This is a genomic window from uncultured Gulosibacter sp., from assembly GCF_963509965.1.
GTDB lineage: Bacteria > Actinomycetota > Actinomycetes > Actinomycetales > Microbacteriaceae > Gulosibacter.
The window spans coordinates 1-51,735 of the sequence record NZ_CAUPDE010000014.1 but is presented as its reverse complement, the minus strand read 5'-3'; the positions used below and the strand labels follow the sequence as shown (position 1 = coordinate 51,735).

Sequence of the window (51,735 nt, the reverse complement as noted above, 5' to 3'; positions counted from 1 at the left end):
CGGGCGACAGGACGACTCTCAGAACCACCGGACCTACGAAACGGGGTCAGCCCAATCCCTTCTCATGTTCATGGGGTTCCCATTGGTCAAGTCTGGTCTTGTCTGCTTGTACTTCGCACCAACGTGCCAGCGCTTCGTGAAACGTTGGGCCGGGTTCAACTGGAGCTGCTTGGCGTCTTCGGGAGTCGGCCCAGTCGGCCACTGCGAACAATCTGTTCCATGCCTTTGTTGCGACGACTTCATTGTCGTAGTTCACCAGTGTTCCGTGCATGATCCCGTTACGGGCAAGTTCGGTGGTTTCATCCACGTTGATCTTGTAGTGGCCTTTGATGAATGACTGGTGGGCGTGGCTGAGGCCGAGGTGGTGCCCAACGACGCTGTCCCAAGCAACCATGTCCTCGGGTGACCGCGCATGCAACCCCTTGCGTTGGGCGGTGTCCAAGTCATTGACGAACCCATCCATAACTGAGAGTAAAACGAGAACGGTGCTGTAGAAGCGACCTGCTTCGTAGTCAATCAGAGCTTTTTGGAGCAAGGGCATGCGCGGCCGCATCTCGTCGAACCGGTTGAGGCGGCGAAGCGGGAATGAAATTCGATCCTGCGTTTGGTAATACTCGATGAGCCGCCGCTCAGCGACCTCAGGGTCTTGAGCTGAGATGATTTCAGCGATGGCTTCTAGATTTAGATCGTCAGTGAAGACCCAGCTGCGGGGGCCCAGTAGGGCGTAGAATGCGTCGACAATATCCGTGATCCGCCGATGCTCTTTTCGGAGGCGTTTGAGTTCTTTTCGCTGGTCTCGTGGCAGCAAGAATCGCAGCAGTCTGAACGCCGCCAGCTGCTGCTCCAACTCCCTGACTGAGGGGAGATCGCGCGCAGACCCGTAGGGGGATGCCGGTGGATGGCCCGTCATGCCGATAATGCTAGCGGTGAGTTGCAGGCAACCCGTGACGGACCGCACTCCTCCGTCGTCAGTGGTGTATCGTCGGCGACAAAATGTCGATTTCAAGCACGACCGATTATCGAGTTGAGTCATGACGTCGTGTTGTGGATGGTGAACTCGCACAGAGTATGTCGGCCATGGGGGCGGTGCTCATCGACGGGCCTAAGGCAGTCGGGAAAACGAGGACCGCTGAGCAGATCGCTCGTACGGTGCACCGCATGGACGTTGACAACGCTACGCGAGCCGCCCTGCAGGTGGCGCCCGATCAGTTGTTCAACAATCCAACGCCTATCGTGTTCGACGAGTGGCAGGAAACTCCGGAGTTGTGGAATTGCGTGCGTCGCGGGGTCGACGATCAAGATGGTAAGGGGCTTTATGTATTGACCGGCTCCTCTCGTCCGCGGCATGACTCGAGGATGCACTCCGGTGCCGGGCGGATCGCCAGATCTGCTTGAAGCAGGTGAGCACGAGGCATCGTTGTGGCTGCGGGACTACCTGCGCACCGTTGTGGAAATCGATGTTCCCGGTCTCGGGCCACGCCTGAATCCCGGTAGTATTCACAGACTTGTCGCTGCGCTTGGCGCGGGGAGTGATGCCCTGCGGCAGGATCTTCCGGCGGCAGGCCTCCACTTCGAGTCGCTTGTGATGCGCGACATTCAAGTCTGCGCACAACCAATCGCCGGGACGCCGTCATCGTGGCGTGACTCCCAGACCGGGCTCGAGGTTGATGCGGTGCTCGAACTGCCGGACGGTAGATGGGCATGTTTCCACAAGCCTCTCGTTAGCTCCACCGACCAAAACTGACCCCTGTGAGGGTATCGCGCTCTTGGCGCGTGGGGAATCAGATGGTTTCTATGCCGAGAGCTCGCGCTGACGCCTTTAGCCCTTCGTCAAAGGTGGCGATGCGGGCCGAAGTCTGTTCGGCTGTGAGCAGGACACAACAGTCGGGCATCTTCGACCTGGTGATTGCGCGAAGCCGCGCGAGTCGGGTGGCGGCATCATCTGGCAGGGGAGTTGTGGTGACGTCGAGAGCTCGAAGGTCGGCCAGCATCTCGTGATCCCGGTTTTCGCGCGCGGCTCTGACTAGCACCTCTGCCAAGTTAATCGGCCCGATGGTCATAGGCTCTGAGATGTGAGTTGTGAACAGTGTTTCGGCTTTACTGTGGTGCGCGTCGTTGGCGTCGAACAGTGCGATGAGCGCCCCCGAGTCGAGGGCAATCATTCGGGCCACTCCGAGCGCAGTTCGTCAAGATAGCCTGGCTCGTAGAGGCCAGTGTAGGAACCGCTTACCCGTCGCACTGTGGCCAGCCGGTTGTTCTGGCGCTCAGTGGCAGCTGGAACGATGCTTTTATGGCCTTCCTCGATCAGGTGTCGCAGTAGCCGAGCGGGCTTGTCACGGTCGTCCGGCCACCTCAGTGCGGCAGCGCGCAGCGCTTCGGCGACTTCAGGCGTCTCGGTAACAGCATGGCGGGGTTTGGTGGTTGGCATGGAGCAAGTGTAGCACCGGCAAAAGGTGTCACACTCTGGGGGTGATGTGCCCGGAAGGCAGACGAAGAAGGCCAATCCATTCCGCTTCCGGCACCGCAGCCCTGCTGATCTGACGCGCACATCGAGAAGACAGTTGACCTTCTCGCTACGTCAATGTTTACGGTATTGAGCATGACAATTTTCATGATCGACAGCCTCGCTGGAATGCGGCGCCTCGCGAAGGCTCTGCCCGGGGAATGGGATGAGGCTGCCCGTGACCTGTGGGCGCCGATGACCGATATGTACTCTTTCATGGCAGGCAATCCTGATTTTGCCCAGGTGCATGCGCAGAACTTCGGTTTTGGACACGAAACTCCAAATGATGTGATCCTTGAAGCCCTGCGCACCTTGGAATCAGCCGACGCCTGGAAACGGATCGAACTCGCCCTGCATGACGGCTTGGATCGTTTGGCTGCAGCTAATCCGAGTATGCGCATGCCAGACCTTCGGGTGCTGCTCGTACTCGGCGACCCCAGCAACACGCATTTTATGGATGAGCTTCGAGGGCTGTCGGCTTTCGGCGGAATCAGTGGTTTCATTACGATCACCATCTGGCCAACCTCAGAGGTGCTGAATCGCTTGGAAGGGATTGCCCTGCACGAACTGCACCACAATGTGCGCTATTCGCCCAGCGGAGTGCTGTGGAACCCTCAGACGGTTACCGTGGGTGAGCACGTCGTGGCTGAGGGGTTGGCCGAGCTATTCGCTGTCGACATCTGCGGTACGCGGGGGCTCACCCACTTCGTCAGTGACGAGACTCGTGCGAGCGACGAAGTGTTGGAACGAGTGGTTGAGGGTCTGGATGTCACCGGGATGCAAGACTTCAGCGCTTGGGTGCTGGGCGATGCGAGCGCACGCTTGTTCGGTGCGCAACCCGTTGGGCTGCCCACTGGTGCGGGTTATGCTGCTGGTGCGCGTATTGTTGGCGAGTACCTGCGTGTGTCAGGTCGAAGCGCGGCAGAGTGCGCGACGTTGCCCGCAGCCGACATCCTAGCCGTCGCCTTGCCGCGGTTGGGGTTCGAAGCGATCGGGCACTGATGAGAGTGAGTCAATCGTGGAGTGGACCGTTCAGGAGCTGGCTCAACGTGCCGGGGTAACCCCGCGGGCTTTGCGGCACTACCACCAAATTGGGCTGCTGAAGCCTGACCGCATCGGTACCAACGGCTACCGCTATTACGGGCAAACCTCCGTGGCGCGTCTCCAGCGGATCTTGTTGTTGCGTGATGCAGGGCTTTCTTTGGATGAAATTGCTACCGTTCTCGATTCCGAGCGTGACCAAGCCGACGAAATACCCGCCTTAGAGCGGCACCTCATCAAGCTACGGCACGATCGCAAGGCGCTGGATCGACGCATCGAGGCCGTGGAGCACACCATTGCCATGCGTCGCGCGGGACGCAAGCCGCGCGTGGACATGATGCTTGAGGGGTTCAATGATCGTTATGAGGCCGAAGTTGTGGCCGAGTGGGGGCAATCGGCATTCGATGCATCCAACCGGTGGTGGCACGAGAAGACTCTCGCGCAACAGCAACGGTTTCAGGCCGATGCCGAGCAACTCCTCGCCCGTTGGGGCGAGCTGCATGCGGCGGGCTACAGTCCGTCGAGCCCTGAAGCACAGGAGCATGCCGCCGCGCATGTGGCATGGTTCACGCAAATCCCTGGCACGCCAACTCACGCCAACGATTCGGCAGCCGCGACCGCCATGGTCAAGGGAATGGCACACCTCTACACCACCAACCCCGATTTTCACCCCGTGTTTGGAGGCCCCGAAGCTGCCGAATTCGCGGCGCAGGCGCTGCTACTGCATGTCAGTAAACCCTGACGCCCAGACTCCAGCGCTCGATGCTAGTTGGGGTGCAAAACTGTGTGGCACATATCAGAACGGGGCCCTCGCAGGTGATGGGCTGTTCGCGGATGTTGGTTAACCGGGTGAAGGGGCACAGAACGGATCTCCTCCGGGACCCTCTGATGCGAGACACCCTCCCATCGTTCCGGTCACGAGCCTGTTCCTTCAACCCGCGATGGTGGTGACTACCATGTCACGGCACACAGAACTAAAACCCCGCCGCGAGCGCGAGCAATGGAGATACGGTGCCCCAGTGGGAAACGTCACGTCGCGCCGCACCGCAGTGAACCTCCAAGTGTGGGACGCGCCTGGTGGCACAGGTGTTCTATAAACAGGTCCGAGTATGTCCAAACGGATGATGTGAATCCCCACAACCCGCCCGTGGAGCTACAGAGACCGGTGCCGGCGGACCAGCCGCCGGCACCGCGCGGTGAGCGAGCTCAGCCGGCAACCCCTGACATTGGGTATGGCGGTCAGTGTGCATCCTTCGACGTCGGTAGCAGAGGTGACCAGGCGTGCGTGGTCGGCACGATGGCATGTGTCTAAACATCCGTCTTCCGAAAGGAGACCCGTTCCATGACCCACCGTAACGCCCCATTGACCGTTGAGGGAAGACAACGAGCCGTAGACCAGGTGCTCAAACACAACCGTCCGATCGCGCACGTGGCTGTCGAGTTCCACATCGCTCGTTCAACACTGTCGAAATGGGTCGGCTGTTACCGCCAGTTCGGGCCGAACGGGCTGGAAGACCGCTCCAGCGCTCCGCACCGGGTCCCTGCACCCACGGTCGCGCGTTGATCAAGCAATGGCATCGCGAACACAAATGGTCCGCACGTCGCATCGTCCATGAACTGATGCGCCAACGCCACATCCACTGCAGCCAACGCACCGTAACTCGCTGGCTTGATCGGCTCGGGCTGAACCGCGTCCGGGACATCATCCACAACAGACGACTGGTTACTAACAACGAATCCTGCTACAGCTGAGCCGTGTTTAAGACCGCGATCAAAGGATTCCGCGGCCGGCACCAACACACCCGCCCGTACACGCCACGACACAACGGCAAAGTTGAACGCTACAACCGGCTGTTGGCTGACGAGTGCCTCTATGCCCGGCCCTACACGTCAGAATAACAACGGCGAGAAGCTCTGAAAACCTGGAACCATCACTACAACTATCATCGACCCCACACCGCCTGCAGTGACCAGCCACCGGCCTCACGCCTCCACACCCGTGTCGACAACGTCATGACCAACTACATCTAGATAGTGTTGCTCAGCGCTGTCCAGTGCTCGCGCGAGGTCGACGAGGCGGGTGCGCCATGCTCGGACGGCTCGTCCGAAGGAGAACATCGTCTCCAACACGCCGGGCTTAGCGGCGAAGTGCCGGTCGTGGCTGGTGGTAGCTTGCGTTCGGACTGCGTCTGCCTGCCGCTGAACCGGCTGATGCTGGGACAGATCGTGTTGGGCCCGGTTCAGACCTCGGAGTTCCTGTTCGATCGCTGATTCCAGACCGCGTTCCCGTTCGGCCAGTTCTCGGACTCGCCGGAGCCGGTCTTGGGCCTGAGCGCGTTGCCGGATGAGTGCGTCGACGCGATGTTCGGCAGCGTGGAACGCCTCGCGTGCTTGCGCCCAGGGCGTATAGGGGACCTCGCCGTCTTGCCACTGCCTCAGCCTTGTCTGCATCCTCGGGACGCCGTTTTCGACAGGCTGCTTGGTCTTGGGGTCCTTTTCGTCGAACCAGAACGCTGAGCGGAAGTCCGAACGGTTCTTCTTTTTGCCGAGTCGGGCGGCGACGAGACCCCAGGCTGTTGGCGGTGTCGCGTTGCTGGTGGAGTCGCTGCCAGTCACGTCTTGGAGGATCTCGGTCGCGATATCACCGAAGTAGTCGATGTGGCCGCGCCACGGCGCTTCGATTGCGTTCTCGTCGGGGATCTCGATGGTGACGTTCTCGACGGCCGCGTTGTTCGCCGAGGCGATGACCATCTCGAACCCTGTCAGCTCGGGTTTGAGCTGGCGCACGATCCGGTCGGGGCCTTCGCCGTCGGACCATCGATGGGTGACTTCGGTGAAGGCATGCGATGGCCGAGTCAGCGCTGCGAGTCGTCGGGCTCGCTCGACGACGTTCCCTGCGAGGATATCGCGCAGCATGGTCGTCTTTCCCGTGCCCGGCGGACCGTTGACGCCCATTAGAGCACTGCTGTGCCCGAGGTCGTTCAGCGCTCGATTGACGGAGAACTGCTGGCTCAGGGCCAGCGAGTGGTTCGGGTTAGCCGGCCATCGGCCCTTGGGGAGGCGCTCGATCCCGGTTCCTGCGTCGACCGCGTCCGGGTGTGTGACGACATCGATCCGTTCGGACACAGGCAGTGTCTGGTCGCCGGTGAGATACGTGGCGAGGCCGGGGCCGAGATCTCCGCGTGCGACATGGTCGCGTACGGCCGCGAGATCGTCGAGGTAGAAGCTGTTCAAGAAGTCGGTGTCCGTGCCGTCCTCGGCTCGTTGTGCCGACACCGCCACGCTCTTGATGACCACTCGCTCGACCGCGAGGTCATCGAAGCCGTCGACTCCGGCAGTGACATGGGAGAGCTTCAGTAACTTGTTCAGCGAGTCTGAGTCGTAAGGCGGGGGCTGCTCTCCACCATCGGCATCACGGCGGGCGCCTTCAAATGCGTCGATCGAGTCGACGAATTTTGCCGCGGTCTCGTCGAACCCGTCCATCCAGCGCGGGTTGCTCGGTCCTGGATCTCGTGTACGACCGGCAGCCCAGAGCGCCGAAGACAGCACCGCCGAATCGGTGATGAGACGACCGTCGTGATCGATCAGGAGCCCGGCACAGGCGCTCTCACCCTCAGGCCGCTTGTCGTAGGCATCGGGATCCTCGCCGAACACACGACCCAACGCCTCGTAAGTTGCCTCAAGCTTGTAAACGCCCAGATACACGGTGTGACGCCAGACCCTTCGCGTCCCGTTGAACGGCTCGGGCGGAGCCAGCACCTCCCAGGGAAGAGGATCCCCGACCTGCCACGCGATCACCTGACTATCCGACGGGCGGGTTGCTCGACGCGTCAAAGCCGGCACCTGCTGTGGGCTGAACAGCTCCAGCATCCACCAGAACGACAGAATCCGCAGCCGCTCATCGCTGACCCGATCTAGTTCCATGGATCCATCTTGCCCGATCGGACAGCAACAGTTGCCTGGCGCCTGCCTCGTACTGTCTCTGTGCCACGTCGAGGCCGAGGGATCCTACGCGGGAGCGGCTCCTTGCGGCTGGCCTTGAGCACGCGGATGCGAATCGATTGGTGCATCGAACCGATCCGAACCACCGGCGGGGCAAGTTTCGACAAACCTCCCGCAACGTCCACACCCTGTCGTTGAGTCTCCGCTAGCCGGAACTACAGCTCGGGAGCGGCCTGAGAAAGTAAACATGGGTGCGCGGTACAACCATGCGCATGCCGATCTGGATGCAGAGGCTCCTGCCGGTTTGCGCAAGCGCCACTGGGGCATAGTCTCGAGCACCGCTCCAGTCGTTATCGCCCAGGTCATCGTTTCGCTCAGTACCGGTTCGTTGCCGCTGTTTACTGACTCTGTGTACGCATTGGTGGATGCATCCGGGCTATTGGTTGCGAATGTTCTTCGGGTAGCGTCATGATATGGGCACGCTGACGCTGGATGCGCTTTGGAGCGCTATACCAGCAGACGGCAACCACCCACTGAGTACGGTGCCGCACGCTCGCCGCTGCCGTGGACAAGTAGCCTTGGTACTGGTATCCGTCCGGGCAGACGCGGCCAGGTAGAGGATCGAAGCGACGGCAGTAATCTGCGAGGCGGCGGGAGAGTGGGTCACCGTGTGCATTGCGATGCCGGTGCGGGGGCTTGGGTTAGCTCAGGTTTTCAGTGTGCCGATACGTTGTCAGGGCTCGGCAGATTCGGGAGCCGCGTGCGGGAATACGAAAGCCAGGCTCTCGATCATTGATACTTGTTTTCGGTGGCAAGCCGCGCGAAGATGAGGGTGTCGGTCCATTCGCCCTTGCTGAACCAGTCCTGGACGTGGTGTGCTTCGAGTCGGAGCCCGACGCGGCGAGCGAGTGCTGCCGAGGCGCTGTTGCGAGCGTCCATCTGCGCGGTGATGCGGTGGAGCCGGTATTGGTCAAACCCGAGGGTGAGTACTGCTCGGACGGCTTCGCTGGCGAAACCTTGCTTACCGTGCGCCGGGTCGAGAACCCACCCGATCTCGCCCTGGCGGTGCTCGTGATCGGTGAGCCAGAGGGTGACGTCTCCGATCGGGACGCCGTCATGCTCGATGACTAGGGCAAGCGCACCGCTCTCGCCATCGATATCGGTCTTCGCTAGGCGTTCGGTGAGCTTGTCGTGGGTGACTTCCGCGGTCCATGGCTCGTCCAGCAGGTAGCGGGCAACGTCGGGTCGCGAGTACAGCTCGTGAAGCCATTCGGCATCGTGGGCGTTATGTGGACGGAGCCGAAGCCGCTCCGTCGCCAACGGCCACTGGGCGGTGGGCTTGAGGTCGCGCCGGTAATGGAATAGTTCCTCGCACTGTCCTGCGGGCGTGGTCCCTGCGGATCGCTCGACCTCACGGAACCCTGCGGTCGTCAAGCATCGCTGGGAGGCCTTGTTCTCCGGGAGTGTGCGTGCCGTCAAGGTTCGAAGTCCACTGTTGTGTGCGAAGCGCGATGCCAGCTCCAGTCCTCGACGGGCGTGCCCCTCTCCGCGTGCATCGGGGTGAATCCAGAATCCGACCTCGGCGGCCTGGGAGCTGACGTCGAAGAGCACCAAGGAGCCCACGAACCGGTCCGTCTCGGCGTCGGCAAGTGCGAGGACTGCCAAGGTGCCCGACGACAGGCCCGCCGCAACTTCTTCGCGGATCATGCGTTGCACGGACTCGGGGGTGTAGTCGGGCTCGGGCAGGTGGCCGAAGCGCCGCACAGCTTCATCCTTGGTGCCGGCTGCATACGTGTCTGCGTCCAGCTCTGAGAGGGGGCGTAGGCGAGTGTTCTCATAGGTGATCGGAAGGGTGGTGGCATCCAGCATGCGCTAAACCTAACATAAAATGGATAGCTAACTGAAGCGTGTTTGGTTAGGCTGGTGGGGTGAGCTACTGGGAACACCGCAAACCTGTGCAACGTCTCCGCGCAGTGGACATCGGGGAGGTTGCGAGGGCATCGGTACGGTTACTAGACGAAGGCGGGTTGAGGGCCCTCACCCTGCGATCTGTGGCGCAACAGGTGGGTGTCGCTCCAGCCAGCCTGTACTCCCGCGTCGAATCCGTCGACGATCTGTTCGACCTCGCCCTCGACATAGCGCTTGCAGACGATCCCGTGATGTCCGAGTCGATCCGCAACGCCGACCTGCCTGCCCTGATGCACACCTTCTTCGCGCACCTCACGACCCACCGGTGGGCCGGTCAGGTCATCGGTATGCGCGCTCCCAGGGGCCCGGCGTACCTGGCCCTTTCCGAGCGGATGTGCGTCCTGCTCGAACAAGCGGGTACCCCGGATCCGCTGGGAACTGCCTACCGATTGTCCAACCTGGTGATTGGCTCCTCGCTGACCGCACCCATGGCGTCTGACGAGAAGCGCGTCGCCATTGACCCTGACCAAGCTCCTACCTATGCGCGGCTCCACGCGACGCACCACATCAGCTCACGCGAGATTCTCTCCGACGGCATCACGGCACTCCTGTCGTGAGGGGTCTTTTGATTCGGGGCTGCCCTGCGTTGCTGATGGCCACGGGCTGGTCTCTGTGAGAGTGCGCCCAATCGCAGTGCGCCGATATTCGGACGGGCTGATTCCGACGACGTCGGTGAACTGCCGTGCGGCATGCCCACGGCTGCGCCACCCGACTTTTGTCATGGCGACGCCGATTGGAAGATCAGTCTCGACCAGGAGCTCAGCCAGCCGATGGGCCCGAATGTGAGCCAGGTACCGCATGGGCGGCATCCCGAATCGTTGTGTGAACGCTCTGCCCAGCTGTGACACCGAGAGGTGAACCAGCGCGGCAAGGTCACGGAGCCGCCAATCCCGTTGAGGTGCTTCTGCGAGCAGCCGCGCTGCCAGTTCTGTGGATGTTTCACCGGAACGTTGCTCCGTGGCACTCCTAGCTGTTGACGTGTAGCGGCAGGCCTGGTGCCGCGCAGCGATGGTCATCGACGGCGCCTCCTCGACTTCACCTGCTGCGTCTGCGCACGGTGTGCAGGCGGTGAAGAACCGGTGGTCTTGAACAAGTCCACCCATGCCTCGACGGGCATGTCCTTCGGGAGCCCTGCAGCGGTCATGCCGTGGCGTGTCAGCCACGCCTGTGCGGTCTGTGGTGACCCGAGTGAGGTGGTGCGCGCGAGGATCTGGGCCAGCCCGCGGCCGGGGCCGGTGTAGACGCGGTGGACTAGGGCATGGAACTGGCGTCGCTGTGTCGGGGACAGCAGCGGATGTTCGCGACGGTGGATGGTGAGGATTCCGCCGTCGACTCCCGGACGCGGGGTGAACGCGCGAGCGGGAACACGACTGTGCAGCGTGAACTCGAACCAAGGCGCCCATTGCGCCGTCATCATCGTGGCACCGCCGACGCCCGCTCTGCGCCGCGCAACCTCCCATTGCACGAGCACGATTGCATCAGTCCATGCCGGGGCGTGCAGAATGCGGCGCAGTATGGCCGTGGTCTGGTGAAACGGTAGGTTGCCGACGAGCACATGCGCAGACGTGGGAAGCCGGTAGGCCAGGAAGTCATCGGCGACGACCTCCACGTGCGACGGTAGTCGTTGGGTCAGGTGTCGGGCGAGCCGGGTGTCGATCTCGACGGCTGTCACCGGTCGCCCAAGCCGGGCCAGCGGGGTGGTGAGTGCTCCGGCACCGGGGCCGATCTCGATGATCGGGCCCTCGGTGGCAGCCACGAGTCGTGTGATCGTGGCAATGGTGGATGGGTCAGTCAGGAAGTTCTGGCCGTGCTCATGACGGCCGCCTCGATAGGTAGGCACTGTTTGCTCCATGGTTGTTGCGGAGCCGGGCACGCTGAAAGAGCCGCCCGGCCGTGATCACCGGGGCGGGAGCAACAACCTGTGGAGGGTGCTCGCCGCTGTTAGCGGCTGCGCAGTCGCAGCGAAGCAGTGCCGTAGAACAACATGCCCACCAGCATAGGTGACCCCGCTGCCGGTCAGCGACTCAATATCCCGTCTCTGCCCAAAGACGCGGAGATCCGGATCACCCTGGCCAGAACCAGGTCACAGGCCGTCCGCGCCCGACGAGTCTCCACACCACCGCGAGTGGCCCTCCTATGGAGCTGCCACGCGTCTTGCAGATCGAGGGTGAGCGGACGCTGGTGTGCTTGTCAGGAAGGGGGATCCGCTAAGTGGATGCGCGATTCAGCCTTGGTGGACTTGGCGGACCGGCTGAATCGTTGAGGGCCGACCTGATCGAGGCCCCGCCGCGTGAGGCCGACCCCAGTGACCGACCTAGCGTTGAATCCAGGGCATGCCCGGCAGCACGGGAGCCCTTGTGTCGACTTGAAGAACGACACTGATGCTACTATTGGCATAGTTCTTGATGTGCATTGAGTAATAGGAGAGTCAATGGGAGACCCCGAGATCGACGCGATGGCGGCAATTGCCGACGCGCTCGCAGATCTGGAGGCGGAGTCGCGCGACCGTGTTCTGCGGTGGGCTGCCGACCGCTACGGAGTGACTATTTCTACTGGCGGCCGTCAAGCGGTCGGGGGTGGCGTCAACGGAGGCTCCCCGCGCGTGGCGGCAGAGGAGATCGCGGGAGAGGTGCCCGGCTACCAGCACTTCGCGGAGTTGTTTGCTGCGGCTTCGCCCAAGTCTAATGAGGACAAGGCTCTCGTCGCCGCCTACTGGATTCAGTTCCATGAGGGTCATGAATCGTGGGCCTCGCGCCTGCTCAACGCTGAGCTCAAGAATCTAGGCCACTCCATTCCCAATATTACTGATGCGCTGAGCAGCAACATGAGAAAGAAGCCGCAGCGCGTGATTCAGTTGAAGAAGTCTGGCAATAGTCGACAGGCAAACAAGACCTACAAAGTGACTCACGAAGGTCTTGCGTATGTTCAGGGCATGTTGCACAGCGAGAGTGACGAGTGAAATGGGGCTCGCCCCACGGGATGCGCTGACTGTCTTGCCTGACACTCTACGCGACGACTTGCTCACCGCCTTCAATGAGATCATCAAGAACTATCGAGAGCATCGGTGGGAACCATCAGAGCTCAACGGTGGCAAGCTCTGCGAAGTCGTATACACCATTTGCAAGGGTTGGTTGGAGGGCGGGGTTTATCCCGCGCGCGCAGAGAAACCGAGTCGTTTTGCACAAAAGTGTTGGGAGTTGGAGAGCATCTATCAGCAAGTTCCCAATAGCCGCTCTGCACGCATTCTTATCCCGCGGATGATGATCGGGCTCTATGATGTTCGGAACAACCGAGGCGTGGGGCACGCCGGTTCCGAGGTTGACCCGAACCAAATGGACGCAACCGTAGTGCTCTACACGGCCAAGTGGCTCGTTGCTGAGTTGGTGCGGCTGCTTCACGCTCTGACGACGGATGAAGCCACTGCCGTGGTGGAGGGCCTGATCCAGCGTGAGGTGGCGTGGGTGTGGACGCGCGACAATATTAGGCGGGTTCTGCGGACGGGCCTCACTTGGAAGCAGCAAACCCTTTTGTTGCTGTTGACCGAAGTGGGTGACGTCGAAGAAAGCGACCTGTTTCGCTGGCTTGAGCATCCCGGGCTTTCGTCTTTCCGCAAAGATGTCCTGAAACAACTACACCAGAGCCGTCTCATCGAATATGACACGGTGGCGCGGACAGTACGACTTCTGCCCCCCGGTGTCACCGCTGCGGAGGCGCTACTTCCCGCTGCTTAATCCGGCAACGCTAGTCTCCGGCTCGGGTGCTCTCTCGTGGCCGACCTGCCAGGTGGTGCCGCCTTCCGCTACTTCGCGCTATCGAAGGGATATGTTCCTATCTCTGTGCGAGGGCAGCCTCTAGTTGTAGTTGGTCATGACGTTGTCGACACGGGTGTGGAGGCGTGAGGCCGGTGGCTGGTCACTGCAGGCGGTGTGGGGTCGATGATAGTTGTAGTGATGGTTCCAGGTTTTCAGAGCTTCTCGCCGTTGTTATTCTGACGTGTAGGGCCGGGCATAGAGGCACTCGTCAGCCAACAGCCGGTTGTAGCGTTCAACTTTGCCGTTGTGTCGTGGCGTGTACGGGCGGGTGTGTTGGTGCCGGCCGATGAATCCTTTGATCGCAGCTTTGAACGTGGCGGAGCGGTAGCTGGGGCCGTTGTCGGTGACCAGGCGGGTGATGTGGGTGATGCCGTGGGCGGCGAAGTAGGCCTGTGCTCGTTGGAGGAACTCGATCACGGTTGCCGCTTTTTCGTCCTCGAGTGCTTCGGTGTAGGCCAGGCGGGAGAACCCGTCGATGATCGAGTGGAGGTAGGTGTAGCCAACTTTTTGTTTGTGGGCTCGTTTGGCAGCCAGTGCTTGTTGGCTGCCTCGGCCATGGGCCCACCAGCCGCCTCCGTCGGGGATCTTCCCGACTTTCTTCACATCCATATGGGCCATGTGCCCGGGATAGCGGGCAATGATCTTTCCTGGGCGGCGGAGGTTCTGCCCGTCTGGGGTGATGTCCCGGATGCGGTTGAGTCCGAGCCGGTCCAGCCAGCGAGTTACGGTGCGTTGGCTGCAGTGGATGTGGTGTTGGTGCGCGAGTTCATGGGTGATGCGACGTGCTGACCATTTGTATTCGCGGCGCCAGTGTTCGATCAACGCGACCGTGTGTGCGGGCAGCCGGTTCGGGACCCGGTGCGGGGCGCTGGAGCGGTCTTGCAGTCCGTTCGGTCCGTACTGGCGGTAACGGCCGACCCATTTCGACAGTGTTGAGCGGGCGATGTGGAACTGCGCTGCCACGTGCGCGATCGGACGGTGGTGTTTCAGGACCTGGTCTACGGCTCGTTGTCTTCCCTCAACGGCCAATGGGGCGTTACGGTGGGTCATGGAACGGGTCTCCTTCCGGACGACGGATGATTTCGACACCACCCATCGTGCCGGTCAGAGGCCCGTTCCTTCTACCCACACCCCGGTGACCACAACGTCATGACCCACAACATCTAGAGCGCCGGCCTGTCGTGCGCGGTGTTGGAACGCCGCCAACGAAGGACGCAGGTGTTTCGGCTGAAAGGACTACTTCGAAACAGGCAAGTCTCTTGTACGTTCCCAAACCGTCAACCGGTGCACCTCGAAACGCCTCGCGATTGACGTCACGGTCTCGCCAGCCTCCCGCGCCGCTCGGATCGCGCCCACCTCGTTCTCGGTGAGTGGTGTTCGAGACCGTCTCGTTGGGTTGAACACCATCCCAAAATTTGGTTCCCCCGCTCGTGGTCTCTCACTTCCGACGCCTTGCTTCGCCTGCTCCCACATGGAACTCAGTCGTTCGATCCGCTCCCACGTGTTCGGGCTGAGTCCACCGGCGTCCACTAATAAAAGCGGTCCCAGCGAGGGGCCGTTTTTATTAGTGAATTTGGCAGGGTATGAGAACCCGTAGTGGGGCCCCGTCGGCGAGGGGCCCCGCGCGCTGTTGGCGCGTGGGGGAGCCCATGGGGAGTCGAATCCCGTTAGGTCCACTCCCAGGACCCCCGAATTCGGCTTAAACAAGCGGAAGTCGGGGTGTTCTTCTTCCCCAAAACCGGCCGTGCCCACAATTTGCCCACATTTCCTACGAAACCAGGGCACGTAGACGTGGACCTGTAGTTCCTATGGATGCTGTGAACAACTCGTAGACAGATGAAGACCTCCGGCGGTACCACACGCGCCATCGCCCCGCGCCCGTATCGGCCGCCAAGTCTGCGCGGGCCGTGCTCACAGCCTCACGAGAAAGTGCAGTTAACCGCATCCAAATGAGAATCGGCTATTCGGTGACCTCGACGTACCCGTCATAGGCGCGACCTTTCATGGCTTCCTCGAATTCAGCTCGAGTCATCGAAACCACCTGGTCACCGTCGGTGTGGCACGTGGCCGCTGCGATGTTTTCGTGAGTGGGGAGAAACTCAAAGTGCCACTCGCCGTCCACCACTGTCACGTTGAACAGTTCGGCGTCGTAGTGCGGGTCGAAGCCATCACGGTTTGATACGCCATCGCGCATGACATCGAGGAATACCACGCTATCGATTTCTGTGGCGCACATGCTGGCAGCATCAGGTAGCGGCAGTTGTGGCGCAGCTTGTCGGTAGTCGGGTAGCTGTGTGCTTGGCGCGCTGCTCTCCGTGGGAGTTACTTCGACGGTCGTTGCGGCGCACGAAGTCAACATCAGTGCGATCCCGGCCGCTGCGGTCATCCGAACCAAACGCATAGCGAACAACCTAGCAATTACGAGAGAAATAAAAATGCCCTCAACACGATCGCGTCGAAGCTGAACTCGACGTACTAGATGTAGTTGGTCTTGATGTCGTGTCGTAGATGGTGAACTCGCACAGCGACGGTATCGGATATCCCATAACCTTGTTCACTCGTTCGGCCATAGTGCACGGATCACATCTGCTGCCGGTCCCGTGGGCGCCTCACTGTAGCCGGCACCTGCCCAAAGATGCACCCGTTGCGCGTCGCCTGCTTTGGCGGCGGCCTGTCGAATGGGGCGGGTCAGATGATGCACGGCAGGGTAGGCAACCGGCGCGTTCGCACCGTGCGCGGCAATGAAATCGTTGTGCAGGGCCCGCGCGGGTCGCCCGGTGAATGCCCGAGTGATCACGGTGTGGTCAAACTCGGGGTCGGAAAGCGCCGCGCGGTGCACAGCTGAGGTCCCCGCCTCATCCGTGCGCAACAGTAGCGTGCCAACGGCGGCGGCAATCGCACCCGCGGTCAGCACCTCGCGCACCGCATCCGAGGAAGTGATCCCACCGGCAGCAATCAACGGTAGCTCGCTTTTCTTGCGCACCCCGGCGATCAGCTCGGTCAACGCAAGCGGTGCCGGGTCGCGCTCCGGATCAAAAGTGGCGCTGTGCCCACCAGCATCCGCACCCTGTACCACCAGACCATCAACACCGCGGGCGGTGGCCCCAGCCGCCTCTTCCGGTGTCGTCACGGTGGCCAGCACACGCGTGCCGCGCTCACGCAGCAAGCCAATATCTGTAGCCACAGGGAGCCCAAATGTGAATGACACCACCGGTACTGGCTGCTGGACCAGCAACGCGAATTTTTCGTCCCAGTTATCGTCGTCAGTCACCGGTTCGGGGTCGACGGACACACCGAAACGGGATGCTTCGGGTTCAAGTTCGGCGGCATAGGCAGCGAACGCGGCCCGGTCAAACTCAGTGTCACCGGGAACGAAAAGATTCACCCCGAATGGCGCTCCGCTCGCACGCAGCGCAACAATTTCATCCCGCAGCCCGGCGGCGGTTTTGTAGCCGCCCGCCAAGAACGGAAACCCGCCAGCATCTGCCACAGCGGTCGCGAGCGCGACGGTGGTGGGGCCACCCGCCATTGGCGCGGCAACAATAGGCCGTTCGGTGTCAAGAAGCGGTATGCGCATCTGCGGATTCCTTTTCAACAGCGAGTCGCTTCACGAGGTCAACTCCGCCCAACCTTGCCGCGTCAACCTTGGCGATCCCTGATTGGGCGAGCAGATACCGGGCCAACACTGACCCGGAGCCACGGGATGCGGCGGCGTTGTTCGACTGGTCAGACAAGCCCGAGCACGTCGACCACCTGCACGACACGGGCACGCTGCGCCTCAGTGAGGCCCTGGATTGGCAGCGGCAGGCACCCGTGCGTTGCCAAGCCGAGGTGCTCAGCGATCGCCGCGGTCACGCGCAGACTTCCCCCAAACTTGGCAAACAATTCCCACAGGGGCGCGAGGCGCTCCGACTTTGCCACCGCCTCGCTCGCGCGGCCCGCTTGTGCGGCACGGGTGATGGCGAGGGCCGGTTCGGGCAGCGTGCCGCCGATCACCGAGTACCAAGCATCACAGCCGGCGTTCAAGCCGGTCGCGGCGAACGCATCCCCGGAAACGCCGATTGTGACATGCTCCGGCACCACCGCACGAATCGCTGCGATGTGCTCGATCGCTTGTTTCGGGTTGGTGGGGACACCGGGAATCTTGATTGACGCAATCCCTGGGAGTTCGGCGATGCGGGCGTAGAGGTCGGTGGTGAACGTGAAGTGGGTGGTGCCGGGGTTGTCGTAGACGATCATCGGCAGTTCCGTGTGTTCGGCGACGTTGCGATACAGCTTGAACACGTCGTCTGAGGTGAGCGCCTGATAGGTCATCGGGGCCAACAGCACTCCCGAAGCTCCCGCCCGTTCAGCGGCATCGATATGGGCGAGGATGTGCGAGGTGCGCAAGTCTCCGACGCCGACGAACACCGGCGTCGACCCGGCATGTTCGACCGCGAGCTGTGCGACGCGGGCGCGTTCCTCCGCAGTGAGGTAGGCGTAAGAACCGGTCGAGCCGAGCGCGGTGATCGAATCCACTCCTGCCGCGGCCAGGCGCGTGATGAGGCCCGTGAACGCCTGCTCGTCGATCTGGTCGTCGTGGAGCGGGGTGAGGGGGAATGCGGATAGGCCGGTGAAAAGCTGGCTGGTCATGACTGCTCCTGGCCGGGGCGGTGTTCGAGGCCGAGGATCGGATTGCCATACACCGATTGCACCTCGGAGATCACCACTCGATACTCGCCCAGCCACTCCCCATACCGAGACTTCGCGAGGCGGTGGGTGTCCATGTCTATGAGCTGTTTCAGAGCATCCATGTCGGTCCAGTAGTAGACCTCCGCGTGCAGACCCGTGTCTTCGTTGTGCCAGGCCTCTTCCCCGAGGAAGCCAGGGATTTGGCGGGCACGGGTCGCGATCTCGCTGTCGATCCGATCGAATTCTTCGGTGAGATTATGGGCCTCGAAGATGAACGTCGAACTGTATTTCGGGGTGGCGGTCATCGGGTTTCCTTCGCTGTAGGTGCGGGTGGGTTAGTTGGCGTATCGGGTGCGGATGTTCGGCTCTCTCCGTGTCGAGTCTCCGCTCCCACATTTGGTTCGAATACCGTCAGTGAGAACCGCGTCGAAGCATCGGTCGTGTTGGCATAAGCATGAGGAACATCGCCGTGGAACGACAGGGCGTCGCCGGGGGCGAGGTCATACTGGTCGCCGTCAACCTCGATCGTGAGGCTTCCTTCTAGGACCTGCAGGAGCTCGCGGGTGCCGGTGCTGTGTGCCTCGCTGGCGTGACGCTCACCTGGCGCGAGCGTCCAGTCCCACAACTCGACCACATCCGGTGGCTCCGTGCCCGCAACCAGCACGCCCTTGCCTCCCGCGTCGCCGCTCCAGAGGACTGCACCCTGTCCATGTCGGGTGAGCTTCACAGCGCGTGGACTCGGGGGTTCGACCAGGGCCGGGAGGCCGATTCCGAGGGAATCTGAGATCCGCAGCAGAGTGCCCACGCTTGGATTCACCGCGCCTTGTTCGACGTTCACGAGCATGCGGCGGCTGACCTCGGCGAGCTCGGCGAGCTGATCGAGCGTCCAACCCCGGTCTTTGCGCTGCTGCCTGACTCTCGTGCCGATCGCACGCGCCAACGACTCTGCGTTGATATCCATGCAGTGCATAATATTGCACTAGGTGGGCATGATCTAGCTACGTGGCTTCGGACGTGTGCCAAAGCATCCCGATTGTGGGTTGTGTGAGCATTAAACAAGGGGGCGTATTGGTCGGCGCGGTTGGTGGTTTTAGGGCTGTGTCGCTCGCTACCAAAGGTTGAGCGCATTGGCGCTGCGATAGAGCATGGTGATGCCGACGATCGCGGCAATCCATAGCAGTGTCACTTTCGCCTCGTAGTTCAGTCGCGGAATCCATCGCTGCAGGCGATCGGTCAGTCGGTCGCCGACCAGGCCCATGGTGGCACCCGCGAGCATCGCAGGCAGCACCATGATGATGCAATACGCCGCCAGCAAAGCGAGTCGCAGTAGCGGGGTGATCTCGAACGACTGCATGATGCCAATTGCTGCGAGGTACGGAAGCATCGTGGCGGCTTCGATCACTGCGGCGCCCAGCGCGAGCGACACCATACCTGCCAGTCCGGCTCGGGTGGCCTTCTGCATCTTGGAAGTGTCGGTGGGCACGTTCGTCTCACCCGGCTCGGGCTTTTTCGGATTCGGCGCGAAAATGCCGAACGCAGCGAGCGCGGCTCCGAGGACGAGTGTGACCCAGGGGAACCAATCCGTCTGTGTTGCTTCCGTGATGATCGGGCCAATGCCGGCAAATCCGAGCATTAGCGTGATGCCCAGAGCGAAATACGCGACGGTGATAGTGCCGAGGTATGTGGCGTAGGGGATCGTTCGCAATTTGCCCCAGCGCAGCAACAGAGTGAGTGGGATCACCAGGGTGCCGACGCTCAGGCTGTCGACGAGAGCGAGGCCGATAAAGGGGGATGATGTCGAGCATCCGTGAGGCTCCTACAGGGTGTAATACGAACGTACAAAAATTAATACAGTTGTATTACGTCCGTCAATGTGGTGCAATCAACGTGTTCAATTTCGGAGCGGAGGCGCGGATGCAAGACCCAAGTGCGTGGACCGCGCAGACGGTTTCGATTGCGCAGGCCGCCATTCGTGTCATCGTGAACTCCGGTTTTGACGCGGTGAGCGTGCGTACCGTTGCGGCTGAAGCGCAAGTTGCCGCGGGAAGCGTGCAGTACCACATGGGCACGCGCGATGAGCTGCTTGCGAAAGCGCTGATGTACTCCACATATCGGCAACACGAACGCGTGAAGACACATCGTCTCGCCGGCAGCATCCGCGACCGGCTGGCTGCATCCCTTATGGAGCTGCTGCCGACCGGTGGCGTGCAGCGAGAGGATGCGGTGATGTGGGTAACCTTCAATGCCGCCGCGTCAACTCGCGATTGGCTCGCTGGCGTGATGTCGCGCGAGCTTGAACTTTTTCAAGAGCGCGTAGCAGCTGCATTGCGGGCGGCTCGGGATGCGGGAGAGCTGGTCTCCGGAATCGACGAGCACGCCGGCGCACGACTCATAACCGCGCTGGTGCGGTCTGACGCTCGACTATCTCAACGCCCCAACTGATACCGCCACGCTGAGACAAATGCGTAGCGATCTCGAGCGCGGCCTCGGGTTGGTTCTTGGCGGCGATCGATAAACGGCGACCGATAAACACGGCCTTGCCGCAAGATGGTGGCGTGCCGGTGGCACTGGCGAAGCGACGAGCGACGAGAATAGCCTTGGCACAAGCCTTTTGAACTGGCCGTAGGAAGGTGCCAATGGCAGGCGAAATCGAACTCACGATCCGGCCGCTCGAAGTCTCTGATGCTGGCGCGATGTTTGCCGAGCTCCAAGACCTGCGCATCTACACCTTCATCGATGAACGCCCTCCCGAGAGTCTCGAACATTTACAAGAGCGCTACGGGGTGCTCTGCGGGGGAGCGCCGCCAGGGCGCGGCGAGAGGTGGCTCAACTGGATCATCCTGAATGCCGAGAACGATGAACCGCTTGGCACACTTCAGGCGACCATCGATGAAAAACCTCAGCGTGCATCCATCGCCTACGTGCTGTTGCCCAAAATGTGGGGCCGGGGGATCGCCTCGAGGGCCACACAGTGGCTAATGGACCAGTTGCGTGATGACTACGAGGTCACTGAAGCCCAGGTTGAGATTCACGAGCACAATGCGCGGTCACTGAACCTTGCGCGACGTCTGGGATTTGTCGATGTCGAGCTGCGCCGAGAGGGCGACCACAATGAGGTCATCCTGCGCCGGGGGCTCAGAGATGACCGCCAGTCGCCCACAACATGACGCGAGCGAGCTCAGCCGAGAAGCCTCGCCGTAGTGCCCGCCGCACCCGCGACCAAACTCCCGCGAAAGTTATAGGATCAGGCTAGGGAGAGATCTGAGGGAGGTACACATGGGTGCGGGGCACGACCACGCGCATGTCAATCTGGATGCAGAGGCTCCCGAAGGTCTGCGAAAGCGCCTGTGGATCATCTTTTCGATCACCGCGACGATTGTCGTCGCCCAGGCCATCGGTTCGATCATCACCGGCTCGCTGGCGCTGTTTACCGACACCGTGCACGCGGTGGTGGATGCATCCGGGCTGCTGCTGGCGCTGATCGCGGCCAGTCTCATGCACAAACCCGCCAGCTCAACCCACACCTGGGGGTTTCGCCGCATCGAGGTGATCGCGGCGCTCGCGCAGGCGACGCTGCTAACCGTGGTCGGCACCTATGCCGCCGTCGAAGGAGTTCGCCGCCTATTCGAGCCGCCCGAGATTCAGGGCGTCGAACTGCTGGTGTTTGGTGTGCTGGGGCTTATCGCCAACCTCATCGGCATCATCGTGCTCTCGTCGAACCGCAGCGCAAATTTCAATATGCGCGCAGCCTTCCTTGAAGTGCTCAACGACGCGCTCGGTTCCCTCGGGGTGATCATTGCCGCAATCATGATCGCCACCACCGGCTTTTATCAAGCGGATGCGATCGCGAGCCTGTTCATCGCGGCGCTGATCGTGCCTCGTGCGGTGAAACTACTGCGCGAAACAGTGCGCGTGCTTATGGAATTCAGCCCCGACGGGCTCAACCTCGACGATGTGCACGAACACCTGCTCGGTATCGACCACGTTATTGATGTGCACGATCTGCACGCGTCCACGGTCGCGACCGGGCTGCCGATTTTGTCGGCGCATCTGGTGGTCGACGACGGTTGTTTCACCGATTTGCACGCCATCGAGATTCTGCAGGCGGCGAAACAGTGCGTGGCCGAACACTTCCCGGTGTCGGTGGTGCACTCGACATTCCAACTTGAAACGCCGGCAATTGCGGCCAGCGAGCGGTGTGACGAGTTGCACGACTGAGCCGGCAAGCTGCATCCGTTCTCAATAATTGGTCGCTAGGGTCATGCACATGAGCTTTGGCGCAATTACTTTGACCGAACACACACTAACCGTGCCACTGGTGTGGCCCGATCTTGCCGGCGGCGATGAGGCCGACGATCGCACGATCGATATTTTCGCTCGCGTAGTTACCCGGAGCGGGGGAGAAGGCCTGCCCTACCTGGTGTTTTTGCAGGGCGGCCCGGGTAGCGAAGATCCGCGACCCGGTCCCGACCAGGCCGCCTGGATCGACGCCGCGCTCGAGGATCACCGGGTGGTGCTGCTCGACCAGCGCGGAACCGGCCGTTCGACCCCGGTCGGCGACGGCTTTCTCGAGGGGCGCAGCGCCGAGGAGGTCGCCGAGCACCTCACGCATCTGCGCGCCGACTCGATCGTGCGCGATGCCGAAGCGGTGCGCGAGCACCTGGGCGCAAAAACCTGGCGGGTGCTCGGCCAATCATTCGGCGGATTCACGCTGCTGCACTACCTGAGCTACTTTGCCGACTCGGTAGAGCGCGCCTATTTCACCGGCGGCCTGTCGGCGGTGGGCCGCCACTGCGACGATGTTTACCGGCTGTGCTACGACCGGATGCGGGAACTCTCGTTGGCCTACTACCGCCGGTTCCCAGAAGATCGCGACCGGATGCGCCGCGTGGTCGAGCTCGCCGAACGTGGCGAAATCGTGCTGCCCGACGGTGAAGTGCTTTCGCCGAGCCGGGCCCGCAACCTGGGCCACCTGCTCGGCTCGGATAATGGCTGGGCCCGCCTGCACTGGCTGCTCGAACTCGACCCCGGCTCGAACGCATTCCGCCACGACCTGGCGAACGCGATGGCCTACGGCGGTCGCAACCCGCTCTACTACGTGTTCCACGAGTCGTCGTACGCCGATGGCTGCGTCACCGATTGGTCGGCGCAGCGCGTCGAGCCCGACGACTTTCGCGAAGACGTGACGCTGCTCACCGGTGAACATGTGCGAGAAGAATGGTGCGACACGGTGCCGGCGTTCCAGCCGTGGGCTGAGGTGACGCGCATCCTCGCCAAGCACGAGTGGCCGAAGCTCTACGATGCCGAAGCGCTCAAAGCCAGTGGTGCGATTGGCGCCGCGGCGGTGTATGTGAACGATGCCTATGTGCCACTCGAGTTTTCGCGTGAAACCGGGGCGCTGCTGCCGGGCGTCAAGCAGTGGATCACCAGCGAATACGAGCACAGCGGCCTGCGCACGAGCGGCCGACGCGTGGTTGAGCGGCTGTTTGCGCTCGCGGACGAGCGTGCGCTGCGGTAATTACCGTGAGCTCAGCGGAAGATTTCGGCCCCAGGATGCGCTCAGAAGCATCCTGGGGCCAAAATCTTCCCGCGACCTCATCCCGAGTGAAGGTCGCAGCAGCGAACTAGGCGACCACCAACTCCACCTCAAAGCCCTCGGAGTTTTCGAGGTAGAGCGCCACATGCTGCTCACCACCGGCGTGCGGATAGCGCTCTGCAAACAGTTCCCGCCATCCCTGAGCCGATGCCTCATTGCGTAAGCGGTCTAAGAGCGAGCGGTCGCGCACGCAGAGCGCGAGGTGGTTGAGCCCCGCCCGCATTCGGTCATGCTCGCCGCGAAGTGCTCGAGACTGCTCCAACACCAGGTACTCGCCCGAGGGCGCTGTCCACACCCGACCGTCATCCCAACCTTCGACCGGTGTCGCTGCCCAACCCAGTGACGTGAGCAACCAGTGAAACTCGGGTTCGCTGACCGCCAAGTTTGACGTCCACAGCTCGATGTGATGAATCGCGCCAGACATGCGATCAGCCTAGGCTGCCAGCGAGGCTGCCCCGCCGCAAAACGAGCGAGCGCGCCACAAGATGCGCCGCCACCGTCAACTGGTGAACTAAAGAACTAGAGCTGACGCAGTAGCCCGACCACTTCAAACAGCGTGCGGAAGCTGCGTGACAGCGCCTTCGACGAACCGAAGTTGATGGCGATCTCAGCCTCGTGCACCGGGTCAAACCACAGGTGCGCAGATGAAGTCCCCAGATGCCCCACCAGCCGCGGCCAATTGCGTGCCCACGGAACGAGCCCCTCAAAACGCACCGTCATCGTGCCGGTGCCGTACCAGAGTCCTGGGCGGAAGCGGTGTCGCGGCTCCTGCAGCACCGCCCACGACTCGGCGCTGATGAGCTTGCCATTACGCATCCCGGCCATCAGCTGCAAAAAATCATCCAGCGTGCCGGCAATACCGCCACCGGCCCAGTCGCAGGTGATCGCGCGGTGCGTCCCGATATCAATTCCGGCGAGCGAAAGCGGCGCGATCTCGTCGGAGCCGGATGCGGGCTGAGTGCGGAACGGCAGGAAGCTGCGGCCCATACCCAGCGGTGCAAAAACTCGGTGATGCACGAGCTCACCGAATAGTTCGCCCGTCACCGTCTCGAGCGCCCGGCCGAGCAGCACGAACCCGGTGTCGCTATAGCGGAACCTCTCACCGGGCCGGCCCACCGGCTGCTGCCGGTCGCGCGTGAATGCAATCAGCTCGGCCGGCGACCACTCGTGATCGAGGTCGCGCTTGAGTTCGGCAACAAATCGCGGGCCAGACTTCGTGCGTCCCTCATAAAAATCGTTGCAGCCAGAGGTGTGGGTGAGCAGCTGCTCGATGGTCACCTCGGCCGCGGCGTCATCCGCGAACAGGCCTTCAATTTCGGATGCGGGCAGCAGCTCGGCAATGGGTGTTGCGAGGGCAAAACGGCCCGCTTCAACCTGCTGCATCACGAGTGCGGTCGTGACGAGCTTGCCGACGCTCGTGGCGTGGAAGGGGAGGTCGGTGTCGCCGTATCGATAGTCGATGCCGAGCGATTGCGAGCGCACCGCCACCTGCGGGGTGACGTGTTGGATTTTGGCGAGACGCTGGTCGAGTTGATTGACAAAATCGGCGCTTTGCATCCGGAATCTCCCTGTCGATTGGAACCGGCCGTCGCCGGATCCGCTATCGAAGTCATATTGGAGCCCGCGGATGTGAACGAGCAGCAACGGGGATGCGAACACGATGTTCGCGTAATGAACCGTCACATAGCCACCGGCAAGTTTGTGCTGGGTAGTAATTCGTGCGAATCTAACTGCATTCATCTCGAGTAGCTGAGAGACCCGGCTCTGTGACGCTGCAGCAACCTTGGCAAGCAAGGTGCTACTGCCGGGAACGATGGAGGCCAGCACGTGATTGAACTGCGCGACGTGACCAAGGTGTATACGCGCAAGGGCACTGACCCCGTGACCGCACTCGACGGCCTCAGCCTGTCGGTCGAAGCCGGCAGTATTCACGGCATCGTCGGTGAGTCCGGTGCCGGTAAATCCACTCTTATTCGCTGCCTTACCGCGCTCGAACGCCCCACCTCCGGGTCAATTCTGGTTGCTGGGCAAGACCTCACCACGCTGCGCAACCAAGACCTGCGCACGGCGCGGCGTCGCATCGGCATGGTGTTTCAGGGCGCCAACCTGTTCGAATCACGCACCGCATTCGAAAACATCGCGTATCCGCTGCGCATCGCCAAAGTGCCGGTCGCAGAGCGCGAACGCCGCGTCAACGAACTTCTCGACTTGGTTGGGCTCACCGGCCGCGGCGACTCGTATCCGGCGCAGCTTTCGGGCGGTCAGCGCCAGCGCGTCGGTATCGCCCGCGCCCTCGCTGACGACCCCGCAGTGCTGCTCGCCGACGAACCCACCTCGGCGCTCGACAGCGACACCACCGCGCAGATCCTCGCGCTGCTCAAAAGCGTGCGCGACCGCACCGGCGTGACCGTCGTGGTCATCACCCACGAAATGTCGGTGGTGCGCGAGATTTGCGACTCGGTCACACTGCTCGACCGCGGCGACGTACGTGAGTCGGGTCGGCTCAGCGATATTGTCACGAATCCCAACTCTGAACTCGCCCGCAAACTCATCCCGCTGCCCGAATTTGGTGCGGATGCGACGGGCAACCAGCGCGCAATCGACCTGTTTTTCACCTCGCACCCCGGCGAACCGATGGGGTCAAAAGTGATGGCGCAGGTGCAGCAAGTTTCGGGCGATATTGCCGCCGGCACGTTCGAAACCGTCGGCGACGTTCAGGTGGGACGGCTCGTGGTCACCGTCGCCGCCGACGCAGTCGCGGGCGCACTCGAAACGTTCGCCAGCCACAACATCCACGCACAAGTGAGGGCAGCATGATCGACTTGTTGCAGCAGCTCGCTTCGTTCAGTCAGGACGTGATTGCCGTCACCGGCGACGAAACCTGGTTCAACCGTCCCGCCGTGCGCAAGAACCTCGGCATCGCGATTCTCGAAACGCTCTATATGACCGGCGCCGCCACATTCTTTAGCGTGCTGATCGGCCTGCCAACCGGGGTGATCCTTGCCGAGACACGGCGCGGTGGGCTCATCGAACAACCCGCCGTGCATCGGATGCTCGGCGCGCTCGTCAACATCGGCCGCGCCATCCCGTTCATCATCCTGGCCGTGATCGTCTTGTACTTCATCCGCTTCCTCGACCTACCCTGGCTCAAAACAGTCGGCTGGCCCGCATTCACTATCGCGCTGGTTGCCAGCGCCGTGCCCTATATGGCGCGCATGGTCGAATCGAACGTGCTCGCAGTTGATCACGGCAAAGTCGAGGCCGCGCAGATGGCCGGTGCCTCACGCAGCGCCATCATGTCGGGCGTGCTCGTGCGCGAAGCCCTGCCCTCGCTGATTCAATCGGCCACCATCCTCACCATCACGATCATCGGCTACTCGGCCATGGCAACCGCGGTCGGTGGCGGCGGGCTCGGCGCGCTCGCCATCAACCAGGGGTATCAGCGCAACAATTTCGACGTCATCGTCATCACTGTCGTCATCATCCTGATCATTGTGCAGCTCGTGCAGTGGCTGGGCGACATGCTCAGCCGGCTGGTGGATCACCGCTAGGCGCCACCGACCGGCAATTAGTGGCCAAGCACAACCCATCCCGATTCAATTCCCGCCGTGCGCGGGAACTATCCAAACGAAGGAATCCCATGAAGATCACAAAGATCGCCAAGATCGCTGCTGCAACCGCAGCCGCCGCACTCGCACTCACCGGCTGCACCGCCGGTGATGACACCTCCGACGCCACCACCGCTGAAGGTGAAGTGGTGACGCTCAAGGTTGGCGCCTCACCGGTGCCGCACGCCGACATCCTCAACTTCATCAACGACAACCTCGCTGAAGATGCCGGTCTCAAGCTCGAGATCGTGGAGTACACCGACTATGTGCAGCCCAACGTGGCGCTGTCGGAGGGTGAATTGGATGCGAACTTCTTCCAGCACGTGCCCTACTTCGACGCTGAGGTGGCCGAGAAGGGCTACAACTTCGAGCACGGTGAGGGCGTGCAGATCGAGCCATACGGCATCTACTCGAAGCAGCTCACCGACCTGAAAGACCTCCCCGAGGGTGGCAAGGTGCTCGTCAACAACGACCCGTCGAACCAGGCCCGCGCGCTGAAGCTGCTCGAACAGGAGGGCATCATCGGCCTCGGTGGCGCCGAAAACCCCACCATCTACGAGATTGCCGACAACCCGAAAAACCTCAAGTTCACCGAGGCTGAAGCAGCAGTGATTCCGGTGCAGCTGCCAGATGTCGACATCGCGGTGATCAACGGTAACTACGCCCTCGAACACGACCTGAACCCGGCAAAGGATGCGCTGGCTCTCGAATCGGGTAAAGACAACCCGTACGCGAACGTGCTCGCCTGGAATAAGGATGCCGACAAGGCCGAAGCGATTGCGAAGCTCGAGAAGCTGCTGCACGACCCGAAGGTGGCCGACTTCATCCGTGAAAAGTACCCGGACGGTGAGATCGTCCCCGCGTTCTAAGTTCTACGCTCTGCGCCCCACGGCCGGCCTCGTGCCCGACCGTGGGGCGCTCGCGTTTTGTTCGCGCTTTCGGTGCGCGTCGCCGCCCCCGCCCCGCGGCGCCTCGCGCATCCCCGCGCGCACCGCATCCCCGCCCCGCGGCGCCTCCTCGCACGGATTTGTGTGGGTTCGCGTCATTTGTATGTGGCAGAACACACACAAATGACGCGAAGACACACACGAGCTAGGGGGCCGTGGCGTATGGAGTGGCCAAGCGGGCGTGGAAGCACACACGAGGTGGGGCTGTGTAGCAGCGGGCGCCGAGACACATAGGAGTTAGGGCCGGGCCGTAGTGCCGGTGCGTTCCCGATGCTAGCGTCCCTGCCGCGGGTGCAGCCCGTCTTGCGGGCCTTGCCAGCCCGGTTGATTCGGCGACTGCGCTTGCTGCTCTTTGTGCTCTTTTGCGTTTCGTATCCACCAGCGGATCGTGACAATGGTCGCAATCACCATGCACACGGTGGTTGCCGCTGCCGCGAGCAATCCGATTAATGCGCCGATAATGTCCAAGCCCTGGTCGGGATAGTCGGGTTTTTCACTCAGTTCGACGAAGATTCCGGTCATCCAGACCGTGGCCGCACCGGCGGCGATAGTGAGCAGGATGCAGGTTGAAATATTGACCCAGGGATTAAACACCACACCCCGATATCGCGTGGTGCGTTTCGGGTCGGGAACGAAATCATCGTCAACCCAGCTCATGGACTATGCCTAACAGACTTCACTCGGAAGCAAACTAACGGGGGATGCGTTGGCGCTCGTAAAACTCGCGCGACTTCCGTTGCCACCAGCGCGCGGTCAAAAAAGTTACCACCAGCATCAGGATGCTGAGCAGTCCACTGAAGACTGCCACAATTACCAGTGCAATAAGTTCGGCGCCTCTACCGTCGCCGGAGGGCTGCGAGATCAGATTCTCCATGATGTAGAACACCATGTAAGCCGCGACTCCGGCGCAGAGGAGCGTGGCACCAGCACACACCGAGATATTCAGCCAGGGGTTAAACAGCACCCCCTTGTGCCGGGTGAGGCGTTTCGGATCGGGAACGAAATCATCGTCAATCCAGCTCATAAACCATGCCTAACAGATTCCACTCGGAAGCAAATTAACGAGGATGCGCTGCGCACGTCGCGCTTGCGCTGCGCCTGGCATCTAGCGCCCGCCTCGCGCCCCACCTGGCATCTAGCGCCCGCCTCGCGCCCCATATCGCGGGATCTGTGTGGGTTCGCGTCACTTGTATGTGGCAGAGCGCATACAAATGACGCGGAGACACACACGAGGCGGGGGGAGTGGTGTGCGGCGGGGAGAGGCGAGGCGCTGCGCGGTGCGGGAAGCGCACCGACCCCGCTAAGCGCCGCTCTCAAGCTCGAGCAAAAACCGCTTCACCTCGGGTGTGCCGCCGTACTGTCCGAGTGATCCGTCAGCGCGCACCACGCGGTGGCAGGGCCGCAGAATCGGCAGCGAATTGGTGGCGCAGGCGGTGCCGGCCGCTCGTGCCGCCCGCGGATGCCCTGTCATCTCAGCAAGTTCGCCATAGCTGACGGTCTCGCCATAGGGGATGCGGGCGAGTGTCTGCTGTGCCAGCGTTTGAAATCCAGTGGCTCCGAGCAGGTCGAGCGGCACCGAGAACTGGCGGCGCTCGCGGGCAAAATACTCGTCGATTTGGCGGGCCGCGAGCTGTAGGTGTGCCTGCGCTCGCGCATCCGGTTCAGTTGCCAGCCGCAGCTCGGGATGCATCCGCAACTTGCGCTCGCCTTCGGCGCGCCCGAACGCGACCAGCGCGATTCCCCGGCTTGTTGCCGCGATTTCGAGCTCACCTATCGGGGTTGGATGCGTCTGCCAGGTCAATACGGTCATGTCATGAGCGTGCCACACCAACCGAACGTGCAGTGCAATGATGACGGCACTGGATGCGGCACACTGGGGGTGTGACCGCATCGCTTCTTGTCCAGCTGCCGCAGCTTCTCGAGCAGGGGCGCGCGGAGGCCGCTGCCGCGCTGGCCAAGGCCCGCAACACCCGCAACACCCGCACCGCATCCACCGTCCGAAGCGTCGAACCAAATCTCGTTTGGCGCGGCGACAATCTTGCCGCGCTCGCATCCCTGGTGGCGGCGGCTGAAACCGAGCCGGCTACGCGGGCAAAACTGATCTACCTCGACCCGCCCTATGATTCGGGCGCCGACTATCGCAATCGCATCGAAACCGATGCGGATGGCGAAACTATTGCGCTCACTCAGCTTGCCTATCGTGATCGGTGGGATGAGGGCACCGTGGGCTATTTGCGGATGCTGATTTCTCGGCTGGTGCTTGCCCGGCAGCTGCTGCGTGAGGATGGCGCGCTGATCGTGCATCTTGATTGGCACGCCTCGCATCTGGTGCGCATCGTGCTCGATGAGCTGTTTGGTCGCGACAATTTTGTGAATCAGCTCGTGTGGGCCTATCGCAGCGGCGGCGCATCCCGCACCAGTTCGGTGCCGCGCAAACACGACGAGCTGCTGCTGTACCGGCGCAGCCCGCGTTTCCGTATCCGCACGCAGCGTGAGCGGCAGCTGCTCGACAAATCGTTTATGGGTTCGAAACAGGATGCGGCGGGCAACTATTACGTCGACACTATTCTGCGCGATGTGCTTGAGGGCGTGATCAACCTGGTGGATGGTGACCGGGTGCGTAGGGTTTCGGTGCGGCCGGTGCTGAACGTTTCGGCAGAGCGCACCGGTTATGCAACCCAGAAGCCCGAGGGGCTGCTTGAGCTGCTTATTCGCTGGTGCACTGATGAGGGCGACCTGGTGGTGGATGCGTTTGCCGGCTCGGGTACCACAGCCGCGGTGGCTGCGAGGTTGGGGCGTCGATTCGTTTCGATTGATGCGAGCGCGCGCGCCGAGGTGGTGACCCGGGCGCGGCTGGATGCGCAGGGCGCGCGCTATCGGGTGCGGCGTGACGCTGAGGATGCGCCGGGCACTGTCGACGTGCGCCACGCTGACGGCGGGCTGAGGATTGTTGGCTACGCGCCCGCGGCGGGGCTTGGTGAGCTACTGGCGGGGAAGAACACGGGAGCGCTGTCGCGGTTGAGCGCGTTAGCGGGGTGGGCGGTGACGGGTGCCGACGGCAGCTATACCTCGAGTTGGCGGTCGTCGCAGCAAGCGCCCGAAACCAAGCTTGCGGTGGCGGCGCCGCTGCTCGTGGAGGTGTTTGATCTCGCGGGGCGGGTGACGCAGCTTCGGTTCGAGACGGACGCGGTCGCCGCGAGCCAGATTGAGGCGGGGCCACAGCGATGAGCAACCAGACCAGGGCCGACGACTCGCCGTTCCGCGCGCTCGCATCCGAGGCCGCGGTGCTTGCCGGCGGCGGCACGGCAATTTTGCTGCAGCTTGCTCACCCTTCGGTTGCGGCCGGTGTTGCCCAGCACTCCAACTTCGCGGCTGCGCCGATGCGGCGGCTGTGGGGAACGCTCGAATATGTCACCGCTGCCGCTTTCGGTAACGAAGCTGAGTGGCGGTTCGTGTGCGAGCGCGTGAACCGGCGGCATGCGGCGGTTACCGGCGAGACCGGTACCGGCGAACCCTACCGCGCCGATGACACCGAGCTGCAGTGGTGGGTTGCCGCGACACTGTGTTGGGCGGCGGTTCGGGCGCATCGCCGCGTGTACGGTGGGCGTGTGGTGAACCGGCACACTGCCGACCGTATCGTGCGTGATTTCGGCAGGCTCGGCACCGGGCTGCGGCTGCCGCCAGAAACCTGGCCCGCCACGGCCGCCGAGTTTGACCGCCGCTTCGCTGCCGCCCTTAACGAGCTGCACATCACCGATGAGGCGATGCGCGCCAAACGCGAACTGTTTGCCGCCCGCAATGCGCCGCTGTGGTTGCGCGCCGCGATGCCATACGCGACCACGCTGGCAGTTGATCTGCTGCCGCCACAGATTGCCGCCGCATACGGGCATCCGGCCACGCGCATCCGCCGGTTCATCGCGGCACTGGCCTGGGTTCCGTTGATTATTGCCGCGCACCTGCTGCCACCGGTGATCCGCGCGCTCCCTGCCCGGTGCATCATGCGCCGAGTGCGCCGCGCGGCCGCGGCTGCACGGTAACCGTGAGCGGTGGGCAAGCCGACTACCATCGAAGACAGGGTCTTGATGGAAGGATTCACCGTGACCATGCAGGCGAATGCGCCCCAACCCACCGCCGAACAGCGGGATCTGGTCGAACTGCTACGTCAGCGTATCGCTGGCGAGGTCGACGCCTCGACACTGCGGCGAGCCGAGTATTCGAGTGACGCCTCGAACTACCGCATCGTTCCCGAAGTGGTGGTGTTTCCACGCAGCACCGAAGACCTCATCGCGATCACCGAACTCTCACGCGAAACCGGCACGCCGCTGCACCTGCGTGGCGCGGGCACGTCAATTGCCGGTAACGCGATTGGCCGCGGCATCGTCGTTGATACCTCCCGCCACCTCAACCGCATCCACAGCCTCGACCCTGAAGCCCGCACCGCCAGAATCGACCCGGGCGTGGTGGTTGCCCAGCTGCAAAACGCCGCCAAACCCTATGGGCTGCGTTTCGGCCCCGACCCCTCCACCTGGACTCGCTGCACTGTCGGCGGCATGATCGGCAACAACGCCTGCGGTTCGCACTCGCTGGCGTTCGGTCGCACTGCCGACAACATCATCGACCTCGACGTGATGGATGGGCTCGGGCGGCGATACACAGCCACCGACGATCTGTCGGTGGTGCCCGGGCTGGATGAGTTCACGCTGCGGCATCTGGCCACGATCCGCACCGAGTTCGGGCGGTTCGGTCGGCAGGTATCGGGTTATGCGCTCGAAGCATTGCTGCCCGAACGCGGGCATTCACTGGCACAGTTGCTGGTGGGCTCGGAAGGCACACTCGCCACCGTGCTCGGCGCAACCGTGCGCCTGGTGGAGGTGCCTTCGGCGCCGGTGACCGTGGCGCTCGGCTACCCGTCGATGTTTGAGGCGGCCGATGATATTCCCACGCTGCTGGCCCACAAACCGGGCGCTATTGAGGGACTGGATGCGCGGCTCACCGAGGCTGTGCGCCGTCACTACGGTGCGGCGGCGATCGAGTCGCTACCTGACGGTGGTGGCTGGCTGCTCATCGAAATGCCCGGCACGGATGCGGCCGACGCGCTCGCTCGCGCGAAGGCGCTCGTTGCCGACTCGGCGGCTATCTCGCACACGATTGTCGACGATGCGGCTGCGGCAGCGCGCCTGTGGCGGGTGCGTGCCGACGGTGTGGGGCTTGCCAGTCGCACGCTCGACGGTGAACAGTGCTGGCCAGGTTTCGAAGACGCTGCCGTTCCACCCGAACAGCTCGGCGCCTATCTGCGCGAGTTCGACAAACTCACCGCCAGCCACGGCATCGAGGGTATGCCTTACGGACACTTTGGTGACGGTTGCATCCACATTCGGCTCTCGATTCCGCTCGAGCGCGACGGCGCCGCAATGCGCCGCTTCATGCTCGATGCTGGCCGGCTCGTCGCCGATTTCGGTGGCTCAATGTCGGGTGAGCACGGTGATGGCCGGGCACGAAGCGAGCTGTTGCCGCTCATGTACAGCGATGAGGCTATCGCCGCGTTCGGCGAGCTCAAATCGCTGTTCGATCCGCGCAACCTCCTCAACCCCGAAGTGCTCGTGCACCCGGCACCCCTCGACCGCGATCTGCGCCGCCCGCAGGCCCTGCCGATGCCGAAGGTGCGCGGCGGGTTTGCGTGGGCGCATGACGGTGGCGATTTCACCAGGGCCACGCATCGGTGCGTGGGAATGGCGAAATGCCGGGCCGATAATCGGGCCTCCGGTGGATTCATGTGCCCGAGCTACCTGGCCAGCCGTGACGAAACCCACTCGACCCGCGGGCGCGCCCGCGTGCTGCAAGAAATGATCAACGGCAAACTTGTCGATGGCGGCTGGCGCTCGCGGGAGGTCGCCGATTCGCTCGACATGTGCCTGTCGTGCAAGGCGTGCTCGACCGACTGCCCTGCCGGGGTGGATATGGCGGCGATGAAATCAGAGACGCTGTATCGCAAGTATCGCGGCCGGCTGCGCCCCATGAGCCACTATGTGTTCGGGCAGTTGCCGCGCTGGCAGAAACTGATGTCGCCGTTGGCGCCGCTGGTGAACGGGATGTTTTCGGTGGGCTGGCTGCGCCGGCTCATGTTGCCGCTGGCTGGTGTCGATCGTCGACGCACAATTCCGAGGGTGTCGCGCACCACGTTCTATCGTGACCGGCGTCGTGCCGAACGCGCAGGCAAAGCGGTGTCGGCTGTAGCCCCGCGGGGCGAGCGCCCCCGGGTGATGGTGTGGGCCGACTCGTTCTCGAACGGGTTCGCGCCGGGCATCGACCACGATGTGGTGCGGGTGCTTGAAGCTGCCGGGTTCGAGGTGGTGACGCCGCCGCAGCAGGTGTGCTGCGGGCTCACCTGGATTTCAACCGGGCAACTTGACGGCGCCCGTAAACGCCTCGCGCAGCTGCTGGATGTGTTTACCCCACTGGTTGAGGATGGCATCCCGATTATTGGTGTAGAACCCAGCTGTACGGCGGTGCTGCGCAGCGATCTGCTCGAGCTGTTCGCAGACGATCCCCGCGCGCAGCTGATTGCCGAAGCAACTTTCACGCTATCGGAGGTGCTCACCGGTGGCGCGCCCGTGAAACCGAGTGACGAGTTCGCCCTGCCTGATCTTGCCGGCACCGAAATTGTGGTGCAGCCGCACTGCCACCAGCACGCCGTCATCGGTTTCGATGCCGACCGTAAGCTCTTGCAGCAGATGGGCGCCGAATTGACGCAGCTTTCGGGATGCTGCGGGCTGGCTGGCAACTTCGGTCTCGAACGCGGCCACTACGAAATGTCGGTCGCAGTTGCGGGTAATTCGCTGCTACCTGCGCTTCGGAAGGCGTCGGATGACGCGGTATTTTTGGCTGACGGGTTCTCGTGCCGCACGCAGGCCGATCAGCTTATCGGCCGTGAGGGCGTGCATTTGGCAACGCTGATTGCGCAGCGGCTCGGGTAGTTTCCGCGCGATCTTGGTGTATTCGGTCTTGACCGCTAGCGATAATCAATCACATTATGCATGCGTATATTGCAATATGTGCATATATGGTGTCATGATGGATGCGTGAAGAACCCTGCGATTGATCGCGCTGCCAGCATCTTCCACGTGCTCGGGCACGCTGGGCGACTGGAGCTCGTTGTCACACTCTTCGACGGCGGTCGAAGCGTGAGTGAACTTGCCGAACAATTGCAGATGACCCAACCGCTGGTGTCGCAACACCTGCGTACGCTGCGGGATGTGGGGCTCGTGGCGGTAACAGTGAGTGGCCGCAATCGCATCTACGAGCTCGCCGATGAACATGTTCGGCACGTGGTGGCGGATGCGCTCGTCCACTCTGCCGAACATCTCGAACAGCCAGAGTCAGGTGCAATATCCAGCTGACAGGCTTGCCACGAATGGCATCAAACGCCCCTGCTAACAACATTGGTCACTCGACCAGGCATTAAGGAGAAGACAATGACCGAACACAAGACTGCCGAGCACACCGTCGCCGAACATGAGCACGGTGCAAACTGCGGGCACGAAGCAATCGACCGCGGCGATCACGTTGACTACCTGCACGATGGTCACCTGCACACGCTCCACGGTGACCACTACGACGAGCACCACCACGCTGCTGAGCACTCGGTAGCTGAACACCAGCACGGTGTAAACTGCGGGCACGAAGCAATCGAACACGGCGACCACGTCGACTACGTTCACGATGGTCACCGGCATGCAGTGCACGTTGACCACTACGACGAACACTAAGTCGTAGCGATTACCCTCGAATACCAAAATGGCCCCACCGTGGTGGGGCCATTTTGGTAACGAAGCGGGTGCGACTCTGCAGCTCTAATTGTTGCTGTCACCTTCGGCGGCCTGCTGCTGCTCGATCTGTTTGCGCACCTCATCCATGTCGACGCTCTTGACCGCTTCGATGACCTGCTCGAGTGCCTGCGCGGGCAGCGCGCCAGCCTCGCGGTAGAGCAGCACGCCATCGCGAAACGCCATCAGGGTGGGAATCGACTGGATCCCCAGCTGTGCGGAGATTTCGCGGTTTGCTTCGGTGTCTACCTTGGCGAAGGTGATGTCTTCGTGCTTGTTGCTCGCCTCTTCGTAGACGGGGGCAAACATTTGGCAGGGGCCACACCAGCCCGCCCAAAAATCGACGAAGTGGATGCCCTTTCCGGTGACGGTTTCGAGGAAGTTGTCATTCGTGAGGTCGACAGTAGCCATGCCGGAGTCCTTTCAAATCGTGTGTCCGGTCGGTGAGATCGGTCAGCGTCGGATGATCGGGAGGGTTCGCGGTGGGGTCGGTACGGAGGCCAACAAATCGGTCGGGCCGGATATTCCATGCGGCCGCAAATCCTGCTGTGAGGTGCGGCCGCAACGAAATGGGATGCGCTGAAACTAGTCTGTGGGTTTTTCGATCTCGGGATCGGTTTCGAGATTGAGTGAGGTGGCGTCGAGCTCGGCATCTGCGTCGTCGGCAAAGCCGGCTGCCGCCTCCGCGGCACTGCTGCTCGTGTCAGGTGCGAACGCCGTATCCGCAACCTCATCGGCCGCTTCATCAGCTGACGCTGCCGCGACCTCGCCAGTTTCGGTAAGATCGGTGTCGAAGCTGACCTCGTCATCGAGCTCGCTAGTCACAGCGTCGGCCGATTCAACCAGCAGCGGATCGGGCTCGGGCAGCTTGCCGGGCACCTGGTAGTGCGCGTACAGGTCGTCTTCTTCTGCGGGGGAGAGATTCTGGTCGATTTCGGTGCGCGGGGCGCTTACCACTTGGTCTTTGGTGTAGGGAACGGTGATCCGTTTGCCGTCGCGTTCGGCTAGATCGAGCGGAACGAAGTATTCTTTGATGCCAAAGAAACCGGTCTTAACCGTGACCCAATTGGGTTCTTGGGTCTGATCGTCGAGATAGACCTGGCCAACTCGGCCAAGCTTTTGCCCATCGGTGCCGTAGACGGTCGACTGAAAAAGCTCCAGCAGTCGCTCTTCAGCCTCGCGCTTGGCCGCCTCCTCGGGGGGGTCGCCGGCATCCGTTGCAGTGTTGGCTTCGTCGCTTGCCTCGTCCTTTGCGATATCCGATTCTGACGTGTCTGAGTCGGCGGCGTTATCGGCGTCGCTCTCAGTCACCTCAGCTTCGAGGTCGGCCTCGGTGAGGTCGTCGGTGTGCTCTTCGGGAAGATCAACGTTGTCGTCGAGTTCCGTGCGGTCTTGCTCAGCAGCCATCGAAGACGAGTTCCTTTGTTCGTGGTCAGTACCCGAAGTGTATCGGGCTGTACCTTGACGCAGGCTTACCGAGCAGGTCAACTGCGCGTTTCGGTCGCCTCGGTTGCCTCGGTGTTGCTGGATGCATCAAGATGCTCATCGGTAATCTCCGGCAGCGGCGGTAGCTGATCGCTCGTCGCCTCGGCCGCGGCAGCTGCACTTGCCTGCTGACTAGCGCGAGCTTTGCGGTAGCGCGGCCGCAGCAGCCCGAACCACAGGCCTGCGAACAGCACCGCGCATACAACCAGCCCCGGCAGCACATAGCCGATCAGGTTGGCGACTCCACCAATAGCAGCCACCAGGTCGTTCCAGCCCTGACCGAGCCCACCTAAGAACGGCGGCGCTTCATCGCTGTCGACCGTGGTGTCGGCCTGAGCTTGTACGATGCGCAGGTCTACTTTCGACATACTGATTCGGTCGCTGAGTTCGGTGCGCTGCGCTTCCAAGCTCTGCAGCTCGGATTGGCGGCTGTCGAGTTCGCGTTCGATCTCGAGCAGGTCGCCGATAGTGGTAGCTTCAGAGAGCATCTTGCGCAGTGACTCGATCGAGCTTTTCAGGCTGTCGATCTGGGCATCGAGATCCACTTTTTGCAGGGAAACATCGCTCGCTTCAGTGGTGAGGTGTTTCGTGGTGCCGAGCGCCTTTAGTTCGCTGATGAACGTGTCGTGCTGATCGGCGGGGATGCGCACCGTGAAATCGGCACTCGGGTACCTGCGCTCGATTTGTTCGTGACGGTATTCGATGCGGCCCTGGTACTTGTGGGCGAGGCTTTCGAGCTCGGCCGTTGCCTGTTCGGCTGAGTCGACCTCGACTTCGGCCGTGGTTGTTACCACCATGGCGGGTTCGTGCGGCGTGGTCGAACCAGAACCGGGTTCGTTCGCGTCGTGTTCGGCGCCGTCTTGAGCGATACCCTCAGGCTGATCGGGGCCGTGCTCTTCGGGGTATTCGCGCGAGTTCTGTGCGGCGGCCCCGGATGCGGTGCTATCTGAGCCACTCGAACCAGCGGCACATCCCGACAGCAGGCCGATAGCTGCGAGTGCAACCGTCACCGTCGTGAGTGCCTGTTTCAACCACTGTTTTTTCGCCATGCACTCAGCTTCGCAGTAACCGTTGCGCGGCACATCAGCTGAGCGGTTCGGTCTGATCATTCGACAGAACCACTCTCGCTCGCCCGCAGGGTCGAGCAGGGAGGTGAATAAACCCAGTTCAGCAGCGCAGTCGCGCTAGTTGAAGTCGTCGGGGTCTTTACCGGTGCGGGTGCCGGTGTCGACCTGGGTGAGCCGGGCAATATCGTCAGCGTCGAGCGTGAAATCGGCGGCACCGAGATTTTCGCGCATCCGTTCGGGATGCGACGATTTTGGAATCGCAATATTGTCGATTTCGATGTGCCAGCGCAACACAATCTGTGCCGGGGTGCGACCGTATTTCTCAGCGAGTTCTTGCACGAGCGGTTTGGCGAGCGCATCCCCGCGACGAAGCGGCGCCCACGCCTCGGTAGCAATGCCGTGCTGCAGGTGGAAGTGCCGCAGCTCGGGCTGCTGGAAAGCCGGGTGCAGCTCCACTTGATTCACGGCGGGCACCACATCGGCTTCCTGGATCAAGCGCTCGAGGTGGTGCGCTTTAAAGTTGGCAACACCGATCGAACGCGCCCGGCCTTCGTCGTGAAGCCGCTCGAGTGCATCCCAGGTTTCGAGGTAACGGTCGAGCGCGGGAGCCGGCCAGTGGATGAGATAGAGGTCAACTTCGTCAAGACCGAGCCGCTCGAGCGACTCATCGAAGGCGCGCAGCGTGGCGTCGTAGCCCTGCATGTCTTGCCACACTTTGGTGGTGATGAACACCTCGTCACGGTCGATGCCCGAACGGCGCAGGCCCTCACCCACACCGGTTTCGTTGTTGTAGAGCGTGGCGGTGTCGATGTGGCGATAGCCGATGTCGATTGCCTGCGCCACAAGATCTGCCGTTGCGGCCGGATCCATTTTGTAGGTGCCGAGCCCGAGTTGTGGGATCGTGCGTCCGTCGTTGAGCCGAATGCCGAGTGAATTGGTCACAGACTGCCACCGTAGTCGGTGCCGACAATAAGTGCACCCTCAGTTACCAGGTTTGTCGAAATCGTGCGGTGACCGCGGGCTACTCGGTGTCGGGGAGCACAATCGGGGCGGTGTCGGCTCGCGGCAGCGCAGCTCCGGCGCTCAGGTCGGGTAGCCAGGGAATCGCCACGAGCGCCACGATAAGTGCCGCGATCGAGAACCCCGCACCGATGAGCAGGCCACCCAGTGCGCCCATCGCGTCGATGGCGATGCCTGCGAAGGCGCTGGCAATCGCTACGCCAACCAGCTGCGCGGTGCCGAGCCACCCGAACGCTTCGGCGGTGTCGCTGAACCGCACGGTGGCACTGACCGCCGAGTTCGCGAGCGCGATCATCGGCGATGACGCCATGCCGGTAATGAAGAACGCAATGATGAACATGAGCGGGCTCTCGAGCGAGAACAGTGCCAATACGGTGCCGATCACGCCCACGCCTACGCGCGCGGCGAGCGACCAGCGGGGCATTGCCATCAATCCCGCGCCGAGGCCGCCGATGAGTGAACCAATTGCCGAAATACCCAGCACCGCGCCAACGAACGGATCTTCGTGACCGAAGTGGGCGATTGCCGCGGCATCCAGCGCACCCCAGGTGCCGATTCCGAACATGAAGACGACGGTCATAATCAGCACGACCGGCTCGCGCAGCACGGCCCCCATTTGTCGCGGCGATTGGGGGATGCGTACCTGGCCGATTGGCTTCGAGGTCACGAACCAGATGCCCCCAACAAGCAGAACTGCCGAGCACAGCAGAATACCGGTGCGTGGGCCGAGCGTTGCTGCAATTATGGTGGTCAGTAGCGGCCCCAGAATCCAAATGATCTCTTGCAGCGTCGCGTCGATGGCGAACACGGTGTTGATGCGCGAACTGTCGGCGATCTTGGGATAGACGGTGCGCACTGCCGGCGGAATTGGCGGGATGGTGAGACCGGTGATGAACACGAGCGGGAATAGCAGCTGCATCGGGGGAGTGGTGAGCCCCAGAATGGCGAGCGTGAGCGAGCTCAGCAGGATGGTGGGCACGAGCACGGTGCGCATCCCGAAGCGTGAGAGCAGCCGCCCGCCAAGGGGCCCGGCAATTCCCTGCCCGATTGCGAACGCGGCGATCGTAAACCCGGCGGCGGTGAAGTCGCCGTAGGTCTGCTCGATGTGAATGAGTAGCGCCACCGACAGCATCCCGGCCGGAAAGCGCGCCAGTAGCTGTGAGAACAACAGCCGCGCGACATAGCGGATGCGGAGTGCTTCGAGATAGATGCGCACGCGGCTCCTCTCGTTGGTCGATGCGGGTGCGGACGACTGAACCCGCCGGTGTGGCAGTTGGATGCGTGCCCCGTCGAGTTCGATGTGAGAAAAATACTAGCGGGGGCCAGCGACATCCCAGCCCGCGTCACGCAGTGCCGCGCGGGCGGCATCCTTCACCGAGTAGGGGATGTGTTCGCCGCGCACTTCGCGGGCAAGTTCGTGGCCGTTGCCGCCGATGAAGATCACATCTTCTTCGGTGGCGATCGATACTGCTTTGGCAATGCCCGCGGCCGGGTCGGCGATCTCATACACCTCGTGCTCGGGAAACTCAGTGTGGAGGGTTTCGAGCAGGGTTGCACGAATGGCCGCCGGGTCTTCAAATCGCGGGTTGTAGTCGGTGATCACCACCACATCGGCGATGGCTGCGGCGCGGGCCATATCGGGCCGCTTGGTGGTGTCGCGGTCGCCGTCGGCGCCAAACACCGCGAAGAGTCTGCCGGGGGTGAGCTGACGCAGGCTCGACAGCACGGTGCGCATCGAGCCTGGAGTGTGACCGTAGTCGGTGTAGATGCGCGGGCCGGGGCCGTCGGGGTTGACCACGTCGAGCCGGCCGGGCAGAGTCACCTGCAGGCCACCGGTGGCATCGAGCGCTGCGGCAATCTGTTCGAGCGGGGTGCCGGTTTGGGTGAGCGAGACAATCGCGAGTGCGGCGTCGAAGGCGACAAACCAGCCGGGCTGGCTCACGCTGCTGGTGAGGCGGCGGCCATCGCGGTGGGTGAGGGTGAAATCGGTGCGGGTAAGCGAGACCTGTTCGGCGGTGAAGTGCCAATCGGCATCGAGATCGGCGCGGGTGGTGACGGTGTCAACCGGCACTGAGGCGATTGTGGCAAGCTCTCGTCCCCACTCATCATCGATGGCAATCACGCCGCGGCGGGTGCGTTCGGAGGTGAACAGTTCGGCTTTGGCGGCGAAATATTCGCGCATATCGGCATAGTCGTCGAGGTGGTCTTGGGAGAGGTTTGTGAAGATCGCCGAATCGAACACGAAACCATCCACGCGGTGTCGGGTGAGTGCGTGGGCAGACACCTCGATGGCGGCCACCGCAACCTGTTCGCGGCGCATTTGGGCAACGAGTGCGTGCAGATAGTCGCTTTCGGGAGTGGTGAGCCCGCCGCTTCGCTCGGTCGATACGATCCGGTCGCCGATGCGCTGCTCGACAGTGCTCGACAGGCCGCTGCGAATGTGCAGGGCATCAAGGAGTGCGAGCAGCAGATAGCTGGTGGTGGTTTTGCCGTCGGTGCCGGTGATGCCAATCAGCGTCGGGTTCCCGGCCTGGGTGCCGTAGACCAGGGCCGCGGTTTTGCCGAGCAGTTCGCGGGGCGCATCCACCACGATCATCGGCAGCCCGGTTGGCCGCGCATATTCGGCGCCGGCAGCGTCGGTGAGCACGGCAACGGCACCGGCTTGTTGCGCGGCGGCGGTGAACTCGGCGCCGTGACGACGGGCACCGGGAACCCCAACAAAAAGATCCCCGGCGCTGACCGAGTTAGTGGAGCTTGAGACGCCGGTCACTCGCAGCTGCCCGTCTGCCGTTGAAACGAGGTGCGCACCCGGTAGCAGATCAACGAGTTCTTGCAGGGTGCGGCCGGGAGTTTCGGCGGGGTCGGTCATGACGGGTCCTCAATCTTGCTGGGATGCAAAGCGGTAACGGTTCATTCTCTCGCATTTTGTCGGCGGGTCGGGATGCGGCGGGCCGGATGTGCGGGAAGCGGCGGAAATGTCGGTGGCTGGTGATGGAGTTGTCCACAGCAAATAGGAGGAACTGTGAATTGCTTGTTCATAATTCGTGGAAAAGCTCGCCGACACGCCGGTTTTCTGTGGAATTTTATGTGGAGAACTACACGCTTGTAATACAGCATCTAGTGGTGTTAGCCTCATCAAGCACAACATGTTGTGGCTGACGGAGATGTAGCGGCGGTCGCAACCGATTCACTAACGGGCCTGAGCTGATCTCGCATCAGCTCCGCATCCCGCCGATAAGTTCTCATTCAATTCACTAAATCGAGGCACTTCAAATGACTATTTCTGTGTACAGCAAACCCTCCTGCGTTCAGTGCACTGCGACCTACCGCGCCCTCGATAAGCAGGGCATCGAGTACGAGGTGTTCGACCTGTCAGAAGACGAGAAGGCACTGCAGACGGTGAAGGAGCTCGGCTACCTGCAGGCTCCGGTCGTAGTGGCCGGTGACGACTCGTGGTCGGGATTCCGCCCCGACAAAATCAACGAGCTCAAGAAGCTGCGCTCGGCCTAGGAGCTGCAATGGCCAGGCTGATCTACTTTTCGAGCGTGTCGGGAAACACGCAGCGATTCGTGGAGAAACTTGGTCGAGAAGCTCGTCGCATCCCACTGCGCACGGGCGACGAAACGATTCTCGCCGATGAACCCTTCGTGCTCATCGTTCCCACCTACGGTGGCGGCACCGTCAAAGGCGCCGTCCCAAAACAGGTGATCAAGTTTCTCAACGTGCCAGCTAACCGAGAGCTCCTGCGGGGAGTGATCGTTAGCGGCAACACTAACTTCGGCGTCGGCTACTGCCTTGCGGGCGATATTATCGCCCGCAAGTGCAACGTGCCGGTGCTCTATCGATTCGAACTGTTCGGCACCCCGGAAGACACCCAGAAGGTCAACCGGGGGCTCGACCAGTTTTGGCAACAAATGGAGGCAGTGGCGTAATGGCCGGTACTGATCAGAACCCTCACGGTGAGCTCGACTTTCACGCGTTGAACGCGATGCTCAACCTGTATGACGCGAACGGCCAGATCCAGTTCGACAAAGACCGCGAGGCCGCGCGCGCATACTTCCTGCAGCACGTCAACCAGAACACGGTGTTCTTCCACGATCTTGACGAGCGGCTGGGCTACCTCATCGACAACGAGTATTACGAGGCCGAGGTCATCGACCAGTACTCGCGCGAGTTCATCGCCGAGCTGCGTGATCACGCCTTCAGCCAAAAGTTTCGCTTCCCCACCTTCCTGGGGGCCTTCAAGTTTTACACCTCGTACGCGCTCAAAACGTTCGACGGCGGCCGCTACCTCGAACGCTTCGAAGACCGCGTGCTGATGGTGGCGCTCGGCCTCGCGCGGGGTGACGAGAAACTTGCCCGCAAGCTCGTCGACGAAATGATCTCGGGGCGCTTCCAGCCGGCAACCCCCACCTTCCTCAACGTTGGTAAGCGCCAGCGCGGCGAGTTTGTCTCCTGCTTCCTGCTGCGCATCGAAGACAATATGGAGTCGATCGGCCGTTCGATCAACTCGGCGCTGCAGCTGTCGAAACGTGGCGGTGGCGTTGCCTTTAACCTCTCGAACATCCGCGAGTCGGGTGCGCCCATCAAGCAGATTGAGAACCAGTCGTCGGGCATCATCCCGGTCATGAAGCTGCTTGAAGACTCGTTCTCGTACGCGAACCAGCTCGGTGCGCGGCAGGGCGCCGGTGCTGTTTACCTCTCGGCTCACCACCCCGACATCCTCAGCTTCCTCGACACCAAGCGTGAGAATGCCGACGAGAAGATCCGCATCAAGACCCTCTCGCTCGGTATCGTCATTCCCGACATCACCTTCCAGCTGGCGAAAAAGAACGAGCCGATGTACCTGTTCTCGCCCTATGATGTCGAGCGCGTGTACGGCAAACCCTTCGGTGACATCGCAATCAGCGAGCACTACTACGACATGGTCGATGACGATCGCATCCGCAAAACGCGAATCGATGCCCGTCAGTTCTTCCAGACGATTGCCGAGATTCAGTTCGAGTCGGGTTACCCCTACATCCTGTTTGAAGACACCGCCAACCGGGCCAACCCGATTGCCGGTCGGATCAACATGTCGAACCTCTGCAGCGAGATTCTGCAGGTGAACTCGCCCTCCACCTACAATGCCGACCTGAGCTACGAGCACATCGGTGACGATATTTCGTGCAACCTCGGTTCGATGAACATCGCCATGGCCATGGATAGCGAGAACCTTGGTGAGACGGTCGAGGTGGCTATCCGCGGCCTTACCGCGGTGAGCGACATGAGCTCGATCGACTCGGTGCCCTCGATCCGTGACGGCAACGCCAAATCGCACGCCATCGGTCTCGGTCAGATGAACCTGCACGGTTATCTCGGGCGCGAGCGCATCCACTACGGTTCGGAAGAGGGTCTCGATTTCACGAACATCTACTTCTACACCGTGCTGTTCCACGCAATTCGCGCGTCGATGACCATCGCTCGTGAGCGGGGTGAACGGTTCGACGGGTTTGAAGAGTCGAAGTACGCCACCGGAGAGTTCTTTGACAAGTACATCGACCAAGAGTGGGCACCCGCCACCGAGCGTGTGCGCGAACTGTTCGAGGGGCACGATATTCCCACGCAGGACGATTGGCGCCAGCTCAAAGCCGACGTGCAGCAGTACGGCATGTACAACCGCAACCTGCAGGCGGTGCCGCCCACCGGGTCGATCTCGTACATCAACAACTCGACCTCGTCGATCCACCCGATCGCGTCGAAGATTGAGATTCGCAAGGAAGGCAAGCTCGGGCGCGTGTACTACCCGGCGCCGTTCCTCACCAACGACAACCTCGAGTATTTCGAGGATGCCTACGAGATCGGTTACGAGAAGATCATCGACACCTATGCGGCGGCCACCCAGCACGTCGATCAGGGCCTGTCGCTGACGCTGTTCTTCAAAGACACGGCAACAACGCGCGATATTAACCGCGCGCAGATCTATGCCTGGACCAAGGGCATTAAGACGATCTACTACATCCGCCTGCGCCAGATGGCGCTGGAGGGAACCGAAGTTGACCAGTGCGTGAGCTGCATGCTCTAGCAAAAACACCCCGACAGCGGGGCCGTTGCCGATGCGGCGGCCCCGTCGCCGGTAGGAGCGGATCACCATGAGCAAACTCGCAAACCCAGCCACTGAACTCACGCGGTTCGAGCCACGCACCCGCCAGGTTCGGCTCGAATCGATGCACTGGCGTGCCGATAATCTCGTCAGCTGCTGGTTTACCGGCCCCGAACTGCACGATTTTGTTTCGCCCGCGGGTGGCGACCACATCAAACTGCAGGTGCCGAACGCTGCCGGTGAACTTGTGGCGGCACAGACCGACCCTGAAACCGGCCGCATTACGAACCGTACCGAACTCGGGCTGCGGGATATGACGCCACGGGCTGTTGACAGTGACGACCATCGCCTGCGCATCGATATTGTCGCGCATGCCGGCGGCGTAGTGGGGCAGTGGCTCAACCGTGCCCAGCCCGGCGACGAGTGCGCCATTCGTGGCCCGCGCGGTTCGCGTCGGGTGGTGGAGCCGCTCGACCGCATTATTGCGGTGGTGGATGCGGCCGCGCTTCCCGCCGCCGAGCGGCGACTGGATGACTGCCGGCTGCCGGGGGAGCTGCACCTGCTCGGGATTCGTGATGTGGCGGCACTCGATTTGCCGGACGGTATCGAGTTATACGAACACGAACTCGCGCATCCCGACGATTGGCGCGCGGTGGCGGCCGAGGTTGTGTCGCGCATCCCCGTCGATGAGCGCGTGCTCCTCTGGGGCGCTGGCGAAGCCCACGGGGTGGCGCAGCTGCGCGACTGTGCCAGCACACTGGCCCGCGAGGGACTGTTCGGGCAGTTCAATGGCTACTGGCAGGTTGGGGTCGCCGAGTACGACCACCACGCCGAACTGCCCACGCTCACCAACTAGAGATTCAGCTGAATCGCTGATCCATAGCCTATTTCGCACGCAATCACACGGAGGACTCAACGTCATGGGCGACCACCTGCTCGACTCAGTTGAAGCGATCAACTGGAACCGAATTGACGACCCGAAAGACCTCGAGGTCTGGAACCGTCTCACCAATAACTTCTGGCTTCCCGAAAAGGTGCCGCTGTCGAACGATATTCAGTCGTGGAACACACTCACCGAGGATGAGCAGACGCTGACGATGCGCGTGTTCACCGGGCTGACACTGCTCGACACTCTGCAGGGCACGGTGGGTGCGGTCTCGCTGATTCCCGACGCGGTGACGCAGCACGAAGAGGCCGTGTATACGAACATCGCGTTCATGGAGTCGGTGCACGCCAAAAGCTATTCGTCGATCTTCTCGACGCTGGCGAACACCCCGCAGATTGACGCCGCATTCCGCTGGGGCCGCGAGAACGAGCAGCTGCAGAAGAAGGCGCAGATCATCATGGGCTACTACCACGGTGATGACTCGGCGAAGAAGAAGGTGGCCTCGACGCTGCTCGAATCGTTCTTGTTCTATTCGGGTTTCTATCTGCCGATGTACTGGTCGTCGCAGGCGAAACTGACGAACACCGCCGACATTATTCGCCTGATCATTCGTGATGAGGCGGTGCACGGCTACTACATCGGCTACAAGTTCCAGCGCGAGGTTGAGAAGCAGTCGCCCGAGCGTCAGCAAGAGCTGAAGGACTACACCTTTGAGCTGCTGATGGAGCTGTACGACAACGAGATTGAGTACACCCACGACCTGTACGACGGTGTTGGCTGGTCGGAAGACGTGAAGCGTTTCTTGCACTACAACGCCAACAAGGCGCTCATGAACCTCGGTTACGAGGCGATGTTCCCGGCCGAGGTGTGCAATGTGAACCCGGCTATCCTCGCCTCGCTGTCGCCGGGCGCCGACGAGAACCACGACTTCTTCTCGGGCTCGGGTTCGTCGTATGTGATCGGTAAGGCCGAGTCGACCGAGGATGAAGACTGGGACTTCTAACGGATGATTCTTTGGGCTGCGGGCCGGGATGCGCGGATGTGCGTGTCCCGGCCCGTTGCGTACTGCCGGTAGCGATTTGTGGGCGACAATAGGCGGTATCCGATGAAGGAGTGCCGCGTTGTCTGTTGCTTTTACCCCCGCCGCCCCAAACGCTGAGTTCGACAAGCTTCTCGATCAGTTGCGGGAGCTGGCCGATTCGCGTCGGATGCAGGGCAACTATTTCGAAGAGTTGGTGCGGCACTTTCTGATGCAAGACGGCACCTGGGGGAGCGACTTCGCTCACGTGTGGCTGTGGAAAGACTGGCCGGATCGCACCGGTGCCGACACCGGCGCAGATCTTGTGGCGCAGCGTCGCGATGGTCGTCTTGTGGCGATCCAAACCAAGTTTTTCCGGCCCGAGCATCGGGTGCGCAAAGACGACCTCAATTCGTTTCTTGAATTTGTGGGGCGTGATGAGTTTGCTGAGGGGCTGTGGGTTGACACGACTTCGCAGCCGTGGTCGGCGAACGCGCTCGAGACGCTGAAAAATCGCACGAAACCGGTGAAACGCATCGGTCTCGAGCAGTTGCGCCATTCGAATATTGACTGGGCGAGCTACAACGTGCTCGATCCGCGCACGGCACCGCGGATGCATGAACTCAAGCAATTGCGGCCGCACCAGCACCAGGCGGTGAGCCAGGTGATGGCGGCGTTTGAGCGCGGCACCGAGCGCGGCAAGATGATCATGGCGTGTGGTACCGGTAAGACGTTCACCGCCCTGAAGCTCGCAGAGCGGGTAACCAAGCGGTTTGCCGGTGGTGGCCGGTCAACGATTTTGTTCATGGTGCCGTCGCTTGCTTTGCTGCAGCAGACACTCAACGAGTGGTCGCAGCAGCACGATCCCGAGCTGCCGTTGACGGCGTTCGTGGTGGGTTCGGATACGACGGTCGGTCGCAAACAGACTGGTGACATTACCAGCGTGGCGATTGAAGAGCTCGCGGCTCCGGCCACAACAAACGGCCGCGTGCTTGCTGAAGAGCTTGACCATCTCGCTTCGGGTGCCGACGGGATGGTGGTGGTGTTTTCGACCTACCAGTCGATTCAGGCGGTGCACGAGGCGCAGCAACTCGGTGTGGAAGCGTTCGATCTGGTGATTTGCGACGAGGCGCACCGCACCACGGGCGTGACGCTGAGCGACGAGGACGAGTCTTCGTTTGTGCGGGTGCACGATAACGACTACATCCAGGCAACGCGGCGTATCTATATGACCGCAACGCCGCGCATCTTTAACGACCAAGTGAAAAACACTGCGGCTCAGCACGATGCCGAACTCGTTTCGATGGACGACGAGGCACTGTATGGCCCCGAGCTGTACCGCTTGTCGTTCGGGCAGGCGGTGGAAGAGAACCTCCTCACCGACTACAAGGTGCTGGTGCTCGGGGTGTCGCAAGACCAGATTGCGCAGCAATTTCAGCAGCAGGTGGCCGACAGCGCCTACGAGCTCCCGCTTGATGATGTGACGAAGCTGGTGGGTTGTTGGAACGGGATGGCGAAGCGTGAGGTGGGCGGTTTTGTCGAAGACTTCGGACTCGATATTGAACCGATGCGTCGAGCAGTGGCGTTCGCGAAGGATATTCGCACTTCGCAGCGGGTGGCGAGTGAGTTCCAATCGCTGGTAGAAGATCACCTTTCGGATATTGACAATGACGATCCGAGTGATGACCTCACGGTGCAGGTGCGGCATGTCGACGGCACGATGCGTTCGACGCAGCGTGAGGAGCTGCTCGACTGGTTGAAAGAAGAGCCGGGCACCGATCGGCTGGGCCGCCCGGTGGCGCGGGTGCTCTCGAACGCGCGGTGCCTCAGCGAGGGCGTGGATGTGCCGAGTCTTGATGCGGTGCTCTTCCTCAACCCGCGTAAGTCGCAGGTGGATGTGGTGCAGGCTGTGGGGCGTGTGATGCGCCGCGCCGAGGGTAAACGCTATGGCTACATTATTTTGCCGGTGGTGATTCCGGCGGGAGTGGAGGCCGATGCAGCCCTGAACGAGAACGACCGCTATCAGGTGGTGTGGCAGGTGCTGCAGGCGCTGCGGGCGCACGATGAGCGGCTGGATGCGAAGATCAACCAGATGTCGGTGTCGGGGGTCGCTCCCGAAACAATCGTGGTCAAGGCGATCGATCTGTCGAAGCCGCGCCGCACCGAGACCGGTTCTGGTCGCGAGATCGGCACCGAGGGCGTGGATGAATTGCCGCAGCCTCGGGCGGTGGATGTGGCGCTGCCGGGGCTCGGCGGTGATTTTGATGCGGCGTGGAAAGACTCGGTGTACGCGAAGATCGTGCAGAAGGTCGGCGACCGGATGTACTGGGACGACTGGACGAAAGATATTGACAAGCTGGCGCGCAGTTTCATCACGCTGATCACCACACACCTGGATGCACCGGGCACCGATGTGCGCCCGTTTGAGGGCTTCATGAAGGCGCTGTCGCAGACGGTGAATCCCGAGATTACCCGCGACGAGGTTATCGAGCTGGTGGCGCAGCACATGATTACGCTGCCGATTTTCGATGCGATGTTCCCCGACCGCGATTTTGCGCGCGAAAACCCGGTGTCGTCGGCACTCGAGAAGGTGGTGGCGCAGTTTGGCGAGAATGCCGGGTTTGCGCGCGAGCTTGAACCGCTTGAGGGGTTTTATGCGAAGGTGACCACACGCATTCGCGGCCTGCAGGGGATGGCTGCGAAGCAGCAGATGCTGTTGACGCTGTACGACAAGTTCTTTTCGAAGGCGTTTCCGCGGCTTGCCGGCCGGTTGGGCATTGTGTTCACCCCGGTGCCGGTGGTCGATTACATTGTGCGTTCGGCTGAGGTGCTGCTGCGGGCGGCGTTTGGTAAGTCGCTGTCAGACGAAGGGGTGCGCATTCTCGAAACTTTCATGCCACAACGGATACAAACGCGCGCCAACTACGATTTAGCCGCTTGATTGGTTCACGCCGAAGGAATTGACTAATGGAATTGAATCAAACTACCCGTCAGAGGCTTGAAAGCTTCATTACCGAGATTCCCCCACGCCTCCTTCACACTGCCGGACTGGCTTGCTTCTTCTTGACCGCAGCTCCCAGTACGTCTGGCGCGGTCTGCGTACCTGCCGCGTCTGCCATGCTCACGGCGTTGACTAGGTTCGAGATACCGGCAATCGCGGTTCCAGCTGTCGTACGCGTCTCTTGGTCCCGCTTCGAGAGAGGAAACAGATGCCCAACGCTTGACAGCGCGGGAAACATTAATGGACACGTTGTAGTTATCACCGAGGAGGACGACTTTATTGACGCCTCGGTTCTGCAGTTCGACGATGTTGTCGAGCGTCGCGGCCCGTCTGGCTTGATGCCACTCGTTGGGAACCAGTGCGGACTGTGGAAGTCGCTGACTTCGCCAGCCTCGGCAGTTGGTGAGCCCCTGAATACCGCAGAGTTCCTACTTGCACCCTCAGGGGATCATATTTGCTACGCCCTCTACCATCCAGCACCAGCCGCGGATATTGTTCAACGCTACAGAGAGCTCAATAGTAGCAACAATTTGCTGGCGTGGGAGGAGAGTATGGCTGATTTGTATGCCTGGATAGCTGCTAATAAACTCCCACAGCTTCAACTTCCAAACGCTTCCGTCAACAGCGGGCTACAGCAGGCAATGGATCTCTGGAGAGGGCAGCCGCAGCCCAACTGGAATAGCTGATGAGCTGGTCAGTCCTTGGCGATGTCTTGTTGGCTTCCGTCACGGAAGATGAACGTCACTGTGCCATGCTGGCTGACGGTGGCGTGGTCGAGGAGAGTCACGCACAGGTAGGGACTGAAGGTTAGATTGTTGATCTCGAGGTTGGTAGTTTCTTGCCGGTAGTAGCGGTAAGCGGCGAGGCTATTCTGTTTGCTCTGGATCTGGGCGTATACCTCGGCATGTCGCGCGAGGAGTGCTTGGTGCTGCTGGTGGACTGCGTTGAACTTCTGCTCATAGGCGTGTTGGTCTTGTGCGACGCGTGCGTTGTGGGCGATCAACGCTTGGATTTTCTTGGCCACCTCATCGATTTGGGCGACTAGACCTGCGGCTTGAACTTCCAGGTCGCTAGTATCGAGTACCTCTAATAACGCCTGGCTTGTGCTGTCATCGGCTGGCTTATCGAAGCGCAGTTGGATGGCGTCGAGGAACAGGTCTTTGAGGCGCTGATCGTTGATGTGCCCGGTGGCGCATTTTTCCTGGCCTGAGTATTTGTGGCCGCACCGCCAGATGACCTTTTCGTACTTACTGCCCGCGTGCCAG

General features: G+C 61.8%; 50 protein-coding genes, 3 pseudogenes and 1 riboswitch. Of the genes and pseudogenes, 27 read left to right on the top strand and 26 right to left on the bottom strand.

The window, feature by feature from the left end:
• Window positions 1–46 precede the first annotated feature (46 nt).
• Window positions 47–847 (bottom strand): hypothetical protein, encoded by an 801-nt coding sequence (locus RQ865_RS08895; RefSeq protein WP_311478933.1) that lies wholly within the window; start codon window positions 845–847, stop codon window positions 47–49.
• A gap of 221 nt (window positions 848–1,068) precedes the next feature.
• Here RQ865_RS08895 and RQ865_RS09835 point away from each other — a divergent pair, with 221 nt between their 5' ends.
• Together RQ865_RS09835 and RQ865_RS08890 are read left to right on the top strand one after the other, a co-directional pair.
• Window positions 1,069–1,395, top strand: a complete 327-nt coding sequence (locus RQ865_RS09835) for an AAA family ATPase (protein WP_399521825.1) — start codon at window positions 1,069–1,071, stop codon at window positions 1,393–1,395.
• Entirely contained in the window at window positions 1,346–1,744 is a 399-nt protein-coding gene (locus tag RQ865_RS08890; RefSeq protein ID WP_311478931.1) for a DUF4143 domain-containing protein, read from the top strand. The genes RQ865_RS09835 and RQ865_RS08890 overlap by 50 nt, the downstream gene beginning before the upstream one ends.
• 37 nt (window positions 1,745–1,781) lie before the next feature.
• Here RQ865_RS08890 and RQ865_RS08885 read toward each other — a convergent pair whose 3' ends face one another.
• The gene (locus RQ865_RS08885) at window positions 1,782–2,162 is read right to left on the bottom strand and encodes a PIN domain-containing protein (protein ID WP_311478929.1); all 381 of its coding nucleotides are present in this window, start codon (window positions 2,160–2,162) and stop codon (window positions 1,782–1,784) included.
• Window positions 2,159–2,428, bottom strand: coding sequence for a hypothetical protein (locus RQ865_RS08880; RefSeq protein WP_311478927.1), 270 nt, complete (start codon window positions 2,426–2,428; stop codon window positions 2,159–2,161). The genes RQ865_RS08885 and RQ865_RS08880 overlap by 4 nt, the downstream gene beginning before the upstream one ends.
• A 171-nt stretch (window positions 2,429–2,599) precedes the next feature.
• Between RQ865_RS08880 and RQ865_RS08875 the strand changes: the two genes are divergently transcribed.
• The 3 genes and pseudogenes from RQ865_RS08875 (at window position 2,600) to RQ865_RS08865 (ending at window position 5,575) form a co-directional block, all read left to right on the top strand.
• Window positions 2,600–3,505, top strand: coding sequence for a DUF2268 domain-containing putative Zn-dependent protease (locus RQ865_RS08875; protein WP_311478925.1), 906 nt, complete (start codon window positions 2,600–2,602; stop codon window positions 3,503–3,505).
• A gap of 16 nt (window positions 3,506–3,521) precedes the next feature.
• Window positions 3,522–4,286, top strand: a complete 765-nt coding sequence (locus RQ865_RS08870; protein WP_311478924.1) for a MerR family transcriptional regulator — start codon at window positions 3,522–3,524, stop codon at window positions 4,284–4,286.
• Between the two features lie 600 nt (window positions 4,287–4,886).
• Window positions 4,887–5,575: pseudogene (locus RQ865_RS08865) on the top strand (integrase core domain-containing protein).
• Here RQ865_RS08865 and RQ865_RS08860 read toward each other — a convergent pair.
• Both RQ865_RS08860 and RQ865_RS08855 read right to left on the bottom strand, forming a co-directional pair.
• The gene (locus RQ865_RS08860) at window positions 5,528–7,468 is read right to left on the bottom strand and encodes a hypothetical protein (protein ID WP_311478922.1); all 1,941 of its coding nucleotides are present in this window, start codon (window positions 7,466–7,468) and stop codon (window positions 5,528–5,530) included. The pseudogene RQ865_RS08865 and the gene RQ865_RS08860 sit on opposite strands and share 48 nt — an antisense overlap.
• An 807-nt stretch (window positions 7,469–8,275) precedes the next feature.
• Window positions 8,276–9,355 carry a GNAT family N-acetyltransferase gene (locus RQ865_RS08855; protein ID WP_311478920.1) on the bottom strand — a complete coding sequence of 360 codons (1,080 nt, stop codon included), beginning with the start codon at window positions 9,353–9,355 and terminating at the stop codon, window positions 8,276–8,278.
• A gap of 59 nt (window positions 9,356–9,414) precedes the next feature.
• Between RQ865_RS08855 and RQ865_RS08850 the strand changes: the two genes are divergently transcribed.
• The gene (locus RQ865_RS08850) at window positions 9,415–10,011 is read left to right on the top strand and encodes a helix-turn-helix domain-containing protein (RefSeq protein ID WP_311478918.1); all 597 of its coding nucleotides are present in this window, start codon (window positions 9,415–9,417) and stop codon (window positions 10,009–10,011) included.
• Here the strand turns inward: RQ865_RS08850 and RQ865_RS08845 are convergent.
• On the bottom strand, window positions 9,967–10,470 hold the full coding sequence (locus RQ865_RS08845; protein ID WP_230972670.1) for a helix-turn-helix transcriptional regulator: 504 nt from the start codon (window positions 10,468–10,470) through the stop codon (window positions 9,967–9,969). The genes RQ865_RS08850 and RQ865_RS08845 overlap by 45 nt on opposite strands.
• On the bottom strand, window positions 10,467–11,294 hold the full coding sequence (gene erm, locus RQ865_RS08840; RefSeq protein ID WP_230972669.1) for a 23S ribosomal RNA methyltransferase Erm: 828 nt from the start codon (window positions 11,292–11,294) through the stop codon (window positions 10,467–10,469). Before erm ends, RQ865_RS08845 begins: the two co-directional genes overlap by 4 nt.
• A gap of 591 nt (window positions 11,295–11,885) precedes the next feature.
• Here erm and RQ865_RS08835 point away from each other — a divergent pair.
• Together RQ865_RS08835 and RQ865_RS08830 are read left to right on the top strand one after the other, a co-directional pair.
• The gene (locus RQ865_RS08835; RefSeq protein WP_311478915.1) at window positions 11,886–12,413 is read left to right on the top strand and encodes a hypothetical protein; all 528 of its coding nucleotides are present in this window, start codon (window positions 11,886–11,888) and stop codon (window positions 12,411–12,413) included.
• On the top strand, window positions 12,403–13,185 hold the full coding sequence (locus tag RQ865_RS08830; RefSeq protein WP_201518192.1) for a hypothetical protein: 783 nt from the start codon (window positions 12,403–12,405) through the stop codon (window positions 13,183–13,185). The genes RQ865_RS08835 and RQ865_RS08830 overlap by 11 nt, the downstream gene beginning before the upstream one ends.
• A gap of 120 nt (window positions 13,186–13,305) precedes the next feature.
• Here RQ865_RS08830 and RQ865_RS08825 read toward each other — a convergent pair.
• The 7 genes and pseudogenes from RQ865_RS08825 to RQ865_RS08795 all read right to left on the bottom strand — a co-directional run bounded on the left by RQ865_RS08825 (window position 13,306) and on the right by RQ865_RS08795 (window position 19,720).
• Window positions 13,306–14,316 (bottom strand): annotated as a pseudogene (locus tag RQ865_RS08825) (IS481 family transposase).
• Between the two features lie 910 nt (window positions 14,317–15,226).
• On the bottom strand, window positions 15,227–15,667 hold the full coding sequence (locus RQ865_RS08820) for a hypothetical protein (protein ID WP_311478912.1): 441 nt from the start codon (window positions 15,665–15,667) through the stop codon (window positions 15,227–15,229).
• A gap of 153 nt (window positions 15,668–15,820) precedes the next feature.
• On the bottom strand, window positions 15,821–16,843 hold the full coding sequence (locus RQ865_RS08815) for a nitronate monooxygenase (RefSeq protein WP_201522202.1): 1,023 nt from the start codon (window positions 16,841–16,843) through the stop codon (window positions 15,821–15,823).
• A gap of 149 nt (window positions 16,844–16,992) precedes the next feature.
• Window positions 16,993–17,898: a dihydrodipicolinate synthase family protein gene (locus tag RQ865_RS08810; RefSeq protein ID WP_201522203.1), complete on the bottom strand. Its 906-nt coding sequence runs from the start codon at window positions 17,896–17,898 to the stop codon at window positions 16,993–16,995.
• Entirely contained in the window at window positions 17,895–18,242 is a 348-nt protein-coding gene (locus RQ865_RS08805; protein WP_201522204.1) for an antibiotic biosynthesis monooxygenase, read from the bottom strand. Before RQ865_RS08805 ends, RQ865_RS08810 begins: the two co-directional genes overlap by 4 nt.
• Window positions 18,239–18,898, bottom strand: coding sequence for a helix-turn-helix domain-containing protein (locus RQ865_RS08800; RefSeq protein WP_201522205.1), 660 nt, complete (start codon window positions 18,896–18,898; stop codon window positions 18,239–18,241). Before RQ865_RS08800 ends, RQ865_RS08805 begins: the two co-directional genes overlap by 4 nt.
• Window positions 18,899–19,045: 147 nt before the next feature.
• Entirely contained in the window at window positions 19,046–19,720 is a 675-nt protein-coding gene (locus tag RQ865_RS08795) for a GAP family protein (protein WP_311478935.1), read from the bottom strand.
• A gap of 131 nt (window positions 19,721–19,851) precedes the next feature.
• Here RQ865_RS08795 and RQ865_RS08790 point away from each other — a divergent pair, with 131 nt between their 5' ends.
• From RQ865_RS08790 to RQ865_RS08775, 4 genes are all read left to right on the top strand, one after another.
• Complete coding sequence (locus tag RQ865_RS08790; RefSeq protein ID WP_311478905.1) at window positions 19,852–20,379, top strand: TetR family transcriptional regulator C-terminal domain-containing protein; 528 nt, start codon at window positions 19,852–19,854, stop codon at window positions 20,377–20,379.
• A gap of 194 nt (window positions 20,380–20,573) precedes the next feature.
• Entirely contained in the window at window positions 20,574–21,104 is a 531-nt protein-coding gene (locus tag RQ865_RS08785) for a GNAT family N-acetyltransferase (protein WP_201522208.1), read from the top strand.
• Window positions 21,105–21,213: 109 nt separating this feature from the next.
• The gene (locus tag RQ865_RS08780) at window positions 21,214–22,155 is read left to right on the top strand and encodes a cation diffusion facilitator family transporter (RefSeq protein ID WP_201522209.1); all 942 of its coding nucleotides are present in this window, start codon (window positions 21,214–21,216) and stop codon (window positions 22,153–22,155) included.
• Window positions 22,156–22,204: 49 nt separating this feature from the next.
• Entirely contained in the window at window positions 22,205–23,455 is a 1,251-nt protein-coding gene (locus tag RQ865_RS08775; RefSeq protein ID WP_311478903.1) for an alpha/beta fold hydrolase, read from the top strand.
• Between the two features lie 106 nt (window positions 23,456–23,561).
• Here RQ865_RS08775 and RQ865_RS08770 read toward each other — a convergent pair whose 3' ends face one another.
• Both RQ865_RS08770 and RQ865_RS08765 read right to left on the bottom strand, forming a co-directional pair.
• Window positions 23,562–23,957 carry a glyoxalase gene (locus RQ865_RS08770; RefSeq protein ID WP_311478902.1) on the bottom strand — a complete coding sequence of 132 codons (396 nt, stop codon included), beginning with the start codon at window positions 23,955–23,957 and terminating at the stop codon, window positions 23,562–23,564.
• 95 nt (window positions 23,958–24,052) lie between these two features.
• On the bottom strand, window positions 24,053–25,273 hold the full coding sequence (locus RQ865_RS08765; RefSeq protein WP_311478900.1) for a serine hydrolase domain-containing protein: 1,221 nt from the start codon (window positions 25,271–25,273) through the stop codon (window positions 24,053–24,055).
• Window positions 25,267–25,353, top strand: a riboswitch (SAM riboswitch). Its footprint overlaps the gene before it by 7 nt.
• 7 nt (window positions 25,354–25,360) lie before the next feature.
• Between RQ865_RS08765 and RQ865_RS08760 the strand changes: the two genes are divergently transcribed.
• The 3 genes from RQ865_RS08760 to RQ865_RS08750 all read left to right on the top strand — a co-directional run bounded on the left by RQ865_RS08760 (window position 25,361) and on the right by RQ865_RS08750 (window position 28,010).
• Window positions 25,361–26,350: a methionine ABC transporter ATP-binding protein gene (locus RQ865_RS08760; protein WP_311478898.1), complete on the top strand. Its 990-nt coding sequence runs from the start codon at window positions 25,361–25,363 to the stop codon at window positions 26,348–26,350.
• Window positions 26,347–27,084: a methionine ABC transporter permease gene (locus RQ865_RS08755; protein WP_311478896.1), complete on the top strand. Its 738-nt coding sequence runs from the start codon at window positions 26,347–26,349 to the stop codon at window positions 27,082–27,084. The genes RQ865_RS08760 and RQ865_RS08755 overlap by 4 nt, the downstream gene beginning before the upstream one ends.
• Before the next feature lie 89 nt (window positions 27,085–27,173).
• Window positions 27,174–28,010, top strand: coding sequence for a MetQ/NlpA family ABC transporter substrate-binding protein (locus tag RQ865_RS08750; RefSeq protein ID WP_311478894.1), 837 nt, complete (start codon window positions 27,174–27,176; stop codon window positions 28,008–28,010).
• A 351-nt stretch (window positions 28,011–28,361) separates the two neighbouring features.
• Here RQ865_RS08750 and RQ865_RS08745 read toward each other — a convergent pair whose 3' ends face one another.
• The 3 genes from RQ865_RS08745 to RQ865_RS08735 all read right to left on the bottom strand — a co-directional run bounded on the left by RQ865_RS08745 (window position 28,362) and on the right by RQ865_RS08735 (window position 29,898).
• Entirely contained in the window at window positions 28,362–28,745 is a 384-nt protein-coding gene (locus RQ865_RS08745) for a hypothetical protein (RefSeq protein WP_311478893.1), read from the bottom strand.
• A 34-nt stretch (window positions 28,746–28,779) separates the two neighbouring features.
• Window positions 28,780–29,112, bottom strand: coding sequence for a hypothetical protein (locus RQ865_RS08740; protein WP_311478891.1), 333 nt, complete (start codon window positions 29,110–29,112; stop codon window positions 28,780–28,782).
• A 276-nt stretch (window positions 29,113–29,388) separates the two neighbouring features.
• Window positions 29,389–29,898 carry a methylated-DNA--[protein]-cysteine S-methyltransferase gene (locus tag RQ865_RS08735; RefSeq protein ID WP_311478890.1) on the bottom strand — a complete coding sequence of 170 codons (510 nt, stop codon included), beginning with the start codon at window positions 29,896–29,898 and terminating at the stop codon, window positions 29,389–29,391.
• Window positions 29,899–29,969: 71 nt separating this feature from the next.
• Between RQ865_RS08735 and RQ865_RS08730 the strand changes: the two genes are divergently transcribed.
• From RQ865_RS08730 to RQ865_RS08710, 5 genes are all read left to right on the top strand, one after another.
• Window positions 29,970–31,316 (top strand): DNA methyltransferase, encoded by a 1,347-nt coding sequence (locus RQ865_RS08730; RefSeq protein ID WP_311478888.1) that lies wholly within the window; start codon window positions 29,970–29,972, stop codon window positions 31,314–31,316.
• Window positions 31,313–32,125 carry an oxygenase MpaB family protein gene (locus RQ865_RS08725; RefSeq protein WP_311478887.1) on the top strand — a complete coding sequence of 271 codons (813 nt, stop codon included), beginning with the start codon at window positions 31,313–31,315 and terminating at the stop codon, window positions 32,123–32,125. The genes RQ865_RS08730 and RQ865_RS08725 overlap by 4 nt, the downstream gene beginning before the upstream one ends.
• A 9-nt stretch (window positions 32,126–32,134) precedes the next feature.
• The gene (locus tag RQ865_RS08720; protein WP_311478886.1) at window positions 32,135–35,062 is read left to right on the top strand and encodes an FAD-binding and (Fe-S)-binding domain-containing protein; all 2,928 of its coding nucleotides are present in this window, start codon (window positions 32,135–32,137) and stop codon (window positions 35,060–35,062) included.
• A 105-nt stretch (window positions 35,063–35,167) separates the two neighbouring features.
• A complete protein-coding gene (locus RQ865_RS08715) occupies window positions 35,168–35,485 on the top strand; it encodes a metalloregulator ArsR/SmtB family transcription factor (RefSeq protein WP_311478885.1) in 318 nt (105 codons plus the stop codon).
• Between the two features lie 75 nt (window positions 35,486–35,560).
• Window positions 35,561–35,854: a hypothetical protein gene (locus RQ865_RS08710; RefSeq protein WP_311478883.1), complete on the top strand. Its 294-nt coding sequence runs from the start codon at window positions 35,561–35,563 to the stop codon at window positions 35,852–35,854.
• Window positions 35,855–35,938: 84 nt separating this feature from the next.
• Here the strand turns inward: RQ865_RS08710 and trxA are convergent, their stop codons facing one another.
• The 6 genes from trxA to RQ865_RS08680 all read right to left on the bottom strand — a co-directional run bounded on the left by trxA (window position 35,939) and on the right by RQ865_RS08680 (window position 42,352).
• Window positions 35,939–36,322 carry a thioredoxin gene (gene trxA / locus RQ865_RS08705; RefSeq protein ID WP_311478882.1) on the bottom strand — a complete coding sequence of 128 codons (384 nt, stop codon included), beginning with the start codon at window positions 36,320–36,322 and terminating at the stop codon, window positions 35,939–35,941.
• Window positions 36,323–36,496: 174 nt separating this feature from the next.
• Window positions 36,497–37,318, bottom strand: coding sequence for a PRC-barrel domain-containing protein (locus RQ865_RS08700; RefSeq protein ID WP_311478880.1), 822 nt, complete (start codon window positions 37,316–37,318; stop codon window positions 36,497–36,499).
• 77 nt (window positions 37,319–37,395) lie between these two features.
• On the bottom strand, window positions 37,396–38,445 hold the full coding sequence (locus RQ865_RS08695; RefSeq protein WP_311478878.1) for a DUF4349 domain-containing protein: 1,050 nt from the start codon (window positions 38,443–38,445) through the stop codon (window positions 37,396–37,398).
• A 135-nt stretch (window positions 38,446–38,580) separates the two neighbouring features.
• On the bottom strand, window positions 38,581–39,405 hold the full coding sequence (locus tag RQ865_RS08690) for an aldo/keto reductase (protein ID WP_311478877.1): 825 nt from the start codon (window positions 39,403–39,405) through the stop codon (window positions 38,581–38,583).
• Window positions 39,406–39,484: 79 nt separating this feature from the next.
• Window positions 39,485–40,699 (bottom strand): MFS transporter, encoded by a 1,215-nt coding sequence (locus RQ865_RS08685; protein ID WP_311478876.1) that lies wholly within the window; start codon window positions 40,697–40,699, stop codon window positions 39,485–39,487.
• Between the two features lie 96 nt (window positions 40,700–40,795).
• Window positions 40,796–42,352: a UDP-N-acetylmuramoyl-L-alanyl-D-glutamate--2,6-diaminopimelate ligase gene (locus RQ865_RS08680; RefSeq protein WP_311478874.1), complete on the bottom strand. Its 1,557-nt coding sequence runs from the start codon at window positions 42,350–42,352 to the stop codon at window positions 40,796–40,798.
• A gap of 404 nt (window positions 42,353–42,756) precedes the next feature.
• Here RQ865_RS08680 and nrdH point away from each other — a divergent pair, with 404 nt between their 5' ends.
• The 7 genes from nrdH to RQ865_RS08645 all read left to right on the top strand — a co-directional run bounded on the left by nrdH (window position 42,757) and on the right by RQ865_RS08645 (window position 51,156).
• Complete coding sequence (gene nrdH / locus RQ865_RS08675; protein WP_311478873.1) at window positions 42,757–42,993, top strand: glutaredoxin-like protein NrdH; 237 nt, start codon at window positions 42,757–42,759, stop codon at window positions 42,991–42,993.
• A gap of 8 nt (window positions 42,994–43,001) precedes the next feature.
• Entirely contained in the window at window positions 43,002–43,415 is a 414-nt protein-coding gene (nrdI, locus tag RQ865_RS08670) for a class Ib ribonucleoside-diphosphate reductase assembly flavoprotein NrdI (protein WP_311478871.1), read from the top strand.
• On the top strand, window positions 43,415–45,547 hold the full coding sequence (nrdE, locus tag RQ865_RS08665; protein WP_311478870.1) for a class 1b ribonucleoside-diphosphate reductase subunit alpha: 2,133 nt from the start codon (window positions 43,415–43,417) through the stop codon (window positions 45,545–45,547). The genes nrdI and nrdE overlap by 1 nt, the downstream gene beginning before the upstream one ends.
• Window positions 45,548–45,614: 67 nt before the next feature.
• The gene (locus RQ865_RS08660; RefSeq protein ID WP_311478868.1) at window positions 45,615–46,421 is read left to right on the top strand and encodes a siderophore-interacting protein; all 807 of its coding nucleotides are present in this window, start codon (window positions 45,615–45,617) and stop codon (window positions 46,419–46,421) included.
• A gap of 64 nt (window positions 46,422–46,485) precedes the next feature.
• Window positions 46,486–47,454 (top strand): class 1b ribonucleoside-diphosphate reductase subunit beta, encoded by a 969-nt coding sequence (nrdF, locus tag RQ865_RS08655; RefSeq protein ID WP_311478867.1) that lies wholly within the window; start codon window positions 46,486–46,488, stop codon window positions 47,452–47,454.
• 118 nt (window positions 47,455–47,572) lie between these two features.
• A complete protein-coding gene (locus RQ865_RS08650) occupies window positions 47,573–50,410 on the top strand; it encodes a DEAD/DEAH box helicase family protein (RefSeq protein ID WP_311478865.1) in 2,838 nt (945 codons plus the stop codon).
• 26 nt (window positions 50,411–50,436) lie between these two features.
• On the top strand, window positions 50,437–51,156 hold the full coding sequence (locus RQ865_RS08645; protein WP_201517940.1) for a hypothetical protein: 720 nt from the start codon (window positions 50,437–50,439) through the stop codon (window positions 51,154–51,156).
• 8 nt (window positions 51,157–51,164) lie between these two features.
• Here the strand turns inward: RQ865_RS08645 and RQ865_RS08640 are convergent.
• Window positions 51,165–51,735, bottom strand: a pseudogene (locus RQ865_RS08640) (zinc ribbon domain-containing protein); the annotation flags it as partial.

What these genes read in the sequence shown, in the direction of transcription:
- RQ865_RS09835 (WP_399521825.1), top strand. Translation starts at nt 1,069, where the DNA reads ATGTCGGCCATGGGGGCGGTGCTCATCGACGGGCCTAAGGCAGTCGGG.
- RQ865_RS08890 (WP_311478931.1), top strand. Translation starts at nt 1,346, where the DNA reads ATGACTCGAGGATGCACTCCGGTGCCGGGCGGATCGCCAGATCTGCTT.
- RQ865_RS08885 (WP_311478929.1), bottom strand. Translation starts at nt 2,162, where the DNA reads ATGATTGCCCTCGACTCGGGGGCGCTCATCGCACTGTTCGACGCCAAC.
- RQ865_RS08880 (WP_311478927.1), bottom strand. Translation starts at nt 2,428, where the DNA reads ATGCCAACCACCAAACCCCGCCATGCTGTTACCGAGACGCCTGAAGTC.
- RQ865_RS08875 (WP_311478925.1), top strand. Translation starts at nt 2,600, where the DNA reads ATGACAATTTTCATGATCGACAGCCTCGCTGGAATGCGGCGCCTCGCG.
- RQ865_RS08860 (WP_311478922.1), bottom strand. Translation starts at nt 7,468, where the DNA reads ATGGAACTAGATCGGGTCAGCGATGAGCGGCTGCGGATTCTGTCGTTC.
- RQ865_RS08855 (WP_311478920.1), bottom strand. Translation starts at nt 9,355, where the DNA reads ATGCTGGATGCCACCACCCTTCCGATCACCTATGAGAACACTCGCCTA.
- RQ865_RS08845 (WP_230972670.1), bottom strand. Translation starts at nt 10,470, where the DNA reads ATGACCATCGCTGCGCGGCACCAGGCCTGCCGCTACACGTCAACAGCT.
- RQ865_RS08835 (WP_311478915.1), top strand. Translation starts at nt 11,886, where the DNA reads ATGGGAGACCCCGAGATCGACGCGATGGCGGCAATTGCCGACGCGCTC.
- RQ865_RS08820 (WP_311478912.1), bottom strand. Translation starts at nt 15,667, where the DNA reads ATGCGTTTGGTTCGGATGACCGCAGCGGCCGGGATCGCACTGATGTTG.
- RQ865_RS08815 (WP_201522202.1), bottom strand. Translation starts at nt 16,843, where the DNA reads ATGCGCATACCGCTTCTTGACACCGAACGGCCTATTGTTGCCGCGCCA.
- RQ865_RS08810 (WP_201522203.1), bottom strand. Translation starts at nt 17,898, where the DNA reads ATGACCAGCCAGCTTTTCACCGGCCTATCCGCATTCCCCCTCACCCCG.
- RQ865_RS08805 (WP_201522204.1), bottom strand. Translation starts at nt 18,242, where the DNA reads ATGACCGCCACCCCGAAATACAGTTCGACGTTCATCTTCGAGGCCCAT.
- RQ865_RS08800 (WP_201522205.1), bottom strand. Translation starts at nt 18,898, where the DNA reads ATGGATATCAACGCAGAGTCGTTGGCGCGTGCGATCGGCACGAGAGTC.
- RQ865_RS08790 (WP_311478905.1), top strand. Translation starts at nt 19,852, where the DNA reads ATGCAAGACCCAAGTGCGTGGACCGCGCAGACGGTTTCGATTGCGCAG.
- RQ865_RS08785 (WP_201522208.1), top strand. Translation starts at nt 20,574, where the DNA reads ATGGCAGGCGAAATCGAACTCACGATCCGGCCGCTCGAAGTCTCTGAT.
- RQ865_RS08780 (WP_201522209.1), top strand. Translation starts at nt 21,214, where the DNA reads ATGGGTGCGGGGCACGACCACGCGCATGTCAATCTGGATGCAGAGGCT.
- RQ865_RS08775 (WP_311478903.1), top strand. Translation starts at nt 22,205, where the DNA reads ATGAGCTTTGGCGCAATTACTTTGACCGAACACACACTAACCGTGCCA.
- RQ865_RS08770 (WP_311478902.1), bottom strand. Translation starts at nt 23,957, where the DNA reads ATGTCTGGCGCGATTCATCACATCGAGCTGTGGACGTCAAACTTGGCG.
- RQ865_RS08765 (WP_311478900.1), bottom strand. Translation starts at nt 25,273, where the DNA reads ATGAATGCAGTTAGATTCGCACGAATTACTACCCAGCACAAACTTGCC.
- RQ865_RS08755 (WP_311478896.1), top strand. Translation starts at nt 26,347, where the DNA reads ATGATCGACTTGTTGCAGCAGCTCGCTTCGTTCAGTCAGGACGTGATT.
- RQ865_RS08750 (WP_311478894.1), top strand. Translation starts at nt 27,174, where the DNA reads ATGAAGATCACAAAGATCGCCAAGATCGCTGCTGCAACCGCAGCCGCC.
- RQ865_RS08745 (WP_311478893.1), bottom strand. Translation starts at nt 28,745, where the DNA reads ATGAGCTGGGTTGACGATGATTTCGTTCCCGACCCGAAACGCACCACG.
- RQ865_RS08740 (WP_311478891.1), bottom strand. Translation starts at nt 29,112, where the DNA reads ATGAGCTGGATTGACGATGATTTCGTTCCCGATCCGAAACGCCTCACC.
- RQ865_RS08735 (WP_311478890.1), bottom strand. Translation starts at nt 29,898, where the DNA reads ATGACCGTATTGACCTGGCAGACGCATCCAACCCCGATAGGTGAGCTC.
- RQ865_RS08725 (WP_311478887.1), top strand. Translation starts at nt 31,313, where the DNA reads ATGAGCAACCAGACCAGGGCCGACGACTCGCCGTTCCGCGCGCTCGCA.
- RQ865_RS08710 (WP_311478883.1), top strand. Translation starts at nt 35,561, where the DNA reads ATGACCGAACACAAGACTGCCGAGCACACCGTCGCCGAACATGAGCAC.
- trxA (WP_311478882.1), bottom strand. Translation starts at nt 36,322, where the DNA reads ATGGCTACTGTCGACCTCACGAATGACAACTTCCTCGAAACCGTCACC.
- RQ865_RS08700 (WP_311478880.1), bottom strand. Translation starts at nt 37,318, where the DNA reads ATGGCTGCTGAGCAAGACCGCACGGAACTCGACGACAACGTTGATCTT.
- RQ865_RS08695 (WP_311478878.1), bottom strand. Translation starts at nt 38,445, where the DNA reads ATGGCGAAAAAACAGTGGTTGAAACAGGCACTCACGACGGTGACGGTT.
- RQ865_RS08680 (WP_311478874.1), bottom strand. Translation starts at nt 42,352, where the DNA reads ATGACCGACCCCGCCGAAACTCCCGGCCGCACCCTGCAAGAACTCGTT.
- nrdH (WP_311478873.1), top strand. Translation starts at nt 42,757, where the DNA reads ATGACTATTTCTGTGTACAGCAAACCCTCCTGCGTTCAGTGCACTGCG.
- nrdI (WP_311478871.1), top strand. Translation starts at nt 43,002, where the DNA reads ATGGCCAGGCTGATCTACTTTTCGAGCGTGTCGGGAAACACGCAGCGA.
- nrdE (WP_311478870.1), top strand. Translation starts at nt 43,415, where the DNA reads ATGGCCGGTACTGATCAGAACCCTCACGGTGAGCTCGACTTTCACGCG.
- RQ865_RS08660 (WP_311478868.1), top strand. Translation starts at nt 45,615, where the DNA reads ATGAGCAAACTCGCAAACCCAGCCACTGAACTCACGCGGTTCGAGCCA.
- nrdF (WP_311478867.1), top strand. Translation starts at nt 46,486, where the DNA reads ATGGGCGACCACCTGCTCGACTCAGTTGAAGCGATCAACTGGAACCGA.
- RQ865_RS08645 (WP_201517940.1), top strand. Translation starts at nt 50,437, where the DNA reads ATGGAATTGAATCAAACTACCCGTCAGAGGCTTGAAAGCTTCATTACC.